General features: G+C 58.8%; 50 protein-coding genes and 1 pseudogene (1 of these 51 running past the window's edge). 27 read left to right on the top strand and 24 right to left on the bottom strand.

Translation table 11 applies throughout. The features are described from left to right. Together ACVWYY_RS06530 and ACVWYY_RS06525 are read right to left on the bottom strand one after the other, a co-directional pair. Positions 1-2182 carry the 5' portion of a sensor histidine kinase gene (locus tag ACVWYY_RS06530; RefSeq protein ID WP_457439945.1) on the bottom strand. The gene continues 323 nt to the left of window position 1, outside the view, so 2182 of the gene's 2505 nt are visible here — the first part of the coding sequence; its start codon is at positions 2180-2182; the stop codon falls past the left edge of the window. Positions 2183-2407: 225 nt separating this feature from the next. After that, complete coding sequence (locus tag ACVWYY_RS06525; RefSeq protein ID WP_457393310.1) at positions 2408-3187, bottom strand: TatD family hydrolase; 780 nt, start codon at positions 3185-3187, stop codon at positions 2408-2410. Positions 3188-3394: 207 nt separating this feature from the next. On the opposite strand from ACVWYY_RS06525, the gene ACVWYY_RS06520 reads away from it, so the two are divergent. Beyond that, on the top strand, positions 3395-3982 hold the full coding sequence (locus ACVWYY_RS06520) for a thioredoxin family protein (RefSeq protein WP_414407619.1): 588 nt from the start codon (positions 3395-3397) through the stop codon (positions 3980-3982). Here ACVWYY_RS06520 and ACVWYY_RS06515 read toward each other — a convergent pair. Beyond that, positions 3967-4776 carry an inositol monophosphatase family protein gene (locus ACVWYY_RS06515; protein ID WP_041436751.1) on the bottom strand — a complete coding sequence of 270 codons (810 nt, stop codon included), beginning with the start codon at positions 4774-4776 and terminating at the stop codon, positions 3967-3969. The genes ACVWYY_RS06520 and ACVWYY_RS06515 overlap by 16 nt on opposite strands. A 62-nt stretch (positions 4777-4838) precedes the next feature. Between ACVWYY_RS06515 and ACVWYY_RS06510 the strand changes: the two genes are divergently transcribed. Continuing rightward, complete coding sequence (locus ACVWYY_RS06510) at positions 4839-5477, top strand: biotin transporter BioY (RefSeq protein ID WP_457403075.1); 639 nt, start codon at positions 4839-4841, stop codon at positions 5475-5477. A 180-nt stretch (positions 5478-5657) separates the two neighbouring features. Then, a complete protein-coding gene (locus tag ACVWYY_RS06505; protein WP_414522501.1) occupies positions 5658-6098 on the top strand; it encodes a hypothetical protein in 441 nt (146 codons plus the stop codon). Between the two features lie 316 nt (positions 6099-6414). On the opposite strand, the gene ACVWYY_RS06500 is transcribed toward ACVWYY_RS06505, so the two are convergent. Continuing rightward, positions 6415-6531 (bottom strand): photosystem II reaction center protein I, encoded by a 117-nt coding sequence (locus ACVWYY_RS06500; RefSeq protein ID WP_011434021.1) that lies wholly within the window; start codon positions 6529-6531, stop codon positions 6415-6417. Positions 6532-6916: 385 nt separating this feature from the next. Between ACVWYY_RS06500 and ACVWYY_RS06495 the strand changes: the two genes are divergently transcribed. Further along, positions 6917-7876: an alpha/beta hydrolase gene (locus tag ACVWYY_RS06495; protein WP_457439943.1), complete on the top strand. Its 960-nt coding sequence runs from the start codon at positions 6917-6919 to the stop codon at positions 7874-7876. 25 nt (positions 7877-7901) lie between these two features. Next, positions 7902-8888 carry a porphobilinogen synthase gene (gene hemB / locus ACVWYY_RS06490; protein WP_414344721.1) on the top strand — a complete coding sequence of 329 codons (987 nt, stop codon included), beginning with the start codon at positions 7902-7904 and terminating at the stop codon, positions 8886-8888. A gap of 11 nt (positions 8889-8899) precedes the next feature. On the opposite strand, the gene ACVWYY_RS06485 is transcribed toward hemB, so the two are convergent. Next, a complete protein-coding gene (locus tag ACVWYY_RS06485; protein ID WP_011434018.1) occupies positions 8900-9481 on the bottom strand; it encodes a slr1601 family putative cell division protein in 582 nt (193 codons plus the stop codon). 175 nt (positions 9482-9656) lie between these two features. Between ACVWYY_RS06485 and ACVWYY_RS06480 the strand changes: the two genes are divergently transcribed. Next, a complete protein-coding gene (locus ACVWYY_RS06480) occupies positions 9657-10850 on the top strand; it encodes an RNA-guided endonuclease InsQ/TnpB family protein (protein ID WP_457439941.1) in 1194 nt (397 codons plus the stop codon). Positions 10851-11079: 229 nt separating this feature from the next. Next, on the top strand, positions 11080-12000 hold the full coding sequence (gene thyD / locus ACVWYY_RS06475) for a thylakoid membrane protein ThyD (protein WP_457439939.1): 921 nt from the start codon (positions 11080-11082) through the stop codon (positions 11998-12000). A 16-nt stretch (positions 12001-12016) separates the two neighbouring features. Here thyD and secA read toward each other — a convergent pair whose 3' ends face one another. Beyond that, positions 12017-14890, bottom strand: coding sequence for a preprotein translocase subunit SecA (secA, locus tag ACVWYY_RS06470; RefSeq protein WP_457384269.1), 2874 nt, complete (start codon positions 14888-14890; stop codon positions 12017-12019). Between the two features lie 258 nt (positions 14891-15148). Here secA and ACVWYY_RS06465 point away from each other — a divergent pair, with 258 nt between their 5' ends. The 3 genes from ACVWYY_RS06465 to purU all read left to right on the top strand — a co-directional run bounded on the left by ACVWYY_RS06465 (position 15149) and on the right by purU (position 16851). Beyond that, a complete protein-coding gene (locus ACVWYY_RS06465; protein WP_457439937.1) occupies positions 15149-15463 on the top strand; it encodes a TatA/E family twin arginine-targeting protein translocase in 315 nt (104 codons plus the stop codon). A 3-nt stretch (positions 15464-15466) separates the two neighbouring features. Next, the gene (locus ACVWYY_RS06460; RefSeq protein ID WP_414409269.1) at positions 15467-15727 is read left to right on the top strand and encodes a hypothetical protein; all 261 of its coding nucleotides are present in this window, start codon (positions 15467-15469) and stop codon (positions 15725-15727) included. 293 nt (positions 15728-16020) lie between these two features. Beyond that, entirely contained in the window at positions 16021-16851 is an 831-nt protein-coding gene (purU, locus tag ACVWYY_RS06455) for a formyltetrahydrofolate deformylase (protein ID WP_457439965.1), read from the top strand. A gap of 1 nt (position 16852) precedes the next feature. On the opposite strand, the gene ACVWYY_RS06450 is transcribed toward purU, so the two are convergent. Both ACVWYY_RS06450 and ACVWYY_RS06445 read right to left on the bottom strand, forming a co-directional pair. Continuing rightward, on the bottom strand, positions 16853-18094 hold the full coding sequence (locus tag ACVWYY_RS06450) for an RNA-guided endonuclease InsQ/TnpB family protein (protein ID WP_457439934.1): 1242 nt from the start codon (positions 18092-18094) through the stop codon (positions 16853-16855). Between the two features lie 255 nt (positions 18095-18349). Beyond that, positions 18350-18658, bottom strand: coding sequence for a gas vesicle protein GvpV (locus tag ACVWYY_RS06445; protein ID WP_238376787.1), 309 nt, complete (start codon positions 18656-18658; stop codon positions 18350-18352). Between the two features lie 101 nt (positions 18659-18759). Here ACVWYY_RS06445 and ACVWYY_RS06440 point away from each other — a divergent pair, with 101 nt between their 5' ends. After that, a complete protein-coding gene (locus ACVWYY_RS06440; RefSeq protein WP_414409265.1) occupies positions 18760-19254 on the top strand; it encodes a pentapeptide repeat-containing protein in 495 nt (164 codons plus the stop codon). Between the two features lie 14 nt (positions 19255-19268). Here ACVWYY_RS06440 and ACVWYY_RS06435 read toward each other — a convergent pair whose 3' ends face one another. After that, positions 19269-19577 carry a hypothetical protein gene (locus ACVWYY_RS06435; protein WP_457439931.1) on the bottom strand — a complete coding sequence of 103 codons (309 nt, stop codon included), beginning with the start codon at positions 19575-19577 and terminating at the stop codon, positions 19269-19271. Between the two features lie 194 nt (positions 19578-19771). Here ACVWYY_RS06435 and ACVWYY_RS06430 point away from each other — a divergent pair, with 194 nt between their 5' ends. The 4 genes and pseudogenes from ACVWYY_RS06430 (at position 19772) to tenA (ending at position 22771) form a co-directional block, all read left to right on the top strand. Then, positions 19772-20503 (top strand): aldehyde oxygenase (deformylating), encoded by a 732-nt coding sequence (locus ACVWYY_RS06430; RefSeq protein WP_457439963.1) that lies wholly within the window; start codon positions 19772-19774, stop codon positions 20501-20503. Positions 20504-20588: 85 nt separating this feature from the next. Further along, positions 20589-20720 (top strand): annotated as a pseudogene (locus ACVWYY_RS06425) (RNA-guided endonuclease TnpB family protein); the annotation flags it as partial. 44 nt (positions 20721-20764) lie between these two features. Then, positions 20765-21790, top strand: a complete 1026-nt coding sequence (locus ACVWYY_RS06420; protein ID WP_457384183.1) for a long-chain acyl-[acyl-carrier-protein] reductase — start codon at positions 20765-20767, stop codon at positions 21788-21790. 321 nt (positions 21791-22111) lie between these two features. Beyond that, positions 22112-22771, top strand: a complete 660-nt coding sequence (gene tenA / locus ACVWYY_RS06415; RefSeq protein ID WP_414416477.1) for a thiaminase II — start codon at positions 22112-22114, stop codon at positions 22769-22771. Here tenA and ACVWYY_RS06410 read toward each other — a convergent pair. The 4 genes from ACVWYY_RS06410 to rpoB form a co-directional block, all read right to left on the bottom strand. After that, a complete protein-coding gene (locus tag ACVWYY_RS06410; protein WP_457439929.1) occupies positions 22768-23493 on the bottom strand; it encodes a uracil-DNA glycosylase in 726 nt (241 codons plus the stop codon). The two genes, tenA and ACVWYY_RS06410, sit on opposite strands and share 4 nt — an antisense overlap. Next, positions 23471-27388 carry a DNA-directed RNA polymerase subunit beta' gene (locus ACVWYY_RS06405; protein ID WP_457439927.1) on the bottom strand — a complete coding sequence of 1306 codons (3918 nt, stop codon included), beginning with the start codon at positions 27386-27388 and terminating at the stop codon, positions 23471-23473. The genes ACVWYY_RS06410 and ACVWYY_RS06405 overlap by 23 nt, the downstream gene beginning before the upstream one ends. Before the next feature lie 63 nt (positions 27389-27451). Further along, complete coding sequence (locus ACVWYY_RS06400) at positions 27452-29335, bottom strand: DNA-directed RNA polymerase subunit gamma (RefSeq protein ID WP_414341620.1); 1884 nt, start codon at positions 29333-29335, stop codon at positions 27452-27454. A 114-nt stretch (positions 29336-29449) separates the two neighbouring features. Then, positions 29450-32869 (bottom strand): DNA-directed RNA polymerase subunit beta, encoded by a 3420-nt coding sequence (gene rpoB, locus ACVWYY_RS06395; RefSeq protein ID WP_457439924.1) that lies wholly within the window; start codon positions 32867-32869, stop codon positions 29450-29452. Between the two features lie 593 nt (positions 32870-33462). On the opposite strand from rpoB, the gene ACVWYY_RS06390 reads away from it, so the two are divergent. Further along, a complete protein-coding gene (locus ACVWYY_RS06390) occupies positions 33463-34176 on the top strand; it encodes a biliverdin-producing heme oxygenase (RefSeq protein ID WP_457439922.1) in 714 nt (237 codons plus the stop codon). 47 nt (positions 34177-34223) lie between these two features. On the opposite strand, the gene ACVWYY_RS06385 is transcribed toward ACVWYY_RS06390, so the two are convergent. The 3 genes from ACVWYY_RS06385 to ACVWYY_RS06375 form a co-directional block, all read right to left on the bottom strand. Next, the gene (locus tag ACVWYY_RS06385) at positions 34224-34754 is read right to left on the bottom strand and encodes a pentapeptide repeat-containing protein (protein WP_414388677.1); all 531 of its coding nucleotides are present in this window, start codon (positions 34752-34754) and stop codon (positions 34224-34226) included. 117 nt (positions 34755-34871) lie between these two features. Further along, complete coding sequence (locus ACVWYY_RS06380; RefSeq protein WP_457439919.1) at positions 34872-35201, bottom strand: zinc ribbon domain-containing protein; 330 nt, start codon at positions 35199-35201, stop codon at positions 34872-34874. Beyond that, positions 35086-36222, bottom strand: a complete 1137-nt coding sequence (locus tag ACVWYY_RS06375) for an RNA-guided endonuclease InsQ/TnpB family protein (protein WP_457439917.1) — start codon at positions 36220-36222, stop codon at positions 35086-35088. The genes ACVWYY_RS06380 and ACVWYY_RS06375 overlap by 116 nt, the downstream gene beginning before the upstream one ends. 156 nt (positions 36223-36378) lie before the next feature. On the opposite strand from ACVWYY_RS06375, the gene pyrR reads away from it, so the two are divergent. From pyrR to ACVWYY_RS06360, 3 genes are all read left to right on the top strand, one after another. Continuing rightward, positions 36379-36927 (top strand): bifunctional pyr operon transcriptional regulator/uracil phosphoribosyltransferase PyrR, encoded by a 549-nt coding sequence (gene pyrR, locus ACVWYY_RS06370; protein WP_414423664.1) that lies wholly within the window; start codon positions 36379-36381, stop codon positions 36925-36927. 51 nt (positions 36928-36978) lie between these two features. Next, positions 36979-37950: a putative 2-dehydropantoate 2-reductase gene (locus ACVWYY_RS06365; RefSeq protein WP_414341611.1), complete on the top strand. Its 972-nt coding sequence runs from the start codon at positions 36979-36981 to the stop codon at positions 37948-37950. A gap of 79 nt (positions 37951-38029) precedes the next feature. Next, the gene (locus ACVWYY_RS06360; protein ID WP_414341609.1) at positions 38030-38602 is read left to right on the top strand and encodes a metal-binding protein; all 573 of its coding nucleotides are present in this window, start codon (positions 38030-38032) and stop codon (positions 38600-38602) included. Positions 38603-39771: 1169 nt separating this feature from the next. On the opposite strand, the gene ACVWYY_RS06355 is transcribed toward ACVWYY_RS06360, so the two are convergent. Beyond that, entirely contained in the window at positions 39772-40527 is a 756-nt protein-coding gene (locus ACVWYY_RS06355; RefSeq protein WP_457439914.1) for an ankyrin repeat domain-containing protein, read from the bottom strand. A gap of 451 nt (positions 40528-40978) precedes the next feature. Between ACVWYY_RS06355 and ACVWYY_RS06350 the strand changes: the two genes are divergently transcribed. After that, positions 40979-41563 carry a DnaJ domain-containing protein gene (locus ACVWYY_RS06350; RefSeq protein WP_457439912.1) on the top strand — a complete coding sequence of 195 codons (585 nt, stop codon included), beginning with the start codon at positions 40979-40981 and terminating at the stop codon, positions 41561-41563. Here ACVWYY_RS06350 and ACVWYY_RS06345 read toward each other — a convergent pair. Further along, positions 41560-42972: a 2-succinylbenzoate--CoA ligase gene (locus tag ACVWYY_RS06345; protein WP_457439910.1), complete on the bottom strand. Its 1413-nt coding sequence runs from the start codon at positions 42970-42972 to the stop codon at positions 41560-41562. The two genes, ACVWYY_RS06350 and ACVWYY_RS06345, sit on opposite strands and share 4 nt — an antisense overlap. Before the next feature lie 146 nt (positions 42973-43118). Between ACVWYY_RS06345 and petG the strand changes: the two genes are divergently transcribed. The 4 genes from petG to ACVWYY_RS06325 all read left to right on the top strand — a co-directional run bounded on the left by petG (position 43119) and on the right by ACVWYY_RS06325 (position 46263). Then, positions 43119-43232, top strand: a complete 114-nt coding sequence (gene petG / locus ACVWYY_RS06340; RefSeq protein ID WP_011433989.1) for a cytochrome b6-f complex subunit V — start codon at positions 43119-43121, stop codon at positions 43230-43232. 63 nt (positions 43233-43295) lie between these two features. After that, positions 43296-44924, top strand: coding sequence for a bifunctional pantoate--beta-alanine ligase/(d)CMP kinase (locus tag ACVWYY_RS06335; protein WP_457439961.1), 1629 nt, complete (start codon positions 43296-43298; stop codon positions 44922-44924). 144 nt (positions 44925-45068) lie between these two features. Continuing rightward, positions 45069-45233, top strand: a complete 165-nt coding sequence (locus ACVWYY_RS06330; protein ID WP_187147237.1) for a hypothetical protein — start codon at positions 45069-45071, stop codon at positions 45231-45233. Then, the gene (locus ACVWYY_RS06325) at positions 45226-46263 is read left to right on the top strand and encodes a hemolysin family protein (RefSeq protein ID WP_414424684.1); all 1038 of its coding nucleotides are present in this window, start codon (positions 45226-45228) and stop codon (positions 46261-46263) included. The genes ACVWYY_RS06330 and ACVWYY_RS06325 overlap by 8 nt, the downstream gene beginning before the upstream one ends. A gap of 35 nt (positions 46264-46298) precedes the next feature. Here the strand turns inward: ACVWYY_RS06325 and ACVWYY_RS06320 are convergent, their stop codons facing one another. From ACVWYY_RS06320 to ACVWYY_RS06310, 3 genes are all read right to left on the bottom strand, one after another. Continuing rightward, the gene (locus ACVWYY_RS06320; protein ID WP_457439908.1) at positions 46299-46616 is read right to left on the bottom strand and encodes a hypothetical protein; all 318 of its coding nucleotides are present in this window, start codon (positions 46614-46616) and stop codon (positions 46299-46301) included. Between the two features lie 15 nt (positions 46617-46631). After that, positions 46632-46970, bottom strand: a complete 339-nt coding sequence (locus ACVWYY_RS06315) for a hypothetical protein (protein WP_457439906.1) — start codon at positions 46968-46970, stop codon at positions 46632-46634. A 200-nt stretch (positions 46971-47170) separates the two neighbouring features. Next, positions 47171-49273 (bottom strand): HAMP domain-containing sensor histidine kinase, encoded by a 2103-nt coding sequence (locus tag ACVWYY_RS06310; RefSeq protein ID WP_457439904.1) that lies wholly within the window; start codon positions 49271-49273, stop codon positions 47171-47173. Positions 49274-49540: 267 nt separating this feature from the next. Between ACVWYY_RS06310 and ACVWYY_RS06305 the strand changes: the two genes are divergently transcribed. Continuing rightward, positions 49541-50518 carry a deoxyhypusine synthase family protein gene (locus tag ACVWYY_RS06305; protein WP_457439902.1) on the top strand — a complete coding sequence of 326 codons (978 nt, stop codon included), beginning with the start codon at positions 49541-49543 and terminating at the stop codon, positions 50516-50518. A 10-nt stretch (positions 50519-50528) separates the two neighbouring features. Here the strand turns inward: ACVWYY_RS06305 and ACVWYY_RS06300 are convergent, their stop codons facing one another. The 3 genes from ACVWYY_RS06300 to ACVWYY_RS06290 form a co-directional block, all read right to left on the bottom strand. Further along, positions 50529-50996: an ankyrin repeat domain-containing protein gene (locus tag ACVWYY_RS06300; RefSeq protein WP_457439900.1), complete on the bottom strand. Its 468-nt coding sequence runs from the start codon at positions 50994-50996 to the stop codon at positions 50529-50531. 103 nt (positions 50997-51099) lie between these two features. Continuing rightward, the gene (locus ACVWYY_RS06295; protein WP_457439898.1) at positions 51100-51918 is read right to left on the bottom strand and encodes an MBL fold metallo-hydrolase; all 819 of its coding nucleotides are present in this window, start codon (positions 51916-51918) and stop codon (positions 51100-51102) included. Next, a complete protein-coding gene (locus ACVWYY_RS06290) occupies positions 51915-52568 on the bottom strand; it encodes an anthranilate synthase component II (RefSeq protein WP_011433980.1) in 654 nt (217 codons plus the stop codon). Before ACVWYY_RS06290 ends, ACVWYY_RS06295 begins: the two co-directional genes overlap by 4 nt. 195 nt (positions 52569-52763) lie before the next feature. On the opposite strand from ACVWYY_RS06290, the gene ACVWYY_RS06285 reads away from it, so the two are divergent. Together ACVWYY_RS06285 and ACVWYY_RS06280 are read left to right on the top strand one after the other, a co-directional pair. Continuing rightward, positions 52764-55172 carry a DEAD/DEAH box helicase gene (locus tag ACVWYY_RS06285; protein ID WP_457439896.1) on the top strand — a complete coding sequence of 803 codons (2409 nt, stop codon included), beginning with the start codon at positions 52764-52766 and terminating at the stop codon, positions 55170-55172. A 40-nt stretch (positions 55173-55212) separates the two neighbouring features. Continuing rightward, on the top strand, positions 55213-55572 hold the full coding sequence (locus ACVWYY_RS06280; RefSeq protein ID WP_414331067.1) for a hypothetical protein: 360 nt from the start codon (positions 55213-55215) through the stop codon (positions 55570-55572). The last annotated feature ends 434 nt before the right edge of the window (positions 55573-56006 follow it).

Genomic DNA, 56006 nt, shown 5'->3' with positions numbered 1-56006 from the left:
ACTTGCAGGCGTTGTTGACCAGCTCCTGCACCACCCGCTCCAGGCCACCTTGATCGGTGAGCACCTTGCCCACATTTGGCGCAATCTGCCACTGCAACCGTTGCTGGTTGGCCTGGGCCCGCTGTAGAAACGGCTCCAGCACGCTGGGCAGCCAGGTTGCCAGCGGCACTTCTTCCAGATGGAGCGTTTTGGATCCCTGCTCCAACCGCTGCAGATCCAGCAGGTCGTTCACCAATTCCGCCTCCCGCTCACACTCCTGCTCCAAAATCTTGAGATATTGCTCTCGTTTTTGGGGGGCGCGGGCGGTTTTCAGCAGTTGGATGGCCATCTTCATGTTGGTGATGGGGGTGCGCAGCTCATGGGAGACGGTGCTCAAAAAATCATCTTTGAGGCGGTTGAGGCGCTCCAGCTCACCAATTTGCTGCACAGAAGCCTGGTAGAGGCGGGCCTGGCGGATGGCAATGGCGCAGTGATCCGCCACCTGCTGCACCACCTGCACCTCCAGTTCATCAAAGCACTCGGCTGCCGGCTTCGCCAGCCAGAGATCCCCCAGCACCCCTTGGTCATCCCGCAGCGGGCACACCAGCAGGGTCAGCCCTTCCCGGCGGGGGATCCAGCCCTGCCCAGGCAAGTGGCAGAATTGCATCGCTTGACCCTCTTGCAGGTGCCGGTAGAGATCGGGGTAGTCGGCCAAGGTCAGGGTGATCCCACCGGCAGGTGGTAGAGCAGAGGTGTATTCATAGCGCACCGTCGCCTGGCCAGATGCCCAATCGTAGAGACAGAGATCGCAACCTTGAATGGGCAACCCCAGAGCCAACTCCTGCACCACTGCCCGCAGGATCTGGGCCTCGTCCAAGCTATCCCGCACCTGGTCGGTGACCCGCTTCAGGAGAGCATCCATCTCCAAAGAGCGCTGCAGGGCTGCCGTCCGCTCCCGCACCTCCTGCTCCAGACGGGCGTTCAGGGTTTGCAGTTGCCGGTAAAGCTGATTTTGCGTGATGGACAGGGCTAGATGCACCCCAACCCGGCCCATCAGCTCCAGCTCCGAGGGTGACCAGGCTTTGGCCTCGTCAATTTTCAGCTCTCGCCAGGCGGCAAAAGAGATGAGAGGCAATTTTTGTCTGGGATCCCCCTGGGTAAACCAACGGTAGCCCGCCCAGTGGGTTTCTTGGTAAACGGCCCCGCGAAACACGCTCAGCCAGCCCACCGGCTGGTCATTCCAGGCGAGCTGGGCCACCAGCAGGCCACGAATGGGTGTCTGCTTCATCTGCTCTTGCAGCTCCGGCCATTTCTCCAAGTGGGAGAGCGACCACATCTTGACCCAGCCCCCCGCTCCTCCGGCCCTTCCGAGCTGCTCCTGTAGCCAGGTGTCGTAGCTGGCCGGGGGTTGCACGCCATGACAACAGAGGGTATCTGAGCCCATAAAGTGGATCCGCAGCCGTGCCCCGATCCCCTGCAAACCGGCAGCAAGCTGCTCCAGCACCGTGGTCAAGGTCGTCTCCGGGTGCAGGGGCGAGTAAACTAGAGCAGCAATTTGGTTGATGAGGCGTTCCTGCTGCGCCTTCTGCCGCGCCTGCTCCAGCAATTCCGCCTGAGCAATGGCAATGGAAACTTGATCCGCCAGCAACTGCACCACCTGCAGCTCTTCTTGGGAGTAGGGACGAGGCTCAGCATGATGGGAGACCAACAGCCCCCATAGCTCCTGGTGATGCATCAGGGGAACCACCAAGGAAGAGGCCACCCCCATGGATTTCAAATAGTGAACATGGCAGGGATCCACGGGCCGCTGCAGCGGCTCGCCCAGAGGAACCCTAGCAGACAACCCCCAAGACTCCGGCTGGCTGATGGAACGGCTCTGCGCCTCCACATCCACAATCACCCGCACCTGAGCTAGGCGAAACAACCGCCGCGCCTCCTCGGGAATGTCCCCTGCCGGAAAAGTCAGCCCCAAGAGCGAGGGCAGCCGCTCCCCGCCTCGTGCTTCCGCCACCACCGTTCCGTGACCTTCGGGATCAAAGCGGTAAACCTTCACCCGATCCGTTTCCAGAAAAGACCGTATCTCTTCCGCTGTTGCCTTGAGGATTTCCTCCAGCTCCAGGGATTGCCGAATCTGGTGGGTGATGCGGTTGATGAGGGCATCTCGGCTGGGTCGAGCTGCGGCAGCCCACGTTTCAGTATCCATAGTTACAAGCCCCTAGCCCCTGGAATTAGCGGAAAGTACCTAAAAATACATCCCTTTTTTCCAGCATAGGATGCCTTTGAGAAGAGCAGTCGGAGTTCAAAAGAAAAGTTAAAGAAAAAGTTAAAAATGGTAACTCAGGGTTTCCCGGGTTGGAATCGCCTGAGATCGGGTGAGATCTAGGGTCGGGAATGGCCTACGGCTCACCCGCGCCCTCGGAAAGCAGAGCTAGAGGAGAGGCAGCTGAAACAGGCGAGCGGCATTTTGGCTGGTTTCTTCTGCCAGTTTTTCCGGTGGGATTCCCAACAGCTCCGCCAAGGTTTGGGCCACCCGCTGCACATAGGCCGGCTCATTGCGTTTGCCGCGGAAGGGGGTGGGAGCCAGAAAAGGGCAATCGGTTTCCACCAAAAGCTGGGATAGGGGCACCTCCAAGGCCGACCGGCGGACAGTCTCGGCATTCTTGAAAGTAACAATGCCGCTGAAGCTAATGAAGCAGCCCAGCTCGACAAACAGCCGCGTCTCCTCCGGGGATCCGCTCCAGCAATGCATCACCGCCCGCACTGGCCCCCCCGTGGCCATGGCCTCCTTGAGGATGGCGTAGGTGGCTGCTGCCGCCTCGCGGCAATGGACGATCAACGCCAAATCCTGGGCTTGGGCAATGGCAATCTGGGCCCAGAAGGATTCTTTTTGCCGCTCGATATCCGCCGGGTTGGACTTGTAGAAATCCAGGCCCGTCTCCCCGATAGCCACCACTCGCTCGTCGCTGGCGGCCAGGTGGGCGATCTTTTCGGCCAAATCGGGCTGCCACTGGCCCGCCTCCAAAGGGTGCAGCCCCACCGACAAAAATACTTCCGGATACTGGTCGGCAATGGCCTGCAACTGGGGGAATTCTGCTGGTGTTACACAAGAATGCACCAAACGCCGGATCCCCGTCTGACGCCAGCGCTCGGCCACCTGGGGCAGATCCGCGGCAAAATCGGGGTAATTGAGGTGGACGTGAGTATCCACCAAAGGAGCAGCAGGTAAGACGGCGGTGCTCAAGGCTCAGCTCTCCAACAATCGTGTTGCCAACCTTATCCAATTGTAAAAGCTGTCCCCGGCCTGCTTGGGATCCCTTCTGGCGCTCCCGTTTGCCGGCGAGCTCCCCTTGCGACGGCTCCTGGGGGGGCAGGATGATCCACAATGATTGAGGAAACCTTACGCCGGAGGTTTGTTATGGCCCGTACCCCCTCAACCATGCTGCCTTTGGGCACCCCAGCCCCTGACTTCAGCCTGCCGGATGTGGTGAGCGGCCAAACCATCTCCCTCTCCACCTTTGCCGACAAGCCGGCCCTGCTGGTGATGTTCATCTGCCAGCACTGTCCCTATGTGAAGCACGTGCAAGAGGAGCTGGCCCGCCTTGGCAGAGATTACAAGGATCGCGGCGTCGGCATTGTAGCCATCAGCGCCAACGATGTGGAGAAATACCCGGATGACAGCCCAGAGAACTTGAAGAAGATGGCCGAGACCTTGGGCTTTACCTTCCCCTTCTGTTACGACGAAAGCCAAGAGGTGGCCAAAGCCTTCACCGCCGCCTGCACCCCCGACTTTTTCTTGTTCGACGCGGATCGCAAGTTGGTCTATCGTGGTCAACTGGACGACAGCCGTCCCAGCCTGACCGATGTGCCGGTGACGGGCAAAGATTTGCGGGCGGCGCTGGATAACCTTCTGGCCGGCAAGCCCATCGATCCCGACCAAAAGCCCAGCCTGGGCTGCAACATCAAGTGGAAACCTGGCAATGAGCCTGCTTATTTCGCTGGGTAGATCCCGCTTTTTTGAATCGCGGCCAGGGCCTGTCGATGCAAGCTGGGGTTGGCTGCCGCCAACACTTCTCCCGTGGAGGTGCGGGTTAAGGGATCCCCTCGCCAATCGGTAATCACGCCACCGGATCCCTCAATCACCGGCACAAGGGCAGCAAAATCGTAGAGGGCAAGGCCACACTCCATCACCAGATCCACACAGCCGCTGGCCAGCAGGCCGTACTGGTAGCCATCGCCCCCATAGGAGGTAATGTGAACTGCTTGGCTGAGCCCCTGGAAGCACCGTTGTTGGTCGGGTTGGGTGAACAAATCAGGGGTGGTACAGCTCAAGTAGGCGCGGCTGAGGTCGGTGTTGGCCTTGGCTCGGACGGCTTGCCGGTGGGAGGGGGTTATCCATTGAGTGGGCTGTCCCCGTACCCCCAGCCAGCGTTCCCGCAACACCGGCTGATCGATGATGCCCAAAATGGGGCGGTCTTCTTCCAAGAGGGCAATCAGAGTAGCAAAGGTGGGCTTGCCGGTGGAAAAGGCGATGGTGCCATCCAAGGGATCCAGAACCCAGGTATAGAGGGATCCCGTCTGGTGAAAACCAAACTCTTCGCCAAGGATGCTGTGTTCTGGCACTTGGGCCATGAGCAAAGCCCGCATAGCTCGCTCTGCCTCCCGGTCGGCCACCGTCACAATTGGGGAGCGGGCCTCTTTGTATTCGGCTTGCAGTTCTCCGCGAAACAGGGGGCGAATCACCGCTCCGGCAGCATCGGCCAGGGCCTGGGCCAGTTCAATCCACTCTGCCTTGACCACCTTTTGCCCACCCTATTTGCGCGTCTCCCCTCTTAGCATAGAGTAAGGGTTTCCCCCCGGTTATGCGGTCTGGCCTGCTCTTAACTCCTCTGGAATGGCTCTGGACGGCGATTGGGGTAATCCTGACCATTTTGGGCACCCTGACCCATTTGAGTTTTCCGCCGGAGCTGCCTGGGTTGGGGGGATACAGCTTTTCGCTGCAAATTGGGGGCGTGTTGCTGACGGCTTGTTTGGCGGGGCCGGTGGCGGCGGTGTGCGCCCAGATCGTCTACCTAGGGTTGGGGCTGGCAGGGCTACAGGTGTTTGCCCAAGGGGGAGGGTGGCAGTACCTATACCAGCCTGCCTTTGGCTACTTGCTGGGGTTTCTGCCAGGAGCCTGGGCCTGCGGGACAATTGCTTTTCCGCAACGGGATCCCTACCCTTCTCCCCCGGCCCGCCAACGCGCTGCCGATGCCAAGCGGTGGGCAGGAGGGATCCCTGACTCCCCGGTGGGCCTCCAAGAGTTGGGATCCGGCAGCTTGGTGGCTTTGGCCTTGGTTCACCTGACCGGGATTCTCTACCTTTTGGCCACACAACCCTGGAATGGGGAGTTGCTGAGGTTGATAGGGCTTTACTCCGGCTATACTCTGCCGGGACAGATCATCGTGGCCAGCTTTGTTGCAGTGATAGCGTTGCTGTTGCGGCGCTTGCTGCTGCTCTGAAGCAAGGGAATCAACTCTGCACAAAGGCCCATGCAGATTTGGGTCGTGGCGCATCTTTTCTCAAGCTGCAGAGGCAGAAAGTAACTTAGAAAAGTAACTTAGAGCTGTGCCGCTCAAGCGGTGGTACAGACTCTGGTCAAGTCTTGTGAGGATTGACGGGTTTGCGTAAGGAACTGCGGGATGCAACGGACTGCTCTCACCCTTTTGGCCACCGGCCTTTTGGCCACTGGGCTGGCTGCTTGTGGAGATGGCGGCAGCTCAGGGGGCTCGATCCTGCCCCCACCCCAAGGCCCAACGGTTTCGTTTATCAATGCGCCCACCTCGGTGCGGGTAGGCACCTCCACGCCGGCCTTCACGGTGCAGGTGAGTGTGCCCGGCGGTGCTCGTCCAACGCAGTTCCTCGAGCTGGAAACTTTCAACCCCAGCGGCGTGCGCGTGCAAAGGGAATTCCTCAGCCCACAGCAGGCCGGCTGTAACCCTGGGGCCACCTTTTGTAGCTTCAGTACCGATTTCCGCGTTGCCCTCGGGGATCCCATCGGCGTTTGGCAGTTCCGGATTACCGCGTTTGACCAACAGAATCGCTCCGGATCCCAGACATTGCTGATTACCGCCTTCCAGTAGGCAAGCAGAGTTGCCGGTTTTGGGGTGAGGCCACTCACTCTAGAGGGGAATGCCCACCAGCGGGCCGAAGTCCGAACAAGGACTGAATCTTGCTCACCGCTGCGGCTTTCTTCCTGCTTCCACAACCCCTAACCAGCAGCAGCTTGCGTCGCCGCACCGCCGGAGGGATCTCCACAGGCGTCAATTTCCCCAGGGCTAGCGTTCCGCGTCGCCGGTGCGACCGGCAGAGTTCCACAAAAACAGGGCCAGAGGCATGCCCCCTCAAGCGATGAGCCGGTTATCACTGGAGTTCGCAAGCTGCCCAAGGCGGGATCCCCTACTCCAGGTCTCGACGGTTGGGGTTGCGGGAGGGGTCGTTGCTCAAAAAACCAAACACAAAAAGCCCCACAAAAAAGATGACAACCGCGTAAACAGAGATTTTCAGTAACAGCATAGTTTCAGCAACCCGTTTCCGACTGAGTGAACTGATGAAGCGATAAGGCAATCGTAAAACAAGGGTGAACCACCCCAGAGAGGGGATCCCGTTCAACCTGAGACCCCGCAAAACTTCTTCACAACATCATACCTCTCAGCGGCCCTTTTTCCCGCAAATGGCCCCAGTTCGCCCTGAGAGCTCCTTTCATCACGCCCTCAGGAAAAGCTGCAAAGCTTGGCCTGTTAGGGATCCCCGGCAAGAGCAGAGATTGTTAAGAAATATTTTGGGCTGGAAACAAAGATTGCAACTCCTCAGCGGCAGCAACGCTCGCGGGCGACTGGGACATAGGAAGATAGGATTTGTGGCTTTGTCGGGTCTTGCCGGACGTGTGTTGGATTTGCCCATGCCTTTTGATCGGTTAGGTGACTTAGAGGCTCTGGATGGGCGGTCGGGAGCTCAGCCGCAACCTTCGTCGGGGATCTATCGGCCCCAGGAGTTGCTGCTTTCCGATGGGATCCCAGCTTTTCTGCACCACTGGCCCCAGGGATCCCCTTGCGGACGGGTGTTGCTTTTGCACGGTAAAGGGGATCACGGCGGCGGGTTTTGCCCTTTGGCCGGCGAGTTGGCTGCTCAAGGGTGGGAGGTTTTGGCGCCTGACATGCGGGGATTTGGTCGCTCCGGCGGGATCCGCTGCTGGATCGACCGTTTCAGCCAATATCAAGCCGATCTGGAGAGAATCACGCAGCAGATTTGGCCGCAGAAAGGGATCCCGCAGATCTGGTGCGGGTACAGCGCGGGGGCCAACTGGGTTACGGAATATGCCCTCGCCCATCCCGACCAAGTGCAGGGCCTGATCCTCATCTCTCCGGCTTTTCGCATCGACCACTATTTCACCCCTTTTACCCACGCCCTTCTGCAAGTTTTGGACAGGGTTGCTCCCCAGCTGGCCTTAACTGGCCTCTACGAGCCAGCGCGGGTGACTTCCCTACCCGAGCAGCAAGCCGCCTTTGCGGCGGATCCCTACATGTGTGGTGTAACGCGGGCCAGATTCACAGCCGAACTGGTGCGCAGTGGACAGCGCTGCCTCGACCAAGCCCATCGGCTCCGCCTGCCGGTTTTGCTGCTTTACACCTCCGCCGATATCGTCGTCAATCCTGCGGGAGCTGTGGATTTTGCCCGTCGGCTGCCCCAGGGAGAAATCCACGATTTTCCCCAGTCCCGCCACGATCTTTTACACGACTGCCAAGCCGAAGCGGTAAAAGAGACCCTCCACCGCTGGCTGGCCCGGCATTTCCCCTCTGCCCCGGATGTCGCCTCTCGCCGGACGACCAGCTCAGCCCCTACCGACCTCATGGCAAAATAGAAACGCCCTCTTTCCTGCTGCTCCCATGAGCCAAGACCTGATCTACCGTCCCCGTCGGCTGCGGCGCACAGAGGCCTTCCGCCAGATGGTTCAGGAAACCCACCTGCGGGTGCAGGATCTGATCTATCCCCTGTTTGTCATGGAGGGGGAGAACCAGCGGCAGGAAGTAGAGTCAATGCCCGGCTGCTACCGCTACACCCTAGACCTGCTGCTAAAGGAGGTGGAAGAAGCCGCTCAACTGGGGATCCCGGCGGTGGCCCTGTTCCCGGTGGTGCCGGAAGAGAAAAAGGATCCCACCGGGCAGGAGTGCTTCAACCCAGAGGGCTTGATCCAGCGGGCGGTGCGGCGGATTAAACAGGAAATTCCCGAGATTTTGGTGGTAACCGATGTGGCTTTGGATCCCTACAACAGCGATGGCCACGATGGCATTGTGCGGGATGGGGTGATCCTCAACGACGAGACGGTGGAAGTTTTGGTCAAGCAAGCCCTCTCCCAAGCAGAGGCGGGAACCGACATTGTGGCCCCCTCGGACATGATGGATGGTCGCGTCGGCGCCATTCGGGAGGCCCTGGACGACCAAGGCTATACCGATGTGGCGATCCTGGCCTATTCTGCCAAATATGCCTCTGCCTTCTACGGCCCCTTCCGCGATGCCCTGGGATCCGCGCCCAAATCCGGAGACAAGAAAAGCTATCAAATGGATCCTGCCAATGCTCGGGAAGCCATCAAGGAAGTGGAGCTGGACGAAGCCGAGGGGGCGGACATGGTGATGGTGAAGCCGGCCCTGGCCTACCTGGACATCATCTACCGAGTCAAGGAATCGACGGATCTGCCCGTGGCCGCTTACAACGTCAGCGGCGAGTACGCCATGATCAAAGCCGCCGAACAAAAAGGCTGGATCGACGGCAAAAAAGTGATGATGGAATCCCTGCTGGCCATGAAGCGGGCCGGTGCCGATATCATCCTCACCTACTTTGCCAAAGAGGTGGCCTTGCTTCTCAAACAAGCCTAGGCAGAGGCAGCCTACGGCCTGGCAGACGGCTGGGTGGACTGCCCGATCCAGGAAGGGTGGGTGTTCTTCTCGTCGTCCGCCACCCAGGTACTGGGATCCACCAAACGCACCTGAATTTGATTGCGTGGCACCCGATTCAGCCGTTCCTTGATCAGGGCCTCCTGCTGCAAGGGATCCATACCTCGATCCACCCCCTCCTGCAGCCGAGAAATCCGAGTGGACAAGACCTCGATATGCCGCTCCAGAACCTGGAGCCGGTGGTGCTGAGCCAACTGCACCGGCAAGAGGCGATACAAACCACTGAGGGCAGCCGCCGTAAACAAGACATTCACCCCGATGTGACAGGCCATCTCCCAGACTTGAGGCTCGTGGCCGGGTTCTTGCCGTCCGCGCCGGCGGGAGCGCTGGACAGGGATCGTCCGCCGACCGGAAATTGGGAGAGAGGAGGGAAACCCTGCCCGAACCAGGGATCCCTGCCCTTGGGAGCGATGCACTCGTGGAGCAACAGAGATGTCCAGCCGCGGCCCAGCAACCTGCTCTGCACGCATAGACACGTGGCGAGCCGGGGTACGGGAAGAAGACTTGGGTGTCACGGGTGAAGGGAAGAAAATAGGGGGACGATGAACCACCTCTGCTGCCAAGAAGCGCAGCTAGGGCCTATTGAAGCCGATTTTTCCAGGTGTGTCAGCTTACTAGCGCAGGAGCCCCGCACTGTACCCGTAGGGTCAGTGTTGGGAGGAATGCGCTTTGATGAAGTACAATGAACTTATGAGCCAAATCCTGACCATATCCTGCAAGCTCAAGGTGTCCCAGTCGCAAGCCGCTAAATTGGACGCGACGATGGATGCCTTTATGCAGGCACTGAACTGGGTCAACCAGAACACGCCGGAGAAGATCGTCAATGCGGTCAAACTGCAGTCCCTTTGCTACTACGAGATTCGCGCCCGATTCGGCTTGTCCAGTAACTTGGCCCAGCAGGTCTGCAGACGGGTGGCCGGCGCCCGCAAAGTGGCGAGACAGCGCAACCGTCCAGTTAAAGAGTTCAAGCGTAGGTTCGCTACCTACGACGCTCGTATCTTCTCGTTCCGCGAGAAAGACCGGACAGTGTCGCTGACCACGGTTGAAGGGAGAGAACGCTTTGAGCTAGCCATTGGTAACTACCAGCGTGGGATGCTGGCTGGCTCTAACCCCAAATCGGCCACCCTAGTCCAGCGGAAGGATGGCTCCTACTACATCCAGATTTGCGTAGAGGAAAAGCCACCCAAGCAACAAGATACCGACAAGGTGATCGGGGTGGACTTGGGCAGGACGGATATCGCTCATACCTCAGAAGGGGACAACTGGAATGGACAGCAGCTGAACAGAGTCCGCGACCACTACTCCAAGCTGAGGGCGGCACTCCAACGCAAAGCCAGTAAGGGCACACGCAGTTCGCGGCGCAGATGCAGAGAACTGTTGCAACGGCTGTCTGGCAAGGAGAGACGCTTTCAAGTGTGGGTCAATCATCGCATCTCCAAAGCTATTGTCTCTAGGGCAAAGGCGACAAACAGCGCTATTGCTCTGGAAGACCTGACAGGGATCCGGGAAAGGGTCAATCAACAGCCACGCAGCAAGACAGAGCGTAGGCGGGCCAACAGTTGGGCGTTCTACCAACTGAGGCAGTTTCTGGAATACAAGGCGAGAGTTGCGGGGGTGACTGTGGTGCTGGTGCCGCCCGCCTACACCAGCCAGACCTGCCACAAGTGCCTGCACATCCATCCCGACCCTGCGCAATCCTACCGCAGTGGTAAGTCGTTCAAGTGTGGACACTGTGGATGGGAAGGGGATGCGGACTTTAATGGTGCGAATGTGATTGCGCTTTTGGGGGCTGTCGTAAACCAGCCTAGAGGTTCGGGCCTGTTTTGTTCTCTGGTAGAGCAAAGCAGGCTCAGGGCTGCTGAAAGCCCGCTCCGTACCGCTTAGCGGTCGGAGTCGGGTAGTTTACGCTTTGCCGCAAAACATTTTTATTCTTGGGCTTTCTTGGGCTCTGCCACTTCGCCAAGCTCAGCAAACGGATGGCGGGATCCCAGGCAATGGCCAACGCGGGGCAGGAAACGCGCTAGGCTAGAGGTTCGAATAGCGGAAAGGCTCTGCACCGTTCAAAGGACAAGGGCGGCACAGGGCTTGTGCAGATGCAAGTCGGATCCACATCATGCGCATTGTCATCACGGGTGGAAGTGGTTTTATCGGGCGTCGCTTGGTGGCCCGTTTGCTGGAGCAAGGGGATCAGGTTTTGGTCTTGACCCGCCGCCTGGAGCAGGCCCGCCGCATTTTGGGGGAATCCCCCAACCTCAAGCTGCTGCCCTACGATCCCTACCAACCGCAAGCCTGGGCAGCCGCCCTGGAAGGGTACGAGGGGATTGTCAACTTGGCCGGAGAGCCTTTGGCTTCTTCTCGCTGGACAGAGACCAAGAAAAAAGAAATCCGTCGTAGCCGTGTGGAAACCACCCAGGCCCTTGTCCAAGCCCTCGCCTCCCTCAACCAAAAGCCCCAGGTGATGATCAGCAGCTCGGCGGTGGGTTACTACGGATCCCATCCGGCAGGAGAACCCTTAACAGAGACGGATCCCCCAGCCCAAGATTTTCTGGCAGGAGTCTGTCAGGCCTGGGAAGCTGCCGCCCGGTCGGCTGAGGAGTTGGGGATCCGTTTGGCCATCCTGCGCACAGGGATTGTGTTGGGGCCGGATGGAGGAGCGCTGGGGCAGATGCTGGCCCCCTTTCAGTTCTTTATCGGCGGAACGATCGGCTCCGGCAAACAATGGCTGTCTTGGATCCACCGCGAGGATTGGGTGAGCTTGGTCTGCTTCCTGCTGGAGCAGGGATCCGGAGTGTTCAACGCCACCGCTCCCAACCCGGTGCAGATGGAAGAGTTTTGCCGAACCTTAGGCCAGGTCTTGGGTCGCCCCTCTTGGTTGCCTGTGCCGGAGCTGGCGTTGGAACTGCTGTTGGGCGAGGCAGCTCAAGTGGTTTTGACGGGGCAGAAAGTGATCCCGCAAGCGGCTTTGCAGATGGGCTTTACCTTCCAGTACCCACAACTGAAAGAGGCATTACGACAGATCCTCCTCCCCCGCTGACTTCTCTCTACGCCAATTATTCTTCCGTGAAATCGGCTTCCACCACCCCTGAAGCAGAGCTGGGATCAGGGCTGGCAGCCGCAGTGGGTGCCGGAGCCGGTCGCGATGCCTGGGGCACTTGCACAATTTGGGGAGTAAAGATGAATAGGTTGTACACCGTGTTGCGGCGGATGTTGTCCATCATCTCCAGGAACAGCTCGTAGCCCTCGTTCTTGTACTCGATCAGGGGATCCTTCTGACCGTAGCCTCGCAGGCCCACAGCTTCCCGCAGCGCCTCCATCTGCTGCAGGTGTTCCCGCCAGAGGGTGTCCACCTGTTGCAACAGGAAAAAGCGCTCTGCCTTGCGCATCAAACCGGGCTCAAAGGTATCCAGAAAAGCCTCTTTGGCCTCATAGGCCAGTTCTGCCTGCTTGATCAGGTAGTCCAAGATCTGCTCGTAGGAGAGATCCTGCAGGTCTTCAACCTTGAGGTTTTGCTTCAGGAGCGGCACAAACTCCTGCATCTTGGCGGTCAGCTTGTCGATTTCCCACTCTTCCGGGGGCAGCTCTGGGTTGACATGCGCTCGCACGATCTCGCCGACGGTTTTGCGCACATAGTCAAGGATCTTGGTCTTGAGGTTCTCCCCCTCCAAGATGCGCCGCCGCTCCGAGTAGATGGCCCGCCGCTGGTTGTTGAGAACCTCGTCGTATTCAAACACCTGCTTACGCAGGTCAAAGTAGTACACCTCCACCTTGCGCTGGGCATTTTCCAGGCTCTTCGACAGGAGCGGGTGCTCGATGGGCATATCCTCCTCCACCCGGAACATGTCCATGAGCTTGGCTACCCGTTCGCCACCGAAAATCTTGAGCAGGTTGTCTTCCAAGCTGAGGAAAAACCGCGAGGAGCCGGGATCCCCTTGTCGCCCGGCGCGGCCCCGCAGCTGGTTGTCGATACGGCGGGATTCATGGCGCTCCGTACCGATCACATGCAGGCCCCCCAGCCTCACCACCTCTTCGTGCTCGGCCTCAGTAATTTTTTCGTACTCGGCTTTGATGCTGTTGTAAACCTCCCGCAGTTGCAAAATTAGCGGATCCTGCACCGGCGCTTTCTCGGAAGCTACTGCGATGAGATCCTCCACCACCAGCTCTGGCAGACGGTTCAGCCCATACTTGGTCACGGCTGCTGCCACCACTTCGTCTAAAGCTTGGTTGGTGCGGGCCGACAGCTCACAGGGGTAAAAATTGGGGGAGACCACCGTCCAGGATTTTTTCGGCTTGGGTGCTGTCCCACCAAATCCCTGGCCACCCCCCCGTCCCACCATCTGAACGGATCCCAAGGGGTTGTCGGCGTCCAATTGAGCCAGCTTGGGCATCAGCCGTTCCCGCAGCTTGAGGCGGGCCATGTACTCCGCATTGCCTCCCAAGATGATGTCCGTGCCTCGACCGGCCATGTTGGTAGCAATGGTTACAGCGCCTTTTCGCCCCGCCTGGGCAATGATCTCCGCCTCCCGCTCCACGTTTTCTGGCTTGGCGTTGAGGAGGTTGTGAGGGATCCCCATTTCCTTGAGCATGGCCGAGAGGCGTTCGGATTTTTCCACGCTGGTGGTGCCCACAAGGACGGGGCGCCCCTGGGCGTGCATGTGGGCAATTTCCTCGGCAACCGCTTGCCACTTGCCCCTTTCGGTCTTGTACACCAAGTCGGGGGCATCTTTGCGGCGGATGGGTCGGTTGGTGGGGATCACCGTAACTTCCAGGTTGTAGGTTTTGCCGAACTCGGCCTCCTCAGTGCGAGCCGTGCCCGTCATGCCGGAAAGCTTGGGATAGAGCAGAAAAAGGTTTTGGTAGGTGATGGTGGCCAGGGTTTGGCTCTCGCTTTGAATCGGCACCCCCTCTTTGGCCTCCACCGCCTGGTGCAGCCCATCAGACCAGCGGCGGCCGGGGAGCACCCGCCCGGTGAACTCGTCCACGATCACCACCTCTTGATTGCGGACGATGTAGTGGACATCCTTGATGAAGAGCTCTTTGGCCTTCACCGCGTTAAAGACAAAGTGCGCCCAGGGATCCTTGGGATCAAACAGGTCAGAGACTCCCAGCAACCGCTCGGCGGCTTCAAACCCCTCGTCGGTAAGGATGACGTTGCGGGCTTTTTCATCCACCTCATAGTGTTCATCTCGGATCAGCTCCCGCGCCACCTGGGCTGCCCGCAGGTATTTTTCGGAGGGGCGAGCCACCTGACCGGAGATGATCAGGGGAGTGCGGGCCTCGTCGATAAGGATTGAGTCCACCTCGTCGATGATGCAGTAGTTAAAGGGCCGCTGCATCACCTCTTTGATGTCGGTGGCCATGTTGTCCCGCAGGTAGTCGAAGCCCAGCTCGCTGTTGGTGCAGTAGGTAATGTCGCAGTTGTAGCTGCGGCGCTTTTCTTCGGGTGACATGCCCTCTTGCACTAGACCGACCGTCAGGCCCAAGAAACGGTGCACCTGCCCCATCCACTCCGAGTCCCGCCGCGCCAAGTAGCCGTTGACGGTAACAATGTGAACCCCTTTCCCGGTGAGACCGTTGAGATAGGCGGGCAGGGTGGCGACCAGGGTTTTCCCCTCGCCGGTTTTCATTTCGGCAATCTGGCCTTCGTGCAGCACCATGCCGCCGATGAGCTGTACGTCGTAATGGCGCAAGTTCAAAACTCGCTTGGCGGCCTCCCGCACCACGGCAAACGCCTCCGGCAAGAGATCGTCCAGAGATTCTCCTCTGTCCAAGCGCTGGCGAAACTCTGTGGTCTTGGCCTTGAGCTCCGCATCCGAAAGGGAGGCGATCTCAATCTCCAGCGAGTTGATCAGCTTGACGACAGGACGGTACTGCCGGATCTTCCGATCGTTGGGATCCCCAAGGAGCTTTTGTAGGGTTTGGAGCATGGGCAAGCCTAGGCCAATGAAGAACATTGATTAATGATGCAATTCTACCATTTTGACTTGGCCGGCCAGGGAGAGGTGGGCCCAGATGAGCTGAGAGCAAAACACCAGAGCCAACCAAAGCCATCAGAATGGATGAGGAGAGCCGGCAGTTACTTGCAGTCCGCGGCAAGAAAATGTCACTCTAGGGAGGCGAAGGGATCCCGACCAAACCGTACTCTGCCGAGGCTCATGAATTTTTTGGGTGTTGGACTGCCGGAAATGTTGGTTATCTTTGCGGTGGCTCTTCTGGTTTTCGGGCCCCGCAAACTGCCGGAGATTGGTCGCACGCTGGCCAAAACCCTGCGCAGCCTGCAGGATGCTTCCAGAGAGTTCGAGGCGCAACTGAACAAAGAGGCCCAAGAGCTGGAAAAAGCCAGCCGCGGGACAACGGCTGCTGCCACTCCCAAGGCTTCCCGAACAGCAGCCGCGGCTGAGCCCAAAGCCGAGTCGGTCGCCACAGCCGATACAGCCACCTCAGAGATGGCTCCCCCCCCATCCGCAGCCGACGACGCTCAAACAGCAGACGCTGCCTAACCTATGGCCCGCTTCAACCCCCTTTGCTTCGGCCTGGAAATTACGCGCTTGTTCGAGCAAGGGCAGTCCTACTTTGCTCCTGCTAAGGTGGAGACCTGGCTGCGGCAGCATGGCCAAAACCCGTCTGACTATGAGATCTCGTTTCACCAGGAACTGCCCCCTGCCGGCTCTTCTGCGGCGATGTGGATTCGCATCGACTTGAAGCGTTGGGATGGCCAGCCGGTGGATCCCTGGCTATTGGAAGAGATCAACCGGGTAGATTGAGAATGGATTGCTCTTGGGGAGGGCCAGTCCCCACAAAGTTGAGGCTGTTGTCTACCGATGCCCAGTGCCACCCTGTTGGTATCTTGCCGTAAACTACCCGACACCAACCGTCTAAGCGGTACGGAGCGGGCTTTTAGTAGCCCTGCAGCTAGCAAGCCAACCGCGAGCCTCTGGGCTGGTTTACAGCAGCCCCAATCGACCGTTACCAGTGCCTTGAACAACCGTTTCTGGTGTCTGCAGAATGATTATAGCATTCCTCCCGACACTGAGTCTACGGGTACAGTGCGGGGCTCCTGCAATTTCTAGCTGATCAAAAAGGTCTGGTAGCCAAGCTCTCCAGCTTCATCTACAGCTACGGCGGCAACATCATTCACGCCGATCACCATACGGATCCCGAGGCAGGACTGTTCTTGAGCCGCATCGAGTGGGACTTGGAGGGCTTCCAACTGGAGCGAGGGGAAATTGTCCCCGCCTTTTCGGGTATTGCCCGTGGGATCCAAGCCAACTGGGAACTGCATTTTTCCGACACTCGCCGTCGCATTGCGTTGTGGGCCAGCAAGCAAAGCCACTGCCTTTTGGATCTGATCTGGCGGCAAAGGGCGGGAGAACTGCCCGCCGAGATCCCCTTGATCATCAGCAATCACCCCGACCTGGAATCGGTGGCCCGCTCCTTCGGTATCGATTACTACCACATCCCCGTTTCTCCAGATGGCAAAGCCGCAGCCGAAGCCCGTCAGCTCGCTCTCCTGCAGGAATATCGAATTGACCTGGTGGTGTTGGCCAAGTACATGCAGGTCTTGAGTGGGTCGCTGCTCCGCCAAGCCCCGCCGGTCATCAACATTCACCATTCCACCCTGCCCGCCTTTGCCGGAGCCAACCCCTACCACCGCGCCCATCAACGGGGGGTGAAGATCATCGGCGCGACTGCCCACTATGCCACCGAAGATCTGGACGAAGGGCCGATCATCGAGCAAGACGTGGTGCGGGTCAGTCACCGCGATACCGTTGCCGACCTCGTCCGCAAAGGCCGCGACATGGAACGCCTAGTCCTGGCACGGGCAGTGCGGTATCACCTGGAGAATCGGGTGCTGGTGTACCACAACAAAACGGTGGTGTTTGCGTAAACTACCCGACCCTGACTGCTTCGCAGTACAGGGCGGGCTTTCGGTAGCCCTGCAGTTGGCAAGCCAACCACGAACCTCTAGGCTGGTTTACAGCAGCCCCCAAAAGCGCAATCACATTCGCACCATTCAAATCCGCATCTCCTTCCCATCCACAGTGCCCACACTTAAACTTCTTTCCACTGCGATAGGATTGCGTAGGATCGGGATGGATGTGCAAACACCGGTGGCAGGTCTGCGACGTGTAGGCAGGCGGAACCAGCACCACAGGTACTCCGGCAATGGCAGCCTTGTAGACCACGAACATCCTAAGCTGGTAGAACGCCCAGTTATTGGTTCTGCGGCGCTCAGCTTTGCTGCGTGGCTGTTGATTGACCCTTTCCCGGATCCCTGTCAAGTCTTCCAGAGCAATAGCGCTGTTTGTCGCCTTTGCCCTAGAGACAACAGCTTTGGAGATGCGATGATTGACCCACGTTTTTGCTACGCAACGCTGACGCGACTGAAAGCGTCTCTCCTTGCCAGACAGCCGTTGCAACAGTTCTCTGCATCTGCGCCGCGAACTGCGTGTGCCCTTACTGGCTTTGCGTTGGAGTGCCGCCCTCAGCTTGGAGTAGTGGTCGCGGATTCGGTTCAACTGCTGTCCATTCCAGTTATCCCCTTCTGACGTATGGGCAATATCCGTCCTCCCCAAGTCCACCCCCAGCACTCTACCCGTGCGTTGCGGTGGGGATGGCTCCGCTTCCACACAGATTTGAATGGAGTAGGAGCCGTCTTTACGCTTGACCAGAGTGGCAGATTTGGGATTGGAGCCCGCCAGCCGTTCTCTCTGGTAGCGGCCAATCGCCAGCTCAAAGCGCTCCCGACCCTCCACCGTGGTCAGCGACACCGTCCAGTCTTTCTCGCGGAACGAAAAGATACGAGCGTCGTAGGTAGCGAAGCCTCTCTTGAACGCTTTGACGGGGCGGTTTTTCTGTTGGGCAACTTTACGGGCACCGGCCAGCCGTCTGCAGACCTGCTGGTCGCGTAAGCGGGACGTAGTCCTTGCCAAGTTACTGGATAAGCCGAACCGGGCACGGATTTCGCGGTAGCACAGAGACTGGAGCTTAACGGCGTTGGCGACTTTCTCGGGTGTGTTCTGGTTGACCCAATTCAAGGCTTGGCCAAAAGCCTCCAAAGTCGCGTCCAATTTGGCGGCTTGCGACTGGGCTACCTTGAGCTTGCAGGAGACGGTCAGGACTTGGGTCATGGTTTTATCATAACTTCCGCATTCCTCCCGGCACTGACCCTACGGGTACAGTGCGGGGCTCCTGCGATTTCTAGCTGAAGTTCAGGTAACTGTGCAGCCAGCTTGAGAATGGCTGTTCGCTGGCCTGGATTCTAGGGTCGGCTTGAGACGAGCAGCAAATAGTTAATTTAGCTACAAAATCCCCCAACTTGTTGCTTGGGTTGGCTTTGGATTTTCCGATCTTCCAGAGTGATGGGACTTAACCAAGGGGATCCCTCAGTACTCAAAGGTCATGGGTGGGAAGCGGGAAGGGCGGGATCTGAGCTGGGCGGGTTCAGAGGCAGGAGCGGGATCCCGGAAGGCTTTTGCCTCCTGCTGAAGGTGCTGCATGGCCTGCTCGATTTCCTGGAGTCGCGCGTGGATTTGCCCCTGCCGCTCTCGAATAAACTCCAGCTCCTGGTTGAGCCGCTGCTTTTCCACGGTGAGCTGCTGCATTTCGGCATAGAGGGCGGATTCGGTTTGGCGGCGAGGGATCGAGCGCAGCTTGGGGCGCGGTCGAGTTCGGGGCACACGGGGCAAGCTCATAAGGGAGGATCCCGGAAAACGGTTTGCGCCTATGCTAGCGTGCTCTTGGCGGCCCTTCCATTCCTGGGTAGGATCCGATTCGTCCGGCGTGGAAAACGGCGATGGTGGAAACTGGAGCGGAACTGTTGCAACGCTACGGCAGCGGTGAGCGGGACTTCAGCAACAGCCAACTGGCCGGGGCTGACCTGGCCGGGGCCGACTTGGCCGGGATCGACTTGGGGGGATCCATTCTCCAGCAGGCAAAGCTGGCTTCTGCCAACCTGGAGCGGGCCTACCTGAGCGGCGCCGACCTCAGCCAAGCGGATCTGCAGGGATCCAACCTGCGGCTGGCCAACCTAGAGAAAGCCAAGCTGCAGGGATCCCGATTGCAGGGAGCCAACTTGCGTGGGGCCAACCTGGCCGAAGCGGACTTGAGCGAAGCCGATCTCAGCCAAGCGGACTTGGCGGGGGCCAATCTCACCGGGGCCAACTTGAGAGGATCCCTTCTGGCCCGGTGCAAACTCAAGCTGGCCAACCTGCGAGGGGCCTGCTACGACGCCACCACTCAGATGGAAGCGGATATCACTCCAGCAGAGCTGGGCATGGTTCAAGCCTAGAGGGGAAAATGGGGCTAGCCCTCCGGCTCCAAGTCCAGGATCTCCTGGATCTCAGCATCGGTATAGCCCACCGCCCGCAACTTCTCCGATACCGTCTGAATCTCTCCGGAAGATAAGTCCTGCTGCCGTACCCGATCCCAGAGATTGGCCACAATCTGCAGCAGCAAACCGCTGCTTTCCGTCTCAAACAGCTCAAAAGCCGTGGCTAGCTCAATGGCCTGCAACACCTCCTCGGCACTGCCAATCGGCTGATCGAGGGATCGTTCCTCCAGCTCCACCAGCAACTGGCGCAGTTGGTTCAGGCCATCCCCAAGAGCAGACATACAGCAGGCTCCACAACGGCACTCGAACCCTCACCCTAGCAGACCCCTATCATTCCGCAAAAGGAATCCCGCCAATTCTGCGGCAGCTACAGCTATTCTGGTTAAAAGAGCGATCTAGCCGCAATCGAGGCGATTGTCGAGTCAGCATAGACAATCAACAACACCCAAACAACACCGAGAGGAGATGCATGAGTATGGCCCCAGCGAACGTCCTGCCCAATACCCCCCAGCCTTTGGCCAATGAGGGTGGCACCACCCTGGACTACGGCAGCGCGGTTTACCGGCAGGCCTACTCTCGCATCAACGGCATTGTGATCGAAGGGGAACAAGAAGCCCACGACAACTACCTCAAGCTGGCCGAAATGATGCCGGAAGGGGCAGAGGAGCTGCGCAAGCTGGCCAAAATGGAATTGCGGCACATGAAAGGCTTTCAATCCTGCGGCAAAAACCTGCAGGTAGAGCCGGATGGGGAGTTTGCCCGCGCTTTCTTCGCCCCTCTGCGCAACAATTTCCAAAAAGCGGCAGCAGCCGGAGATCTGGTTACCTGCTTGGTCATTCAGTCGCTGATCATCGAATGCTTTGCCATTGCCGCCTACAACATTTACATCCCCGTCGCCGATGAGTTTGCCCGCAAGATCACCGAGGGGGTGGTCAAGGATGAATATCTGCACCTCAACTTTGGCGAGCGCTGGCTAGGGGAGCATTTTGGCGAAGTCAAAGGGCAGATCGAAGCGGCCAACGCCCAGAACCTGCCCTTGGTCTGGCAGATGCTGCAGCAGGTGGACAAGGATGTGGAAGCCATCTACATGGATCGCGAGGCCATTGTCGAGGACTTTATGATTGCCTATGGCGAGGCGCTGGCCAACATCGGCTTCAGCACCCGCGAGGTGATGCGCCTCTCTGCCCAGGGTTTGCGGGCAGCATGACCCACCTCAGCTAGAAGTCGCAGGAGCCCCGCACTGTACCCGTAGGTTCAGTGTTGGGAGGAATGCGCTTTGATGAAGTACAATGGACCTTAATGGTGCAAGCGTAATTGCGCTCTTGGGGGCTGCTGTAAACCAGCCTAGAGGTCCGGGCTTGTTTTGTTCTCTGGTAGGGCAGAGCAGGCTCAGGGCTACTGAAAGCCCGCCCTGTACCGCTTAGCGGTCGGAGTCGGGTAGTTTACTTATCCAAGCGGGTAAACCTTTATGTTCGGCCTGATCGGGCACTTGACCAGCCTGGCCCATGCGAAGCAGGTGGCAGACAAGCTGGGTTATTCCGAATATGCGGAGAGCGACCTGGAGTTCTGGTGCATGGCTCCCCCTCAGGTGGTGGACGAGATCACGGTAACCAGCATCACCGGCCAAAAGATTTATGGGCAGTACGTCGAATCCTGTTTCTTGCCGGAGATGTTGGCGGGGGGACGGGTAAAGGCCGCCTGTCGGAAAGTGTTGAATGCCATGGCCCTAGCCCAGCGGCGCGGCTTGAACATTACGGCTTTGGGGGGATTTAGCAGCATCATTTTTGAGACTTTTCGCCTCGACAGTCTCCGGCGAGTCCGCAACATTGACTTGGAGATCCAACGCTTTACCACCGGCAATACCCACACGGCCTACATCATCTGTCAGCAACTGCAGTTGGCGGCCCAGCGCTACGCCATGGACTTGGCAGCCGCTACGGTTGCGGTGGTGGGGGCGACCGGAGATATCGGCAGCGCCATTTGTCAATGGTTGGTGGCCCACACTCACTTGGGCAAGTTGTTGCTCATAGCTCGAGAGCGGCGGCGCCTAGAGGAATTGCAGGCCAACCTCAAGCAGGGGGAGATCTCTTCGCTGGAAGAGGCCCTGCCCCGCGCTGACTTTATCGTTTGGGTGGCCAGCATGAGCCAAGGCATGGCCCTCGATCCCCAAGTTTTGCCGGATCCCTGTGTCATCATCGACGGTGGCTACCCGAAGAACATCGCCTCCAGCTTGCAGCGAAAGGGACTCTACGTCATTGACGGGGGGATGGTGGAGCACTCTTTGGATATTGAATGGAACATCATGCAGTTTTTGAATGTGGCCAACCCGGCCCGTCAGCTTTTTGCCTGCTTTGCTGAATCCATGCTGCTGGAGTTTGAGGGGCTGTACACCAATTTCAGTTGGGGCCGTAATTTGATCACCCTTGAGAAATTGGATCTGATCGGGCAGCTTTCCCGCAAGCATGGGTTCCGCCCCCTCATGCCCGAAGCCTAATTGAGATTCAAAATGAAGAAAGCCTCAGCCCCAGCAGAGGTGCTGGCCCTGGTCAGGTCAATCACCAATCGAGTAAACTACCTGACACCAACCGCTAGGCGGTACGGAGCGGGCTTTTAGTAGCCCTGCAGTTAGCAAGCCAACCACGAGCCTCTGGGGTGGTTTACTGCACCCCCAATCGACTGTTACCAGTGCCTTAAAAAAAACCGTTTCTGGTGCCCGCAGTATTATTATAGCATTCCTCCCAACACTGACTTTATAGGTACAGTGCGGGGCTCCTGCAATTTCTAGCTGAAGACCAAACGCCGAGAGACGGTCGCCATGCCCCAGTCCTTTACAGCCCACCTTTGGCAAGCCATTCAGCCCATCTACAAGCAAATCCTCGATCACCCCTTCAACCGAGAGTTGGCAGCGGGCAGCCTATCGCGGCAGCGGTTCCAGTTTTACTTGCAGCAGGATGCTCTTTATCTCACCGACTTTGCCCGCGCCCTGGCCTTGATTGGAGCTCGTTCCGAAGGGGCTGAGCAGGTGGTGAGTTTCTTGAACTTTGCCCTGGGAGCCATTGTGGCCGAACGCAGCCTGCACGAAAGCTATTTTCGCCTCTACGACATTCAACCCGAAACAGCCTATGCCCCTGCCTGCTTCGCCTATACCCGTTTTTTGTTGGCTGCGGCGGCTGTGGATCCCTATGAGGTGGCCATTGCCGCTGTGCTGCCCTGCTTTTGGATCTACCGAGAGGTGGGATCCACCATCTATCGCACCGCGCAGCCTGACAATCCCTACCAACAGTGGATCGACACCTACGCCGGGGAAGAATTTGCCCAAGTGGTGCAGCAGGCTTTGGACATCACCGACTCCGTCGCTCAGCAGGCTACAGAACCGCTGCGGGAAAAGATGAGGGCAGCTTTTGTCACTGCCTCCCGGTTGGAATGGCTGTTTTGGGACAGTGCCTATCGCCTCGAATCTTGGCAACCCGCCTAATCCTCAGCCGGTCGGGCTGGCTTACCAGACAGCAACTGCTGGGCTTGCGCGAAAACGGCATCCAACATCGGCTCCGTCAGCAGCCGTGTGGCCGTGTTGCGCCGGCTGGGATGGTAAGACGCCAGCAAATAGCGACCCTCTGCCAGGGGAATAACGCAGTTGTGGCCAAAGCGGGGACGGAGCCTGAGAGGTGGCAAGAGCGTCAGAGCGTGTTGGAAGGCAAAATGCCCCAACGTCAGGATCACTCGCACCTGGGTTAGCAGCTCCAGCTCTTGCTTCAGGTAGCCCAGGCAGGTCTTGGCTTCTATGGCGGTGGGGCGGTTCTCCGGGGGCACACAGCGCACCACTGCCGAGATGTAGCAATCCTGCAATTGCAGGCCATCCTCTCGGTGGGTAGAGGTGGGCTGATTGGCAAACCCGGCTCGGTACAGGGCGCGAAACAGCCAGTCCCCGCTGGGATCCCCGGTAAACACGCGCCCGGTGCGGTTGCCCCCATGGGCTGCCGGCGCCAACCCGATCACCCACAGCCGCGCCTGCGGATCCCCAAATCCCGGAACGGGCTTGCCCCAGTAGGACTGCTCCCGAAAACGGGCCACCTTCTGAAGGGCGACTGACTCTCGCCAAGCCACCAAGCGGGGACAGCGGCAGCAACTGACGATTTCAGTTTGCAAAGTGGCCCAATCCTGGATCCCCAGCGCCCTACTCCTCCTCCTCGTCGTCATCCTCCTCTAGCTCGTCGAAGGCAGGGGTGGAATCGTCGATCAATTGATCATCTTCCAAGATCAAACGAGGCGGCAGCTCCGGCAACACCGCAGGCTCTTCCTCCTCTTCGTCAGGCTCCGGCTCGGCGGCAATCTCCTCGTAGGTGGTGAAGCCCGTGCCTGCCGGGATCAGGCGCCCGATGATCACGTTTTCTTTCAACCCGCGCAGCCAGTCGGATTTGCCCTCGATGGCCGCCTCAGTCAGCACGCGGGTGGTTTCCTGGAAGCTGGCCGCTGAGATGAAGCTGTCGGTATTCAAGCTGGCCTTGGTGATCCCCAGCAGGACGGGCGTGTATTTGGCCGGCGCTCCTCCAGTAATGGCCATGGTGGCATTGATCTGCTGGATTTCCCGCAACTCCACCAGCTCCCCCGGCAACAGGATGGTGTCGCCGCCATCATCCACCCGCACCTTGGAGGTCATCTGGCGCACCACGATCTCGATGTGTTTGTCAGAGATCTCCACCCCCTGGGAGCGGTAGACGTTCTGCACTTCGTTGACAAAGAAGCGCTGCACCTCCCGCAGAGCCAACCGTGCGGCTTGGTCATCTCCCAAGGTTTGGCGATGGTACTCGTAGTAGATCTCCAAGAGGTCGTGGGGGTTGGCAGGGCCATCGGTTAGGGGATCCCCCACCCCCACCGGCTGTCCATCTACCACGATCAAGCTCTGCCCCGGCAGCCCAGGATAGTCTCTAACGGTGCCATCGGCTTCGATGACCTTGAGATCTGGCTCTTCTCCCCGCCAGCTCAGTTGAACGGTGCCGGGCCGCTTGGCCAGAACACACATTTCCTTGGGCTTGCGGGCCTCCAGCAGCTCCTCAATCCGTGGCAGACCCTGGATGATGTCCCCTGTCTTGGCCCGCTCAAACACCAGGAGGGCCAGGGAATCCCCCCGCTGCACCAGATCGCCATCTCGTACCTGCAGGATGGCACCCGCAGAAACCAAGTAGGGCCGCGCCATCCGCAACAGGACTTGGCCGTCCGTTATCTGCATCACCTGTCCCGACTGTGGAGAAGGGATCCCGGGAGCAAGCTCGTCCCCAGCCCGCACCAGCGCCCCCACTTCCACATTGGCTGGGCCCGTCAGGGGCACCTGCACCAGATCGTCGTCGGTAATCACCAGCACCCGCCGTACCACTTCCGCTCCCTGGCGGATCCCTTGGACGATCCCGGCCTTTTTGGCTTGGATTTCGGTGCGGGCGATAACATCTCCGCTGGCGATGGAGTCTCCTTCCTTCACCAACAGCCGCGTGTGGGTACTCCCCTGCGTCAGATCCGCTTCCACGTCGCGGCGCAGCAACAGGGTTTCCAGAATCACCAGTTGCAGGCGGCGAATATCTGGATCCTTCTCATCTTGGATCAGCTCGATATCGGCCTTCAGTTGTGGGGCGTCGGTATCGATTTCCAGCACCAGTTGGGTGCGCAGGAGCTCTACAGGGCCTACCGACTTCACCCGCTCCCCATCTTTGAAGGGAACCCGCTGCACCGCCCGCAGACGAATGGAGCGACCGGACTCGCTGGTGGACTCTTGAGTGGGCACCAAGGGCCGGTCGGGGATCTCGTACTCCTGCACCGGACGCAGCAGCAAGCCTGGGCCTTCGGGAGTTTCCACGTGTTCCAGGTAGACCAGTCGGTCGGGAACGATGCTGCTGAGCACCGGTTGCCCTGGCTGGATTAGGGTGCCACTTTTCACTTCCAAGTCGGCGGGGTTGTCCACCAGATGCAGGGATCCCGGCTTGATGACAATCTCCCGCAGAATGTCGTTCTTCTGGATGACTTCGACAACACCGGCATTCTGGCAAAAGATGTCTTTCACCACCTCAGTGCCTGCTTCCACATACTGGCCATCGTCCACGTTCAGCAGGGAGATGTCCTTGTTCACCTCGTGGGTCTCTTCTGGGATCCACAGCAGGGTGCCGCCCTGGATGACTTCGTAACCTTGCTTGGCCTTGCCGCGCCGTGCCACCTCAATGCCGGCGAACTTCACCAAGCCTCCCGTCTGACTGCGGAAGTGGTTGTCGATCAGCTCCGCCACCACCTCATCGTTGCCCACTTTGGTGCCCGGAGTAGCCTTGAGAACAAAGGTCTGCCCACTGGAAGTGTCCAGCAAAAATTGTTCCCGCCCCTGGTGGGATTCCACCCGTACCCGTGCTTCCCGCAACACCACCGAAGCGTTGATGATCTCCACCTCGCGCCCACTTCTGGTGTCGCTGCGCTCCGGTAGCCGCACAATGCCGCCATGCTCCGTCACCAGCGAGGTTTCGGCGATCACATCCCCCGCCTGCACCCGATCCCCGTTTTTCACCACCGGCTCGGCCCCCGGAGGCAGGTTGTACACCTGTCCAGACATCACCCAGATCAATCCCTGCCGCTGGGCAGTGTAGGTGGTGTTACCCTGGCGGTCAGTCTTCTCCTCGATAGGCAGATCGGCAAAGCGAATTTCTCCAGCCAGGTCGGCCACCACCTCTTTCTGGGCTTTCTCGGTGCTCTTACGGCTGGCCTTGGCCAGGGACACCTCTGCAATCAACTGATCCCGCTGCACCTGGGCTCCGTCCCGAACCAGCAGGGTGGATCCCTGAGTCATGTCGAAGGACTCCCGTTGACCGTCTGGGCCTTCCAAGATGATTTGGTTGTTTACCTCCACTTGTAGAGCATCGTCGCCGTGGCGGGTACGGAAGGGGCGGGTGCGCAGATTTTTCGGGAACCGCACCACACCCGCAAAGGGGGCGCGAATTTGGCGAGCCACCTCCCCTGTAAACACGCCTCCCGTGTGGAAGGTGCGCATGGTCAACTGGGTGCCCGGCTCCCCAATCGATTGGGCGGCGATGATCCCGACCGCTTCCCCCAGATCCACCAGGCGGGAGTGGGCCAAGCTCCAGCCATAACACATCCGGCACACGGAGCGGTTGGCTTCACAGGTGAGGGGAGAACGCACCATCACCTGGCGGATGCCAGCCTCTGCAATGGTTCTAGCCAAGTCGTGATCCACTTCTTGGTTGCGGCGGGCGAGGATCTCCTGGGTTTGTGGATGCACCACGTCGCGCGCCAACACTCGGCCCACCAAGCGCTCCTCCAAAGACACCACCACCTTGTCCCCATCCATCAGGTATTCCAGGAGAATGCCCTGGTCGGTGCCGCAGTCGGATTCCCGCACGATCACATCCTGAGACACGTCCACCAAACGGCGGGTGAGGTAGCCGGAGTCGGCGGTGCGCAGAGCCGTATCCACTAAACCCTTGCGGGCCCCATAGGAAGAGATGATGTACTCGGTAACGGTTAGGCCCTCGCGGAAATTGGTTTTGATGGGCAAATCGATGATCTCCCCCTGGGGGTTGGCCATCAGGCCGCGCATGCCCACCAACTGGCGCACCTGGGAGACGTTCCCCCTTGCCCCCGAGTTGGCCATCATGTAGACGGAGTTGAGGGGATCGTTCTGCCGGAAGTTGTTGAGCATCTCCTCTTTGATCTGGTCGTTGATCTGGTTCCAGGTGTCGATCACCTTTTGGTAGCGCTCCACCTCTGTGATTTCTCCACGGGTATAGCGCTCGGTGGCCGCCTCGATCTCGGCTTCCGCTTGTGCCAACAACTGCCGCTTGCTGGGGGGAACGCGCAGGTCTTCAACGCTGATGGAGACGGCTGCCTGGGTGGCGTATTTGAAGCCCAGGGTCTTCAGAGCATCCGCCATCTGAGCAGTGCGGGCCGTGCCGTAGCGGGCAAAAGACCAAGCAATTAGGTTGCGCAGCTCTTTTTTGCCAATTTGATAGTTGCGAAAGGGCACAGGGGGCAAGGGGGTGTCGGCTTTGTTACCGTCGGCAGCCTGCCGCGCCAGGCCAGCGGAAAATCGTCCTTTTTCGCTCATGATGCCTCGCTAGAGAGAAGAGGAGAGAGGGGAGAGAAGAGCCGTCCTACGGCAGGGGATGAACTACGCAGACAAAATATCTTGCACGGTCTTGTTAAAAATGATCCGGCCCGGCGTGGTGCGAATGTACTGGCTGATCACGTTGCCGTCTTGATCCTCGCGGATACGGCGGTAGTTGGTGATCTTGAGGCGAATGCCGCCCGGTTCTTCGATGATTTGCGGCTCGGACTCTTTTTCGCCCTTGCCCAACTCCATCGGGCCGTGGTAGCGCACCCAGACCTTGCTGTGCAGGCCGATGGCGCCGCGGTCGTAGGCGATGAGAGCATCTTCCAAGCTGGCGAAGAAGCGATCGCCAATATCTGGCGCGTGGGGGTTGTCCGCCGTCAGGTAGTAGCACCCCAACACCATATCTTGGCTGGGGGTGATGATGGGAGCGCCGGTGGCCGGGGAGAGGATGTTGTTGGTGGCCAGCATCAGCAGGCGCGCTTCCGCCTGGGCTTCCAACGACAGGGGCACATGCACCGCCATCTGGTCGCCGTCGAAGTCAGCATTGAAGGCGGGGCAAACCAGAGGGTGAAGTTGAATCGCCCTTCCCTCCACCAGGATCGGTTCAAAGGCTTGGATCCCCAGGCGGTGCAGCGTGGGAGCGCGGTTGAGCAAAACCGGGTGGCCGTCGATCACGTCCTCCAGCACATCCCAAACCTGCGGGTCGTTGCTTTGGATCAGCTTTTTGGCGGCCTTGATGTTGTTGACGATGCCCCGCTTGATCAATTTGTGGATGACAAAGGGCTGGAACAGCTCGATGGCCATCTCTTTGGGCAGGCCGCACTGGTGCATGCGCAGGCTGGGCCCCACCACGATCACCGAACGTCCGGAGTAGTCCACCCGTTTGCCCAACAGGTTTTGCCGGAAGCGCCCCTGTTTGCCCTCGATGATGTCGGAGAGGGACTTGAGGGGACGGTTGTTGGCCCCCGCCACTACGCGCCCCCGCCGACCGTTGTCGATCAGCGCGTCCACCGCCTCCTGGAGCATGCGCTTTTCGTTGCGCACAATGATCTCCGGCGCCATGATCTCCTGCAGCCGGGCCAGACGGTTGTTGCGGTTGATCACACGACGGTAGAGATCGTTGAGGTCGCTGGTGGCAAAGCGGCCCCCATCCAACTGCACCATGGGACGCAAATCCGGCGGGATCACCGGCAGCACCCGCAACACCATCCACTCCGGACGGGATCCGGTGGCGATGAAGTTGTCGATCACCCGCAGCCGCTTGATCAGGCGTGCCCGCTTTTGGCCGCGAGCAGTGGTGATCTCCTCCCGCAGTTGCTCCGCCTCTTTTTCCAGGTCGATATCCTTGAGCAGGCGCTCGATGGCCTCCGCCCCGATCATCGCCCAGTTCTCCGGCAGTTGCAGTTCGGATCCCTCCTCGTACATCTGATCTTCGATCTCGAGGAATTGATCCTCCGTCAGCAGTTGTTTGTAGGAGAGATTCTGGGCATTGCCCGGATCCACCACTACGTAGGCGTTGAAGTATACCACCTGCTCCACATCCCGCAGCGGCATATCCAACAGGGTGGCGATGTGGCTGGGGATCCCTTTCAAATACCAAACGTGGGTGACCGGAGCGGCCAACTTGATGTAGCCCATGCGGTGGCGGCGCACCCGCGACTCGGTCACCTCCACCCCACAGCGCTCGCAGACGATCCCCCGATGCCGTACCCGCTTGTACTTGCCGCAGTGGCATTCCCAGTCTTTGGCCGGCCCAAAGATGCGCTCACAGAAAAGACCATCCATCTCCGGCTTGAGGGTGCGGTAATTGATGGTCTCGGGCTTGGTGACTTCCCCCACCACTTGACCATTCGGCAGGGTGCGCTGGCCCCACTCCATGATCCGTTCTGGAGAAGCCAAGCCAATTTTGACATAGTCAAAGCGTTGCTCTGTTTTGGCCATCGCCGTTTTCCTCCTGCTTGCTGAACCCAAAGGAGAGGGAAGCCCCACCCTCCTTCTTGGGTTGAATGGGATCCCCGTCACGTTCGCGTCAAGGGTGGGGAGCGCTCTCAACCCTCAAAAGTCCTCTTCCTCCTCCTCGTCCTCATCTTCCTCAAGGCTGCGGCTGGCATTCGCGTCAGCGGTGCGGAGCACTCTGGTAAAGGCGGGTGATGGCGAGAGATCCTCAGCCGTAACCGATTCATAGGTGGGTCGAGAGGGAGTGTGACGGTTGGAAGTATCGGCCATCAGATCCACTTCCACATCGTGGGTTTGCCCTTCGCTGTCCACCTCCACCTTGTGTACCGACACATCCAGGCAGAGGGACTGCAGCTCCCGCACCAGCACCTTGAAGGACTCCGGCGTGCCGGGTCGAGGGATCGGCTTGCCCTTGACGATGGCGTTGAGAGCCTCGTTGCGCCCCACCATGTCGTCGGACTTGACGGTGAGCAACTCCTGCAGGATGTAGGCTGCCCCAAACGCCTCCAAAGCCCACACCTCCATCTCCCCAAAGCGCTGGCCGCCCTGCTGCGCCTTGCCCCCCAGCGGTTGCTGGGTCACCAAAGAATAGGGGCCGGTGGAGCGAGCGTGGATCTTGTCATCCACCAAGTGCACCAGCTTCAACATGTAGGCGCGGCCCACCGTAACAGGCTGGTCGAAGGGTTCTCCGGTGCGACCGTCAAACACCTGGATTTTGCCGCAGTACTTGCCTTCCGGGTTAAAAATCCAGTCCTTGCCGGTCTTCTCTCGGGCTTCCCTCAGCTTGGCCTCCACCGTCAGACGGGAGGCTTCCAAACCGTGCATCTCGTCGAAGGGCATCAGCTTGAAGCGCACCCCCAGATGTTCTGCTGCCCAGCCCAGCAGGCACTCGTACACTTGGCCCACGTTCATGCGAGAGGGCACCCCCAAGGGGTTGAGCACCACATCCACCGGTGTGCCGTCCGCCAGGTAGGGCATGTCCTCAATCGGCAAGATGCGGGAGATGATGCCTTTGTTGCCGTGACGGCCCGCGATCTTGTCCCCCACCTGGATTTTGCGCTTGAGGGCGATGTAGACCCGCACCACCATGTTGGCGCCGGGAGGCAGCTCATCTCCCTGTTCGCGGGTAAAGATGCGCACATCTACCACCCGACCGCGCTCGCCGTTGGGCACCCGCAGGGAGTTGTCCCGCACATCCCGAGCCTTTTCCCCGAAAATGGCCCGCAATAGCCGCTCTTCTGGGGGCTGATCCGACTCCCCTTTGGGGGTGACTTTGCCCACCAAAATGTCGCCGGCCTCCACCCAAGCTCCAATGCGCACAATGCCGTTTTCATCCAGGTCGCGCAGGGCATCTTCCCCCACGTTGGGGATCTCGCGGGTAATCTCCTCAGGGCCCAGTTTGGTTTGCCGGGCCTCGATCTCATGCTTCTCGATGTGTACCGAGGTAAAGACATCGTCGTAGACCAGCCGCTCGCTGATCAAGATGGCATCTTCGTAGTTGTAGCCCTCCCAGGGCATGTAGGCCACCAACACGTTTTGGCCCAAAGCCAACTCGCCCCCTTCGGTCGCCGGGCCATCCGCCAGCACCTGGCCAGCCACCACCCGATCCCCCGTATAGACAAGGGGACGCTGGTTGAGGCAGGTGTCTTGGTTGGAGCGCTGGTATTTCTGCAGGCGATAGACAATTGGATCCCCGCCGTCGTCTGGCCGCACCACGATTTCGTCGGCAGAGACATAGGTCACCACGCCATTGGTGCGCGACACCACCACCATGCCGGAGTCGCGTGCCGCCTGGGCTTCCAGGCCCGTGCCCACATAGGGCCGATCCGGCTTGAGCAGGGGCACCGCCTGCCGCTGCATGTTTGCTCCCATCAAGGCACGGTTGGCGTCATCGTGCTCCAGGAAGGGGATCAAGGAGGTGGCCACCGAGATGACCTGCACCGGCGCCACTTGGACGTAGTGCACTTCTGTGGGGTGGGCGGTGGTGAACTCTTGGCGGTAGCGCACCGGCACCAAGTCGGCAGTGATGCGGCCCTCGGCATCCACCGGCACATCCCCCGGGGCCACGCGGTACTCGTCCTCTTCATCGGCAGTGAGGTAGACCATGCCCAGATCTTTGCGCACCACGCCGTTCTCGACCCGGTAATAGGGGCTTTCGATAAAGCCGTACTGGTTGACGCGGGCGTGGGTGGCCAGGGATCCAATCAACCCGGCGTTGGGGCCTTCTGGAGTTTCGATGGGGCAGATGCGGCCGTAGTGGCTGGGGTGGATATCCCGCACCGCAAAGCCGGCCCGTTCCCGACTTAGGCCGCCGGGGCCCAGGGCAGATAACCGGCGCTTGTGGGTCAGCTCCGCCAGGGGATTGGTCTGATCCATGAACTGGGAGAGCTGGCTGGAGCCGAAGAACTCCTTAATGGCCGCCACCAAGGGTTTGGGGTTGACCAAAGAGGCCGGGGTGAGGTTTTCCGACTCGGAGACTGTCATCCGTTCTCGGATGATCCGCTCCAGGCGATTCAGGCCCACCCGCACCTGGTTTTGCAGCAGCTCGCCCACGGAGCGCACGCGGCGGTTGCCCAGGTGGTCGATGTCGTCCACATGGCCGATGTCGTACTCCAAATTGATCAGGTAGTCGATGACGGCCAAAATGTCGGTGACGGTAAGCACCCGCACACTTTCGGCTACGTTCAAATTTAACTTTTTGTTCAGCTTGTAGCGCCCTACCCGGCCCAAATCGTAGCGTTTGGGGTCGAAGAAGCGGGATTCCAGCAACTGCTGGCCACCCGATACGGTGGGGGGTTCCCCGGGCCGCAACTTGCGGTACAGCTCCATTAGGGCTTCTTCTTCGGTGTAGGGCCCCTCTTTCTCCATGGTTTTCTGGAAGAATTCGGGGTGGCGCAGGTTGTCGTAAATCTCGGAGTCGCTCAGGCCCAAGGCTTTCAGCAGAACTGCCGCCGAGAGCTTGCGGGTTTTGTCGATGCGCACCCACACCAGGCCGTTTTTGTCGGTCTCGAACTTCAGCCAGGCACCGCGGTTGGGGATGAGGCTGGCGCTGTAGGTGCGACGCCCGTTTTTGTCCAGCTCCGATTTGTAATAGACGCCGGGGCTGCGCACAATTTGGTTGACGATCACCCGCTCGGCGCCGTTGATGATGAAGGTGCCCCGATCCGTCATCAAGGGCAGTTCGCCGATGAAGACGTCCATGTCTTTGATCTCGCCGGTCTCTTTGTTGATCAGGCGAGTGGGCACCCGGATCTGCGCTTGATAGGTGGCATCCCGCCGCTTGGCCTCCTCAGGGTCGTAGCGGGGGCGGTTGATCTTGTACCCTTTGGAGGGATCCCCAGGGCGATATTCGGGCAGGAAATGCAGTTCCAGCTTGCCGGTGTAATCGATGATGGGGGAAAAGCTGAGAAGCTCCTCTTCAAACCCTTCTCGCAAAAACCACAAGAAACTCTCCCGCTGAATCTCCACCAGGTCAGGAAAGGTAGGAGCGACAGGGGATTGCACTGCTAATTGTGTCATGCGTTGCTCGGGAGGGGTCGCGCTGCAGTCAGGCCTTCCATTATAGAAACCCCGCCAACGATCGTCAACGAACGTTACAAAGGTCGAGGGGCTGTCCGGATCCCTTGAGGGCTCACTTGGAAAATCTCGGCAAAACCGCTGGGGATCCCCTTTTGGCTGCCGGGGCAGGGGCGGTTTCCGCCATGCCTTAAGGATTGTTCACATCCATTCACACTCAGGCAGATTATTCTAATCTTTGACCGTTTTTGCGGATCATCCGCTGCTCCAGCTCGGATTTCCGGTCGACCGTGGGGATCGGAGGGGTGGTTCTGACAGGCTCAGCCGGTCGCCAGGGTGGACGCGGCGCCGGTCTTTGTCGCTTTTGAGATGCACGCTGTTGATGCAGGCTAGGGGGCAAGACGCGGAGCCATCAATCATGAGAAAGGATCGGGAATGGGTTTACAAAGCTTCTCAGGCTGGGGGAACCTCGGGATGGCTTGCGGGTGATCTGCGGGTGATCTAATGAAGCACAGTTTGTTGGCGAGGAGGGTTTTGTGAGTCAAAGTCAGAACAATCAGAATAAAAAAAGTGATCTGTATAACCGGGACCACAGCTTGTCGGCCCAGTTGCGAGAGGGCACCAAGCAGTCCCACACCATGGCCGAGAACATGGCCTTTATCAAGTGTTTCCTGAAGGGAGTGGTGGATAAACGGGCCTACAGCCGCTACGTGGGCAATTTCTACTTTGTCTACAGTGCTCTGGAAGAGGGCTTTGCCCAACTGCGAGAGCACCCCCTGGTGGGCCGGCTCTACTACCCAGAGCTGTGGCGCAAGGCCAGCCTGGAGAAGGATTTAAATTATTTTGTTGGCCCCAACTGGCGCTCTTTGGTCAAGCCCTCCCCTGCCTGCCAGGTCTATGTCAACCGCATCCGAGAAGTGGTGGAAAAAGATCCACTTCTCCTGATCGCTCACGCCTACACCCGCTACATCGGTGACTTGTCGGGTGGCCAAATCCTCAAAAACATTGCCCGCCGGGCCATGGGCTTGCCGCCAGGGGAAGGAACAGCTTTTTACGATTTCGAGCAGATCCCCCACGAGGGCAAGTTCAAGCAGCGCTACCGCGCCCAGCTGGATGCGTTGGAGCTGGATCAAACCACCATCGACCGCATTGTGGCAGAGGCCAACTATGCCTTCAAGCTGAACATGGACTTGTTTAGGGAGTTGGAGGGGAATTGGCTGTTGTCGATGGCCCGCTTGGCCTGGAATTCGCTGCTCAGCCAGTTTCAACGCAAGCCCACCCGTTCTGAGGCAGCCGCTCCCAGCTCCTGAGCCCTAGATTCCAGATCTCCCCTCTCCCAGAGGAGAGGGGGTGAGGGCTAGTTACATTCGAGGGTGTCGCGGGTGGCCCGACCAGTTACAGGGTTAACGCCGGTGGCCCGTTCACAGAGGATGGAGAGGGCGTCTTGCCGTATTAAGGCATTGGTGAAATCGGCCCCATCAATTTGGATCCCTTCGACTCGGGCCAGCCACATCATGCTGTCCTGCAGTTGCGCTTCTCGCAGATCCGCACCCTGTAGGTTGGCCATGTCCAAAGTGGCCCCCCGCAGGTCGGCCCCGCGCAAGTTGGCTTTGCTGAGATTGGCCCCGAATAGGTTTGCCCCTGCCGCCTTCACGTGGCTGAGATCGCTTTGGCGCAGGTTGGCCTTGAGAAACTTCCAGCCGCTCAGGTCTTGCCCTGCAAAGCTCACCCCCTGCAGATCTCGTTTGGTGTAGTCCTCTGCCTGGGCCGGGGATCCCAGCGGAGTAACCCCCAGGCAGAGTATCAGCCCGCAAAGCACCATCCCCCGCAGGAAACGGCTCAGCCAAGACCGCCTCGCCAGAACCGAAGCCAGCCAAGCAACAGACATCGTGGATCCCTCCCTCAAGGAAACCTCCATGGCTTGGGAATTGCTTCTGGTTTTAGAATTGCTTCTGGTTTTATCTTACCGGATAGGGATCCCGCCGGCAGGTTGGGCTATCATGAACTACCCCACCGCATAGGCGGATGGGGTTTCTGATGCCCCATCCCCTTGACGGCAGGATTTTAGTCTCTTCCTCTGCCCCAGGTGCTTCATAGCCCCGCAGGACTTTGAAGTAGAGCTGAAGCATCCAAGACTCACGAGGCCGGTTCCCAACCCCGGTTGCCGATTAGTGGCAACGTTGTACATCACCATCACCGAGCCCCGATCCCTCGGGATTTCAAACCCACAACCAGAGCAGACATGATAGCGGTTGCTCAAGTCCGCCCACTCCTTGTGGACTGCCCCGCACTTGGGACAGCGTTGCGAGGGCTTGAGGGTTTGCGTAGGAAACATGAGAACTAAACCACCTTTCTGCTCGATTTTGTAGGTAATCATCTGGTTCAATGTACCGAACCCCACCGACAAAATCGACTTGTTTAGCCCTGCCTTGCGCTTCCCACCCTTGCGGGTCATCCCTTTGACATGCAGCTTCTCCGTTACGCCGTTCGCCTACGGCGGCGCGGAGCGCTTCGCCATAACGACAAGCTATCTCTGACGTAACTTTGTGTTGCCAGTCTCTTCTCTGACGAGCAGCCTTTGCTTGCAGTTGCGCTTCCCGCCGGTGAATTTTCTTCCATCTCCTGGAAGCCTTTACGCCCTTTTTAGGGGCACGCTTTCTGCGCTTCAGTCTGGCGACTCTGCGAATCTTCTCCTCACTCCGCTGGGTAAAGCGGGGATTAGTAATCTCCCGAAACTCCGCCCCGTCAAACAACGTCAGGGCGGTCTCTGTACCCAAGTCATAGGCAACGATAGATTCGTACTGCAAATCCGACTGCGACCCAAACTTAGGCTCTGGTATGGCAACCTCAACCGTAAACGAAGCGAACCACTGCCGCCGGGACGGCTTGTAGACAAGGGTCAGCGTTGTTGGCACGCCCCAATGCTTGGCTTGACCGCGCATTTTCAGGGTAATGCCCAAGTCATTGAGTGTGACCGTGCCATGCTTCCCCGTGCTGTTGACCTTCCACCCCGACCGAGCAGGATACGTCCAGCCCGAATACCGGCGAATGGACTTGAACCTCGGCTTCCTACTCAGTCCTCGAAAGAACCGTTGGTAAGCATAATCCACCCGCTTGACGGTGGCTTGCAGGGCTTGGGAGTTCAGTTGGGCAAACTCCACCCACACCTGCTTGAATTCGGGGAGTAGGTTCTGCTGTTCCAGGTAGGTCACCGTTCGGCGGTGGAGCTTGTACTCGGTTTCCCGGTGGCTGACACAGGCGTTGTAGAGGTAGCAGTGCAGACGACGAGCCTCGAGCAAAGCCTTTTCCTGAGCTTTGCTGGGATACAGTCGAAAGGTCTGCCTTCTGGTTGCCATATGCGTTATCCTACCCCCACCTGTCCCAGTTCTGAGTGCTCCACAAATCCAGTGGCGCTATCCATCCCCACCCTACAGAGGGTGGGGAATTCCGCGCGTTTTGTTAAAGTCTTCTACAGACCAGATCCGCGATTGGCGAGGGGGCGACAGGGATCCATGTCCGAGATCGAGGTCTTCGATGCGGAGCAGTTGGCCGGGCTGATCGAGGGTCTGGCAGAGGCGATCGGCAGGGATCACCCCCACCCCCAAAAGTTGACGTTGATCGGCATTCGCACCCGGGGAGTTCCCCTGGCCTACCGCCTGCGGGATCGGATTGCCACTCTGCTGGGGATCCCGCCCCAAGTGGGGGAGCTGGACATCACTTTTTTCCGCGACGATTTGAGCGCCGGCGGGTTGCGCACCCCCGATCGCAGCGAAATGCCGCGTGACCTAACCGGCCAAGAGGTGGTGCTGGTAGATGATGTGATCTTTCGCGGTCGCACCGTCCGGGCGGCTTTGGAGGCCCTAAACCACTTTGGGCGACCGGAACGGGTGCGATTGGCGGTGTTGATTGACCGGGGTCACCGACAGTTTCCCATCCAGCCCGATTACTGCGGTTGTCAGCTTTCTACAGAACCGGAGCAAACGGTGAGAGTCCATCTGCGGGAAACCGATGCAGAAGAGCGGGTGCTGTTGATAGACAAAACAGCAAAGATTAAACCCTGAGCCAGCGCTGGGGTGCGGTATTTTAGGGATGACCTGCCGAAACTCACTGCCATGTCTTGGTTGCCGGAAACCCGCCGCTACGCTGTTTTGGGCACGGGCGCTTTGGGAGGATTTTATGGGGCGAAATTGCAACAGGCGGGCTTTTCGGTGCATTTTCTGCTGCACAGCGACTATGACCATGTTCGCCAAAGCGGCCTCTGGGTGCAGTCCTGCTGGGGGGATTTTCATTTGCCCCAGGTGAATGCCTACGCAGCCGTGGAGGACATGCCGGCTTGCGAAGGCGTGATCGTGGCTTTGAAAGCCACCCAAAATGCGCTTCTGCCGCACTTGATCCCGCCTGTGTTGGCCGAGAATGGCGTGGTGATCTTGTTGCAAAACGGGCTGGGGGTGGAACCCGAGATTGCCGATTGCGTTGGCCCAGAGCGGGTCATGGGGGGCCTCTGCTTCATCAGCTCCAATAAGGTTGGCCCCGGCCACATTCACCATCTGGATTACGGTTCGGTGCTGCTGGCAGAGTACGGCCCTGGCTATGCCCCCCAAGGGATCACGCCCCGCCTTCAACAAGTTCAAGCCGATTTTCAACGGGCAGGGATCCCGACCTCTCTCTCTCCAGATTTGATGTTGGCCCGCTGGCAGAAACTGGTCTGGAATATTCCCTTCAACGGCCTCTCGGTGGTGTTCAATGCCGATACTCAGCAAATGATTCGAGACCCTGAGGCCCGTGCTTTGGCGGAAACGCTGATGCAGGAGGTGATACAGGGAGCTGCAGCTTGTGATCGCCTGCTTCCCGACTCCCTGATCCAAGAAATGCTCACCAATACCGAGAAAATGGCCCCCTACCGCACCAGCATGAAAATCGACTATGAGCGCAAACGTCCTCTGGAACTGCAGGTGATCTTCGGCAACCCCCTGCAGTACGCTCGACAAGCTGGGATCCATCTGCCACGGGTTGAAATGCTCTACCGACAGTTGCAGGTGTTGGATCGCCTGAATCGAGGGATCCCTGGGGAGCAGCAGGCTTAAGTTTTTCAAGATCCGGCGGAGCGATCCCAGGGCTGGAGCAGGCTTTCTCCTTTGCTTGCGGGTAGACTGAGCCGCAGTCGTGTACTGTTGCTCTGGCTTTATGCCGCTGGGATCCACCCACGATCGCATTACCCTCTGGACGGCCCCCGGCATCACCCTAGCCGCCGGTGTGTTGGGGAACAGCACCACAGTTGCCCTGGCTGTGGGATCCGCCTATCTGTTCAGCGGCCTGATGTTTTCTGGAGATCTGGACACCTGTTCCCGACAGTATCAACGCTGGCTGTTCTTGCGCTGGATTTGGCTGCCCTACCGCAAGTGGATGCGGCATCGCTCCTTTTGGTCTCATGGGCCGATTGTGGGCACCGCCGTGCGGGTGCTGTACTTGAGCCTATGGGCAGGAGGAGCTGGCCTGCTGGGGGCTTGGCTGGGATCCCGGTTGGGCTGGTGGATGTGGCAACCCTGGGTGTGGGGCAGCGATCTCTGGCAATTGCTGCAAGTTCACGCCGAGATGCTCTTTTGGATTGGGATGGGGTTGGAACTGGGATCGGTGAACCACAGCCTAAGCGACTGGATGGTCTCCCGCTGGAAACGCTGGCGCAGAAAACGCCGTCAGGTTCGATCTCCTGCCAGGCGACTCAGCTATCGTGGCTAGGGATCCATTGGGCCAAGGTTTGATTTTTCGCCCGCCACGGCATTTGAATGGCAGTGAGGTTACCTACTGTTCCGCAACGCGTAGTCATTTATCTCACCGTCAAGGTGAAACAAACGACCGGTTGCTTCCTGCTAAGGCCTCCGGCCCGCTGCGCGAGCAGTTGAAATAGAGGGTAATAAGAACCACGACTGCTATCAGCCCCTCACCCCCCCTTGAACCTGTGCTGTGCCCACAACTCCGCGACCTATCCTCTCAAGAGGGCTGAAACTGCAAATCTTGGCCAATTACCCTTTAGCCCAGGTACTCTGCTTGTGGCCATTTCGATTCAAACTGGGACACTGCACCCATACCTAAAGCCTTGAATACAGGGAATCAGAAGGCTCTCCTCAGTAGCCCAAGCGTCTCACCCTAACTTGAAACGACTACTTGAAGCAGTTTTGTCAAGAACATTTCCTCTTACGTTGGCTAGGTATTGCAATTCAATCTCAATAAAGCTATGCTGTTACTCAGTTGAGTGGTGGAGTCATATCCATCAGTCTTCCTCTCTTGTCTTGGATGCGGCAGGGATCCTGTGCTGGCAGAGCTGGCCATCTGCGTCAGCAGGGATCCCTTTTTCTCCTCTCCAAGGCTAAGCAAGGTTCTGTGCTAATGAGAGTCAGAATCAGTTGATAGAGAGATTCTTTGCTTGCTCATGTCAATCTGTGGAGGTGGCAGTGTAAAGGAGCAACAGCGGCTGAGGGTTATGGCTTTGGAAGGGGGCAATCTGGCTTCGGGAACCGGAAGACAAGACCGAATACAAAGATTGCTGCTCTAGTTTCCTTTGCAAACTTGTCAGAAGCTAAGGAAAAAGACCAACCTTTTGGGACAAACTGTCTGTCCTATGTCTTGTTTTGTCGTTCAAAAATTTATGTTGGGCTCAAGAGAAACTCTAGAAAAAAGTTGAATCAGGTGGAAGAATCAGTTAGAATCTAGCTGGCGTTAACGCTAACCGCGACGAAGAGACTGGAGGGAGGAAAGCCTAACAGCCTCTCTCCTTTTTTCTGTAGGGGTTAGCCTCACTCTCAAACCCCATCTCATGAGAAGGGAGGAAGACCAAATACCCTATGACTTGAAATAGCAGCATTTTCATTAACTTTTGTTTTACTCTCTATGCCAAACTTGATACTAAGCTAAAGAGTTGCTCCTCGATCTTGTAACCATTGGACAGCCAGCCTGTGTTGGCGTTTTTGTGCATAGGCTAAGGGGGTATGCCCATCTTCATTGCGAGGGTTTAGTTCGGCTCCATTTTCCAGCAAAAGCTCCAGGATTTCGATGTGTCCTTCCCAAGCAGCCCAGTGCATCGGTGTCGCCCCGAATCGGTTGCGTGCATTCACATTGGCCCCGTACAAGAGCAAAAAGCGAGCAATCCCCAAGTTCCCTTGAGTGGCAGCTTCATGCAGAGGGGTTCGGCCTGTCTCATCAGTAGCGTCCACCGGCGCTCCCTTGGATAAGAGGCGGGCCAGAATGCTTTTTCGACCGGTGGCTGTGGCCCAGTGGAGAACACGACCAGTGTTGGCTCCCTTTTGGATGAGCAGACCGATTACTTCTACCTGATCGGTTAAAGCAGCCTGATGGAGAGGGGTATAGCCATGGTTATCTGGGAGATTGATATCACTGCCTGCCCTCAAGAGACGCTCCACCAGCTTGACCTGGCCGCTGTCGGCAGCCAAATGGAGAGGGGTAGCACCTGTGGGATCTAAGGCATTGGGGGAGGCGCCATATACTAAGAGCAAGTCCAGCAGTCCCAGATGGCCAAGGAGTGTCGCTTTATGAAGCAAAGTCATTCCCTGAGCATCGACAGCATTCACATCTTCCCCCCGCTGCAAATGGGCCAATAATTGTTTTAGATCTCGATTGGCAAGAGCTTGATGAAGCGATTCACTCATAACAGATAGAAATAAAAAAGCCAAGTTGCAATGAAGTTGGGCAACAGGAAGGGATCCTCGATAGGCCGGAATGGAGGCTCCAAACAACTTGGGCAAAGTCTAACACTGGATCCCTGCTGCTGAGGGAAGCGGGAGAACCAAGCGCTTGGTGGGATCCCTTGGTCAAGCCAGGGCCGCAGCGATAGACTAGAGCTGGTTTTTGGCCAGGTCTTTTCCCGATCCCTTAGCTTATGGGGGTGTGGGGGTAGCTAAGCCCCGCGCTGTACCCGTAGGGTCAGTGCTGGGATACAGATACCCCCACATGGTGTATGATGGGAGCAGTTGCACAAAACGGCTTTTGCCGGAATCTGGTGCAACTACGCGGTGGGACATCCCGTGTCTGCTCGCTGAGGGTTCTTGCGAAAGCTCCCCGATGAAGCGAGAAGCCCACCCTGTACCCGTAGGGTCAGCGATGGGAGTATGTCACTACGCGATCCTGAACCTATCTCCTGCAGCGGACATTGAAGAGATTAAACAGGCGTTTCGACGGTTGGCGCGGCAGTTTCACCCTGATGTGGCAGGGGAGGGATCCCGAGAGCGTTTCCAACAAATCCACCAAGCCTACCAAGTGCTGAGCGACCCTGAGCAGCGGCGGCGCTACGATGCACAACGTCAATCTCCACCCAGCTCTCCTGCTGCCGGCGAAAGGCGGGTGGTCATTCGCAGCATAGGCCCCTCATCGGCAGAGCAGCCCAATCCGGAAGGGCTCAAGGAGGGGATTGCCCGCGTCAAGGCAGCCTGGCGGGAGCGGAAGTTGCCCACGGCGGTGGCCCAGGCAGAGGCGCTGCTGAAACGGTTTCCCAACTCCAGCGAGGCCATCCACATCTTGGCGTTGGCCTACCAGCGCTTCGGCAACCATTTGATCTACGAGGGGCGCTATCAGCAGGCGGAAGCCTACTTGAGAAAAGCTTTGGCCACGGAGCCGCACAACCGAGAATTGGCCTTTGAAATCAAGCGAGATTTAGCCCGTCTGGGCATTCGGGAGGGATCCCGCTAACTTGCCTGCGTTGGGATCCCCAACGTCTGAGCTGCCCACTGCCGGAGTTGTTGGCGGTTGACTTTGCCCTGAGGGTTGCGCGGGATCCCCGTACACCACAGCCAGTGCTTGGGGTGCTTGAAGGGACTCAGTTGGCGGCTTAGGTGTTGCTTCAGGTGCATCTCCAGCTCTTTGGGGATTGCCGGGATCCCTGTTTTGGGGACGACCACCGCCACCACCTGCTGCCCCCATTCGGCATCCGGTAGGCCCAACACGCACACATCTTCCACCCAGCCGCTGGCTCGGATCTCCCCTTCCACTTCTGCAGCCATCACCTTTTCCCCGCCGGTTAGGATTAGGTCATCGGCTCGACCCAGCCAATGGAGGTGACCTTGGGAGTCGAGGTAGCCCCAATCCCCAGGGGCAAAACCCTGCTGTTGCCACTTGCCCAGGCCCTCAGCCTCCCCCGCCAAGGGGTAGTAGCCTAGGGCCAGGGATTCGGCCCAGACGTGGATAGAGCCCACTGTCTGGACGGGTAGGGGATCCCCTTTTTCGCTGCGGATCTGGAGCGTGGCGTGGGGCAGAGGCCGACCCAGACTGTCGCTCCCTTGCCAAAAGGCTTCTGGCAGTAACGTACACACCTGGGAGGCGGTCTCGGTCATACCGTAGGTGAGGGCAAGGGGAAGGTGAAGTTGCCGGGCCTGTTGCCGCAAGCTGGGCCAGGTGGGGCCACCGCCGACCAAAATGGCCCGAAATTGGCGCAGGCTCTCCAAAACTCCCGGATGGGCGCTGAGCAACAGCCGTTGCAACTGAGTGGGCACCAGCGATAGAAAGCTCCCCGGCAAAGGGGGATCCCAAGCCTTGGCCTGCTGTTGCCGTTTCCAATCCCAGACAACCCACTGCCCACCGCTCAGCCAGGAGCGGACTGCCTGCATCAAGCCGCTGACGTGGTACAAGGGCAGAACGCAATAGCTGTGTACAGGCCCAACGGCAAAGTGCTGTTGGTGGGCTTTGGCCGAGGCGCTGAGGGTCAGCCAAGAGTGCATGGCCCATTTTATCTGGCCGCCGGAGCCACCGGTGGGGATGCCGATCAGCGGCCAATGGGAGCTGGGCACAGCTTCCCGCAACTCTCGCAGGCGCGGATTCAAGGGGGCGGGATCCCCTTCCAGTCGGCCCTGGCGCCAGCACCAGCCGGATCCCATATCCGCCAAAGCCTGTCCCCATTCCCGTTCTCCCCAGTGGGGATTACCCAGGAACAGCGGGATCCCCAAGCGTTGGCAGGTCAAAACTGCCGCCCACACCTGCACCGGATCGGAGTCTGCCACCAGCAGGGGAACGGCCTTGTCTGCCAAAGGGCGCAGTTGCTCTTCCAGTTCGGACAGGCGCCCCTTCAAGTCTCCGCCATCCCCGGACAAGGCAATTGATCTCATGGGTTGTGGGTGTGCAACCTCAACGGCTTCGCCGATTCCCTGCATTGTATTCGAGGATGCCCGCTCAATTCCCTTGACAGGAAAGGGTGAGGATGGGTTTGGGCTTGGCTTATCATGATCTAGGTTTGAACTGGGAGGTCTGTGTTGTGATCGAGCCGATTTTGTTGGGGATCGTCTTGGGCATGGTAGTGGTCACCTTGGCGGGCTTATTCGTGGCAGCCTACAGGCAGTATCAACGCAGCAACAAGATCGGCCTGTAGGAGCAGCCTTTGGGGGGGTTGGAGAAAACCCATAGGGGAGAGAGAGATTGAGGTGGCATGGCAATGCACTGGCTGCGCACAGTTGCTGCTTTGCGGGAGCAGGTAGCCGATTGGCGGGGATCCACAGTTGGCTTGGTGCCCACGATGGGATCCCTGCATGAGGGCCATCTCAGCCTAATCCGCCGCTGCCGGCAAGAGTGTGACCACACGGTGGTCAGCATTTTCGTCAATCCGCTGCAATTTGGCCCCAACGAAGACTGGGATCGCTATCCCCGCGACGAAGAGGGGGACCGAGCTTTGTGCGAGGCAGCAGGTGTGGATGTGGTCTTTGCCCCTGACCCGCAAGAGATGGGAGCCAATCCGGCAACCGGAAGCGACCGCACCTGGGTCATGCCCCCCGAATCCCTTCTGCAGACCCTCTGCGCCCCCCACCGACCTGGCCACTTTCGCGGTGTAGCCACCATTGTGCTGCAACTGCTGAACCTGGTGCAGCCGCAGCGGGCCTACTTCGGCCAAAAAGACGCCCAGCAACTGGCGATCATTCAGCGTTTGGTTCGGGATCTGCAAATACCCACCACGATTGTTCCCTGCCCCACGGTGCGAGAAGCCGATGGCCTCGCCTGTAGCTCCCGCAACCGCTACCTTTCTGCTGCTGAACGACAGGTGGCTGCCGGGCTGTACCGGGCCTTGCGTCGGGGATATGACCATTGGCAGGCCGGGGATCCCTCAGCAGAAGGGATCCTTGCCGCCGCCCGTGCTGAGCTGGAGCATACCCCAGAGCTGCAACTGCAATACCTGGAATTGGTGGATCCCCAAACGCTGCAACCGCTGCCGCGGGTGGAAGACAAGGGCCTGCTGGCCATTGCTGCCTATGTGGGGCAGACTCGCCTGATCGACAACCTGCTCCTTTCCCCAGAGCAAGGGGATCCCTTGCCGGAGAGAGTCCAGCATGCGGCACCCCCTTCTTCCGGCACGACCTCTCCCCCGCGTCGCCCGCTGATTGCCATCGACGGCCCGGCTGGAGCCGGAAAATCCACCGTGGCGCGGGCAGTAGCCGCCCAGCTGCAGCTTTTGTACTTGGACACGGGGGCCATGTATCGAGCCATCACCTGGCTGGCACTGCAACGGGGTATCCCTTTGGACGATGCCGAGCAACTCACCCAACTGGCCGCCCAAACCCAGCTCACCCTGCAGAGCGGCACCTCTTCGACAGAGCCGACCCGCATCTGGGCCGATGGCGAAGAAATTACCCAGGCCATTCGCTCTCCGGAAGTGACCCGCTGGGTCTCTCACGTGGCGGCAGTGCCGGGAGTACGCCAGGAGCTGGTGAAGCGGCAACGCAGCATTGGCCGGGATGGCGGTGCTGTCTTGGAGGGGCGGGATATCGGCACCCACGTCTTTCCTGATGCAGAGCTGAAGGTTTTCTTGACCGCTTCTGTTGGGGAGCGGGCGCAGCGTCGGCAACACCAACTCCAAGCCCAAGGGCAAATGGTACCCCTTGAAGAATTGAAGGCGCAAATCGAGCAGCGGGATCGCCGTGATAGCGAACGGCTGATTTCTCCTTTGCGGCCTGCCCCCGATGCCATCTTGATCGACACAGATCACCTGAGCCAATCCGAGGTGCAAGACAAAATTGTAACGTTGTACCGGCAGCTTTTGGAGCGATCTGGCCCGGCCCGTTTAGATCAGTAGCTTTGACTCAATCAAGACTAAATCAACGGGACAAGTCAGATTTCCGCATGATTTTCAGGGAGCTGGCCGGTTTGAACAGCTTGATCCCTCTCTCATTTCTCATTGAAGATTTTCGTTGAAGATGCAGTTGATGAGGGGGCACGGATGCCGAGCTATGGGTTGAGTGATGAACTTTGGCAAAACCACCGAGGTGTTGAGGTGCCGGAGGGGATCCCGTTGATGATGGAAATAGGCCGACCCGCTTTTCTCTCGATGAGCCAATGCTACCTGTATCCCGTTCCGCCGTCGCGAACGGAGCGCTATGGTTAATGTCTTTCTCTTGGCCTTTCTGCTGCTCCTCTCAGGAGCTTGCTCTGGGGCCGAAACCGCCATCACGGCCATGGACAACCTGCGCCTGGAATCTCTGATCGAAGAGCAAGGGGATCCGCAGGGCTTGTATCGACTGGCCCAACAACAGCGCTCGCGGCTGATCACCACCCTGTTGCTGGTGAACAACTTTGTCAACATCGGCATTGCTGCTCTGGCCACAACCCTCTCTATTGAACTGTTGGGAACCCAGATTGGAGCTTTGGCCGCCACCGTGCCCACCACAATTGTGGTGCTCCTCTTTGGAGAAGTAGCCCCAAAGTCCTTGGCGGTGAGCCATCCGCTAGGGGTGTTCCGCTGGGTGGTGCGGCCTGTTCATGTCCTATCGGTGCTGCTGCGCCCTTTTAGCGACGCTTTTGAGTGGGTTGTCAGCAGGCTCTTCAATCTATTGGAATTCTCCCCCCTGACGGCCACCGCTTCTCTCAAGGATTTGGAGCTGCTGATCGATGTGTTGGGGCAGCGGGGGCTGCTGGATTGGCAAAAACGGCGGCTGTTCCGCGGTGCCTTGGCTTTGGACTTACTCCAAGCGCGGGATGTGGCCAAGCCCAGAGTCAAGATGGAGACCATCTCCCACGACAAAACACTGCAGGATGTGGTGAAGCTCTGTTTGGAAACGGGCTACTCGCGCATCCCCGTGCAGGGAGAATCCAAGGACGAGATCGTCGGCATTATCCACCTCAAGCAAGCCTTGCGCTATCTCGATCAAAAAGGCAATGCCGAAGTGACCCAGGCGATGGCACCGCCTTTTTTTGTGCCGGACACCAAGCGGGTCAGCCTGTTGCTCAAGGAAATGCTGCGCTCTCGCCAACACCTGGGGATCGTGGTGGATGAGTTCGGCGGCACCACCGGCCTGATCACGCTGGAGGACATTTTGGAGGAGCTGGTGGGGGATATTTACGACGAGAGCGACCTCTCCCCCCTACTGCTGCAGCGACAACGACGACCAGGTGGAGCTTCTACCTCCCCTGGCTGAGAACAGGAGCAAGGGGATCATCCCCTCTCTAAGTCCTAGCTGGCTCTGGAGGGATCCGTCTCCGCGGCTGTTGGGTTTTCATGCGCGCCGGGAGTGAGCTCCCCAAAGCCGACCTCGACGGGATAGCGGGCCACAAAAAAGATCCAGAAGCTGTGGATCCCTAGCCCCAAAGCCCACCAGCCCAACAGGGGCACCAGCCACGGCCAATCCGCGCGGTACAGTTGCTGAAAAAACACCAGCCCAGACCCGCTACAGAGGAAAACAGACAGGTGGGCGGCATAGGTATAGCGATCATCCAGCTTGCGAAATTCGGGATCCCGACGGGAGGGCTTCCGGGGCCAGCGAGGCGGCATGGCAAAACCATCCAGTTAAAACCTTCTCCAGTGTAGAACAGCCGTCGGCGGGGATCCCTGAGACTGGGGATCGACATTTCTGCTGCGCAACCCCAGCTTCACCGCGCCTTTGCCCAGCCAGCGCACGAGCCAACCCATCAACAGCACCGCCACCACCGCCAGCAGCAGAGAAGTGACGTTTTCGCCGGTGGCCAACAGCGGGTTGCCCAGCCCCCCTGTGTGGTGGTAGAGGTCACCAGTGTGGCACAAAAATGCGAAACTGAGGCCCAACCCCCAAAAAATGGCCGGTATGCCCTTCATATCCTCAGCGTTGATGGGAGTGCTGATACATTCACGCTGAACTCTCCTGAACATGGTTCAGGAAAGAAGCGATCGCATCCTGCCTATCTCTGAGCAGGAAGGCGGTATCCCGCAAAGCCCTGAGGAATACCCCCCGAGCGCTTTCCCCCTTCACTTCCCGGCAACCGTTGCGGTGGACTCAAGGATCAGGGGGAAACTTGGTCTACTATATCCCTCTCAATGACTTTTGCCAAACCGCCTAAAGCTCAGTAAATTCAGCAAAGTTCAGGGTTTTGGGGGTTAGAGGCATGCTCCCGCCAGCAGCAACTGGGGGGATCCGTCTCGGCTGGCTGAACCTCGAACTCCAGCGGTCCCTCTTCAGTGTACAGGTGCAGGTCGAACCAGAAGGTGGATCCCTGTTCTAGCTTGCTCTCCAGGCGGATGCAGGTGTGGTGCTTTTCCAGAATGTTGCGCACAATGGCTAAGCCCAAGCCCGTCCCCTCCAGGGTATGCACGCGGTTCTCCACCCGGAAAAAGCGGTCGAAAATCCGCTCCTGATCTTCTGGGGCAATGCCAATGCCTGTATCGGCCACTGCCACCCGCACTGCCTGCGGGGATCCATCCGCCTGAACCACCAGGTGGGCATGTACCGTCACCAGGCCCCCTGAGGGGGTGAACTTGAGGGCATTGCCCAGGAGATTGGTCATCACCTGCAGCAGCAGATCGTAGTTGCCCCAGACCAGCGGCAGATCCGGATCGACGAACTTGCGCAGCTGGATCCCTTTGTCGCGGGCCTGCAGTTGGTGGGTGCGCAAAGTCTGCTCGATCACTGCCGCGATGTCGACACCTTCAAAGTGGTACTGCTTGCCCGATTCCAGACGAGACAAATCCAAAACATCGTTGACCAGGCGGGTGAGGCGATCGGTTTCGCGGTTGGCAATTTCCAGGTAGTCCAGCCGCTCCGCCGAGGACATCTGCTCGCCGTACTCGTAGAGGGTCTCGATAAAAGACTTGATGCTGAAGAGGGGGGTGCGCAGCTCGTGGCTGATGTTGCTGATGAATTGAGCCTTGGCTTCGTTGAGCTCCACCTCGCGGGTGATGTCCTGCACCGTCATCACGATCCCCTTGAGATTTTGCCGCCGCGGATCCGACACCGGTGAAAGCAGAATGCGAATGACGCGCTTGGTAGGGCCGGTGAGGTTGACGCGAACTTCCTCTGCTTCTTGATCCCCGCGGGCAATTTGCATCAGGGGGCGGGCCAGTTGCTGCTGCAGATCCTCCGGCAACAGCTCCGGCAGGGGTTTGCCCAAAACGGGATCCCCTTCCCAGCCAAACATACGAGAGGCGGCAGGATTGAGCAGCAGCACCCGCAACTCGGCATCCAGCAAAATGGCGGCATCGACGATGGAGAAGACCAAGGTCTCCAACTTGGCTTTGGCGGCAGCCAGTTCTTCGATGTTCTGTTCTTCGTAGCTTTGCAGCCGCTCCGCCATCTCGTTAAAGCTGTCGATGAGCTGGGCCAGCTCGCCCCCGAAGGGCAGGTCGATGCGCTGCTTGAAGTTACCTTTGGTGATCTCCTGGACACCCTTGACCAGCTCTTTGATGGGATAGGTGATGGTGAGGGCATTGACCACCGCTCCCAGGATGGCCAAGACCCACACCGCCAAAAACACCCCAATCGAGACCTCCCGCGCCAATTGTGTGGAGCGCACCAGGGCGGGATTGGGATTGATGCCCAAGCCGAGGGTGCCCAAAAAGCGGCCCTGATGGTAGATGCCGACGAAAATATCCGTCACCCGCCCAGCAGGGGTAAGGTGGGTGCGCACCAGCGGTTGGCCCTCAGCAGGAGGACGGTTGTCCGGCAGTTGCATGCGACGGGTAAGGCTGAGGGAGGTTTTCACCTCCTGATTGGAGAACGGGATCCCGTAGTAGATGTTTCCTTCGGGATCGGCGTAGAGCAAATAGCGGATGCTGCTGGTGCTCTCAAAGTACTGGCGGGACAGTTGCGCCACTTCGCCAATGCGATCTTCCGCAATCAGGGGGGCGACATTGGCGGCCAAGAGCAGCCCCAGATCTCGGCCAAAGCGGGCTTCGTTGAAGCGAGCATCCTGCTGCACGGTGCTGACGGCCCAGAAGGTGAAACTGCTCACCACCAATGAGACCACCAGCGTTGCCACAAAGAGCAACTGAGTTTCCAACCGCAGTTTTTGCTTCCATCGCGCCCACCAGCGCCGCAGGGATCCCATAGAGATCCCGGTCGTTGTTGGCACTGACATGTCCACAGCGCCAGGCAATGGCTCGGCAGGAGAAGAAGCCAGCTCAGGAGATTGGACTTCGGCAATGGGCTCGGCTGGCTCGACAGTGCTGACAGGAGGCATGAACCCAACGTGAACAGATAGCGTGAACGGATATAGGGCGGTGATTCGCCACCATTCTGACATGGGCAGGCGATCCCTTTGTCTCAGCCAAGGCCGGGTGAGAACCGGTATGGGATCCCGGCTTCGCAACGCAACCTGCTCCAGCCGACCTGCAGGGGAATGGTTGCCAATACCGATAAAGGTATCCCCAAGCAAAGCTTGTCAGCGCCCCTAAAGTTGATAGACTAGAAAACCGTGCTTCACCAGGTCAGAGTGACCGGAAAAATCGTGACCAACAGCCCCGTCAGCCAATTTATCCAACATCATTTTCGCCACTTCAACGCAGCCGCGCTGCTGGATGCAGCCAAAGGTTATTGTGCTCACCTGGAAAAGGGCGGCAAGATGATGGTGACCTTGGCCGGTGCCATGAGCACAGCAGAGCTGGGCCTTTCCCTAGCGGAAATGATCCGGCAGAACAAGGTGCACGCCATCTCCTGCACCGGCGCCAACCTGGAAGAGGACATCTTCAACCTCATCGCCCATGAGTTCTACGAGCGGGTGCCCCACTACCGCGATCTTAGCCCGCAGCAGGAGCAGGAACTGCTGGAGCGGCACATGAATCGGGTAACCGATACCTGCATTCCCGAAGAGGAGGCGATGCGGCGCTTGGAAAAAGCCCTTTTGGAAGAGTGGATCGGCGCCGATCAGGCGGGCGAGCGCTATTTTCCCCATGAGTTTCTCTACCGGATTCTGCGCAGCGGCCGGCTGGAGCCCTACTACCAAATTAATCCCCGGGATTCTTGGGTTTACGCCGCTATGGAGGCCAACTTGCCCATCTATGTGCCGGGATGGGAGGACTCCACCACCGGCAACATGTATGCCGCCCACTGCATCACGGGTGAGATCCGCAATGTGCATACCGTCCGCACAGGGATCGAGTACATGATCCACCTGGCGGACTGGTACACGCACACCTCGGCGGAGTGCTCCATTGGCTTCTTTCAAATTGGCGGCGGCATTGCTGGGGATTTCCCCATTTGTGTGGTGCCCATGCTCCATCAAGATCTGGGTCGCCAGGGCGTACCCCTGTGGGGCTATTTCTGCCAGATCAGCGACTCCACCACCAGCTACGGTTCCTACTCGGGGGCAGTGCCCAATGAGAAGATCACCTGGGGCAAATTGGGGATCGACACCCCCAAATTTGTCATCGAGTCGGATGCCACCATCGTGGCGCCTTTGATCTTCGCCTGGGTGCTGGGGTGGTAGAGAAGGGGAATCAATCTGTATGCCCGTCGGTTGAGGCGGAGCGGGGCCAGCGGGACAACAGGGTTGCAGCTTCCCAGCGGCGCAGATCCTGGGCAATGCGCAGGGGCGTGAGGCCGTAGCCGTCCGGCTCGTCGATCTCGGAGCCATGTTCCAGCAGCAGCCGAACGACCTCGGGGTTGCCGGACCAAGCGGCAAAATGCAGGGGAAGGCCACCGGCGCCAAAACGAGCGTTCACCTCGGCCCCTCCCTGGAGCAGGGCTTTCGTAACCTCAGGGTTGCCCAGGCGAGCCGCTTGGTGCAGTGGGCTAGCTCCCCCATGGTCTAGTTGATTGGGATCCGCCCCCGCTGCCAGCAAAAGACGGGCCTTGAGACCGCTCTCCACGAAAAACAGGGCTGTCTTGCCCCGCTCATCGACGGCGTTGGCGTCTTTCCCCAGCCAGAGAGCCAGTTGCAGCCGCAGCGGGTTGGCTTGGACCAAGGCTTGTGGATCTTCTGGTAGGGAGTATCCATAGAATCCCAGACCCCCCACTAGCAGGGATCCCAGTCCGACAGCGATTTTTAGGACCTGACCTCGCATAGCCCTATTCCTCAAAGAAAAGGATGGCGAGCCCCTGCCTGGGCAGAGCCTGGGCCGAGAGCAGCAACGGGTTGCTGAGGGCAGGTTGCGCGGCAGCAGCGGGGAAGAGACGCAAAAACTCCTGCAGCGGCAGCAGCTCGCATTGGGATTCCTCGGCGGCGGCCGTGCGATACATGGTGGGGATGACCAGCTTGGGCTGCAGCGCCTCAATGGCCGCCTTGGCCCCGGCAGGATCGTAATTTTTCGGCCCACCCCCCACTGGCACCAGCAACAGGTCGGGGCGAGAGAGCAGGATGGACTGTTCTCGCGTGATGGGCAAGGCAGCTCCCCCCAAATGCACGATGTCGATCCCGGCCATGCGCCAGCGCCAACCCACATTCACGCCAAAGCGAGGGCCACGGGGCATGCGTACCCCCTGCACACGGATCCCGTCAATCAGATAGTCTCCCGGCTGAAACAGCACCTTGGGGTTGCCGGGCACCACATCCAAAGCACCCTCATCCAACAAGCGGCTGCTGAGCAACACCAGATCGGCAGCAACTCGTGGGGCAGGATAGCCAGCCGTACAGCCCGCCGGACGAAACGGGTTGACCAGAAACCGTTGGCCTTCCCCCTCGAACAAAACACAACTGTGGTGCAGCCAAGTCAGTTGCAGCCCCTCCAAGCTCGAGCCGGGGGTGAACTCTATAGACCCTGGGGTTGTTGGCGTTTCCGAACTGTGTACGGGAGCAGTCTGAGCGCCCGCCTTGTGCCCTCTGGCCAGGTTCACGGCCATCGATCCCAGCAGCCCAGCGCTGGCTTGCAGAAGCTGGCGACGCTTCATGGAGTGGGGATCCCTGATGTAACAACGGCAACGGTTTCCTGAGGTTTCTGCGAAACATTGGGCTGAGCAGCAGTTGAGGCTTTGGCGCTGCGCAGGAAGTTGCTCAACAAGCGCTTGCCCTCTGCAGTCAAGATGCTCTCCGGGTGGAACTGCACGCCCTGAACGTGGGGATAGCGGCGGTGGCGTACCCCCATGATGATCCCATCGCCTGTTTGAGCCGTCACCTCCAGCTCGTCAGGACACGTAGAAGGCTCGATCACCAAGCTGTGGTAGCGGGTGGCCGTGAAAGGCTGGCTCAACCCCTCAAACACCCCCACCCCTCGATGGTAAATGAGCGAGGTTTTGCCATGCATCAGCTCAGGTGCGCGCACGATCTGACCACCATAGACCTGGCCAATGCACTGGTGCCCCAGACAAACCCCCAAAATCGGCAGCTCTGGCCCCAGCTCCCGAATCAACTCCAGGGAGATCCCGGCATCTTCCGGCCGCCCTGGCCCAGGAGAGATAACTACAGCTTGCGGCTGCATTCGGCGCAGGTCGTCAACGGAGAGCTGGTCATTGCGAAAAACCTGAAGCTGAGCTCCCAACTCCCCCAGGTACTGCACCAAGTTGTAGGTAAAGCTGTCGTAGTTGTCGATGACGACCAGCACGATAGCATCCGGCAACGGCACCCCATTTTAGCACTTGCTTGAGCTGCTGTTCTTGATCCAAAGAAGCAGAGTAACTGGCGCTTTTTGCAGGGGAGCAGTCGACGCCCCAAGAAAGCTTGTATCCTAGAAGGTACAACCCACAGGAAGCAGTGAATTGGGCGGGTTTCCAGGTTTCCCAATGTTGATTTGGATCCCATGAGTGCGCTTCTCTCCCCGGCAACCGATTTGCTGGACGAGTTGCGGCAGCTTTTCCCCTTCGAGCTGGACGACTTTCAGATCCGAGCCATTCAGGTTCTGGCTGCTGGGGAATCGGTGGTGGTCTGTGCTCCCACGGGATCCGGCAAGACCCTGATCGGAGAGTATGCCATCTATCGGGCCCTATCCCAGGGCAAGCGGGTTTTCTATACAACGCCCCTGAAGGCCCTCTCCAACCAAAAGTTCCGGGATTTTGGCCAGCAATTCGGCCCAGAACAGGTTGGCCTGCTCACCGGCGACATTTCCATCAACCGGGATGCACCGGTCTTGGTGATGACCACCGAGATCTTCCGCAACATGCTCTACGGCACACCGATATCCTTGGCAGTGCAAAGGTATGCCTACGGCGAACGCGATGACGGCACAGAATTCTCAGAGGGCGAGGTGGATCCCTTGCGGGATGTGCAGGCGGTGATCTTGGACGAATGCCATTACATGAACGACCAGCAGCGGGGCACCGTCTGGGAAGAAGCGATCATCTACTGCCCCCCCACGATCCAGCTCATTGCCCTTTCTGCCACCTTGGCCAACAGCGACCAGCTCACCGATTGGATGAACCAGGTGCATGGCCCCACCCATCTGATCGACTCCAACCACCGCCCGGTGCCGCTGCAATTTCACTTTGCCAATCGCAAAGGGCTGTTCCCCCTGCTGGAGCAAACCGAGTCGGGGCAGTGGGTTCGCAACCGCCGCTTGAAAAGCAAACGGCCCAACTCCCACGAGCCCTCCTGGGCAGGAGTGCCGGACATAGCGCAGGTGTTGGAAAACTTGCGCCAGCGGGACATGCTGCCGGCCATCTATTTCATCTTCAGTCGCAAAGGCTGTGATATGGCCGTGGCCAGCGTAAGGGATCTGGACTTGGTAGCCAGCGAGGAAGAACGGCAGCAGTTGGCCGACCAGATCGACCGCTTTTGTCGAGAAACGCCCGAAGCTGTCCGCCGAGATCAGTTGGATGCCCTTTACCGGGGTATTGCCGCTCACCATGCCGGCATGTTGCCTGCCTGGAAGGGACTGGTGGAGCATCTGTTTCAGCAGGGGCTAGTGAAGCTGGTCTTCGCCACTGAGACTTTGGCCGCCGGGATCAACATGCCCGCCCGCACAACTGTCATCTCCTCCCTTTCTAAGCGCACCGACAACGGCCACCGCCTCTTGACCGCTTCCGAGTTCATGCAAATGTCGGGCCGAGCCGGACGGCGGGGCAAGGATATCATCGGCCATGTGGTGACGGTGCAATCCCCGTTTGAGGGGGCCCAAGAAGCTGCGCGGCTGGCCACCTCTGGAGCGGATCCCTTGGTGAGCCAGTTTACCCCCACCTATGGCATGGTGCTGAACCTGCTGCAAAAGCACTCTTTGGAAGCAGCACGGGATCTGATCAACCGCAGCTTTGGACAATATTTGCTCTCGTTGCAAAAGTTGCCCGAACAACAGGAGATCCTGCACACGCGCGCCGAGCTGGAGGAGATCGACCGTCTCTTGGGAGGCATTGCCGACGAAGATATCGCCCGCTATGAGAAGATGCAGGCGCAACGGCGGGAAGAACGACGCATTTTGCGCTACTTGCTCAAACAACGGGAAGCTGAGCCGGATCCCACCTTGCGGCTGTTGGCTTTTCCCCACATCCAAGCCCAAGAGGAAAAAATCCGTGCCCTAGAAGCTCAAATCCGAGAGAATCCCGCTCACCAAGTGGGGAAAAAATTGCTGGGTTTGCGAGAAAAACGACAGCGCTTGCTCAAGCGCCTCGAGCACCTGGAGCGGCAGAGCGATTCCGTGCAGGAGTTGCGCTGGCAGCAATTTATGGCCTTGGTGGGGGTGTTGCAGGATTTCAACTGTCTGCAAGAGTATCAACCTACCGATAGCGGAGAGGTGGTGGCCGCGCTGCGGGGGGATAACGAGCTCTGGCTGGCGCTGGCTCTGCTCTCGGGTGAGTGTCAGGGCTGTGCTCCCCATCATTTGGCCGGAGTTGTGGCTGCCTTGGTCTCAGAGGCTCCCCGTTCAGGTACCTACAGCCGGCTGCGCACCTCGGGGCTGGTGGAGGATGTGCTGCACGGATTGCGGGGTTTACGGCGGCAGCTGTTCCGCAGCCAACGGCAACACCAGGTGTTTCATATGCCGATCGGGTTTGAGCCCAGCTTGGCTGGGATCGTCGAACATTGGGCGCAAGGGATCCCTTGGGAGACCCTGGAAGCCAGCACCAACCTAGATGCCGGAGACCTGGTGCGCCTGATCCGCCGCACGCTGGATTTGCTTTCTCAGATCCCTTATGTTCCCCATCTGCCGGCGGAGTTACGGGAAAATGCCCGTCAAGCCCAAAAAATGCTGGATCGCTTCCCGGTGAGCGAGTTGATCTAGCGAGCTCAGACCGTTTGCTGTTCAGTGAGGTTGCAGCTCTATGATGCCCGCCGGTGAACCCACCCTCAGGGATGTGTTGAGTGTTATTGAAGAGATCCGGCAAGATGTGGAAGAGATCCGACAGGATGTGGAAGGACTCCGGCAGGATGTCTCCAGAACCAACGAGCGGCTAGAAGCCCTGGCAGCCGATCAAGCAAAGCGCTGGGCCGAGCAGGAAAGACGTTGGGCTGAGCAGGAGAGACGTTGGGCCGAGCAGGGGATAGAAAACCGGGTGATCCTAGAACGAATTGACACCTATCAAAAGGCTAGTGCCCAAGTGGTTAACCTGGCTTTTGCCTTGATTGGAGCTGCCACCGTAGCTCTTGTCGGCATCGTCCTACGGTTGGCCGTTAGTCTATAGTCAGCTGGTTCGGCAAAAACTTCGGCAGGCAGGATGGCCTTGCTTCTCTATTCGGCAACTGGTACGGCTTGTCCTTGAGTTTGGCATTCCGAATGGCCATCTCTGGCAGGGCCATGTCCCACCCCGTCTGTTATATCCCCTATTGTGTCCCACTTTAGCCTGGATTACAGTGGGTTTCCCCGGTCTATCGTGGACACTAAAAAGCCCAGAAGCCTTGCTGGGTAAGAGCTTTCTGGACTTCAGTGGACGTTATCGGATTACGGAGAGAGTGGGATTCGGTCGCGCCAGCGGGCCGGATGGCCTTACCCACGGTGAGTTGCTCTCACAAACAAGTTCCAGCGGAGAGAGTGGGATTCGGTCGCGCCAGCGGGCCGGATGGCCTTACCCACGGTGAGTTGCTCTCACAAACAAGTTCCAGCGGAGAGAGTGGGATT

This window comes from Thermostichus sp. MS-CIW-34, assembly GCF_054060435.1.
This window is presented reverse-complemented; position numbering and strand designations above follow the sequence as displayed.

Coding starts and splice junctions, on each gene's coding strand:
- ACVWYY_RS06520 (WP_414407619.1), top strand. CDS start 3,395: ATGGCCCGTACCCCCTCAACCATGCTGCCTTTGGGCACCCCAGCCCCT.
- ACVWYY_RS06420 (WP_457384183.1), top strand. CDS start 20,765: ATGTTCGGCCTGATCGGGCACTTGACCAGCCTGGCCCATGCGAAGCAG.
- rpoB (WP_457439924.1), bottom strand. CDS start 32,869: ATGACACAATTAGCAGTGCAATCCCCTGTCGCTCCTACCTTTCCTGAC.
- ACVWYY_RS06330 (WP_187147237.1), top strand. CDS start 45,069: ATGCCGAGCTATGGGTTGAGTGATGAACTTTGGCAAAACCACCGAGGT.
- ACVWYY_RS06405 (WP_457439927.1), bottom strand. CDS start 27,388: ATGAGCGAAAAAGGACGATTTTCCGCTGGCCTGGCGCGGCAGGCTGCC.
- hemB (WP_414344721.1), top strand. CDS start 7,902: ATGAGCCAAGACCTGATCTACCGTCCCCGTCGGCTGCGGCGCACAGAG.
- ACVWYY_RS06335 (WP_457439961.1), top strand. CDS start 43,296: ATGCACTGGCTGCGCACAGTTGCTGCTTTGCGGGAGCAGGTAGCCGAT.
- ACVWYY_RS06320 (WP_457439908.1), bottom strand. CDS start 46,616: ATGCCGCCTCGCTGGCCCCGGAAGCCCTCCCGTCGGGATCCCGAATTT.
- ACVWYY_RS06445 (WP_238376787.1), bottom strand. CDS start 18,658: ATGAGCTTGCCCCGTGTGCCCCGAACTCGACCGCGCCCCAAGCTGCGC.
- ACVWYY_RS06450 (WP_457439934.1), bottom strand. CDS start 18,094: ATGACCCAAGTCCTGACCGTCTCCTGCAAGCTCAAGGTAGCCCAGTCG.
- ACVWYY_RS06380 (WP_457439919.1), bottom strand. CDS start 35,201: ATGTTTCCTACGCAAACCCTCAAGCCCTCGCAACGCTGTCCCAAGTGC.
- pyrR (WP_414423664.1), top strand. CDS start 36,379: ATGTCCGAGATCGAGGTCTTCGATGCGGAGCAGTTGGCCGGGCTGATC.
- tenA (WP_414416477.1), top strand. CDS start 22,112: ATGCCCCAGTCCTTTACAGCCCACCTTTGGCAAGCCATTCAGCCCATC.
- ACVWYY_RS06365 (WP_414341611.1), top strand. CDS start 36,979: ATGTCTTGGTTGCCGGAAACCCGCCGCTACGCTGTTTTGGGCACGGGC.
- ACVWYY_RS06500 (WP_011434021.1), bottom strand. CDS start 6,531: ATGCTGTTACTGAAAATCTCTGTTTACGCGGTTGTCATCTTTTTTGTG.
- ACVWYY_RS06350 (WP_457439912.1), top strand. CDS start 40,979: ATGGGAGTATGTCACTACGCGATCCTGAACCTATCTCCTGCAGCGGAC.
- ACVWYY_RS06345 (WP_457439910.1), bottom strand. CDS start 42,972: ATGAGATCAATTGCCTTGTCCGGGGATGGCGGAGACTTGAAGGGGCGC.
- thyD (WP_457439939.1), top strand. CDS start 11,080: ATGCGCATTGTCATCACGGGTGGAAGTGGTTTTATCGGGCGTCGCTTG.
- secA (WP_457384269.1), bottom strand. CDS start 14,890: ATGCTCCAAACCCTACAAAAGCTCCTTGGGGATCCCAACGATCGGAAG.
- ACVWYY_RS06460 (WP_414409269.1), top strand. CDS start 15,467: ATGGCCCGCTTCAACCCCCTTTGCTTCGGCCTGGAAATTACGCGCTTG.
- ACVWYY_RS06355 (WP_457439914.1), bottom strand. CDS start 40,527: ATGAGTGAATCGCTTCATCAAGCTCTTGCCAATCGAGATCTAAAACAA.
- ACVWYY_RS06310 (WP_457439904.1), bottom strand. CDS start 49,273: ATGCCTCCTGTCAGCACTGTCGAGCCAGCCGAGCCCATTGCCGAAGTC.
- ACVWYY_RS06325 (WP_414424684.1), top strand. CDS start 45,226: ATGGTTAATGTCTTTCTCTTGGCCTTTCTGCTGCTCCTCTCAGGAGCT.
- ACVWYY_RS06435 (WP_457439931.1), bottom strand. CDS start 19,577: ATGTCTGCTCTTGGGGATGGCCTGAACCAACTGCGCCAGTTGCTGGTG.
- ACVWYY_RS06315 (WP_457439906.1), bottom strand. CDS start 46,970: ATGTTCAGGAGAGTTCAGCGTGAATGTATCAGCACTCCCATCAACGCT.
- ACVWYY_RS06400 (WP_414341620.1), bottom strand. CDS start 29,335: ATGGCCAAAACAGAGCAACGCTTTGACTATGTCAAAATTGGCTTGGCT.
- ACVWYY_RS06280 (WP_414331067.1), top strand. CDS start 55,213: ATGATGCCCGCCGGTGAACCCACCCTCAGGGATGTGTTGAGTGTTATT.
- ACVWYY_RS06495 (WP_457439943.1), top strand. CDS start 6,917: ATGCCTTTTGATCGGTTAGGTGACTTAGAGGCTCTGGATGGGCGGTCG.
- ACVWYY_RS06410 (WP_457439929.1), bottom strand. CDS start 23,493: ATGACGACGAGGAGGAGGAGTAGGGCGCTGGGGATCCAGGATTGGGCC.
- ACVWYY_RS06295 (WP_457439898.1), bottom strand. CDS start 51,918: ATGAAGCGTCGCCAGCTTCTGCAAGCCAGCGCTGGGCTGCTGGGATCG.
- ACVWYY_RS06375 (WP_457439917.1), bottom strand. CDS start 36,222: ATGGCAACCAGAAGGCAGACCTTTCGACTGTATCCCAGCAAAGCTCAG.
- ACVWYY_RS06480 (WP_457439941.1), top strand. CDS start 9,657: ATGAGCCAAATCCTGACCATATCCTGCAAGCTCAAGGTGTCCCAGTCG.
- ACVWYY_RS06385 (WP_414388677.1), bottom strand. CDS start 34,754: ATGTCTGTTGCTTGGCTGGCTTCGGTTCTGGCGAGGCGGTCTTGGCTG.
- ACVWYY_RS06285 (WP_457439896.1), top strand. CDS start 52,764: ATGAGTGCGCTTCTCTCCCCGGCAACCGATTTGCTGGACGAGTTGCGG.
- ACVWYY_RS06465 (WP_457439937.1), top strand. CDS start 15,149: ATGTTGGTTATCTTTGCGGTGGCTCTTCTGGTTTTCGGGCCCCGCAAA.
- ACVWYY_RS06510 (WP_457403075.1), top strand. CDS start 4,839: ATGCGGTCTGGCCTGCTCTTAACTCCTCTGGAATGGCTCTGGACGGCG.
- ACVWYY_RS06505 (WP_414522501.1), top strand. CDS start 5,658: ATGCAACGGACTGCTCTCACCCTTTTGGCCACCGGCCTTTTGGCCACT.
- ACVWYY_RS06440 (WP_414409265.1), top strand. CDS start 18,760: ATGGTGGAAACTGGAGCGGAACTGTTGCAACGCTACGGCAGCGGTGAG.
- ACVWYY_RS06430 (WP_457439963.1), top strand. CDS start 19,772: ATGGCCCCAGCGAACGTCCTGCCCAATACCCCCCAGCCTTTGGCCAAT.